This is a genomic window from Bacillus sp. T33-2 (assembly GCF_002860205.1).
Taxonomy (GTDB): Bacteria; Bacillota; Bacilli; order Bacillales; family Cytobacillaceae; genus T33-2.
This window is the reverse complement of sequence record NZ_PGVB01000035.1, coordinates 1-57,671: the sequence shown is the minus strand read 5'-3', so window position 1 is coordinate 57,671 and position 57,671 is coordinate 1. Positions and strand designations below refer to the sequence as shown.

The 57,671-nt window shown below is 42.2% G+C and carries 54 protein-coding genes and 3 pseudogenes (1 of these 57 running past the window's edge); 10 read left to right on the top strand and 47 right to left on the bottom strand.

What is annotated here, in order from left to right; translation table 11 throughout:
* The 4 genes from CVD19_RS20985 to CVD19_RS20970 all read right to left on the bottom strand — a co-directional run.
* On the bottom strand, positions 1-101 hold the 5' portion of the coding sequence (locus CVD19_RS20985; protein ID WP_101585137.1) for a competence protein CoiA family protein. It extends 1,624 nt beyond the left edge of the window; the window shows 101 of its 1,725 coding nt (coding positions 1-101); it begins with the start codon at positions 99-101; its stop codon lies beyond the left edge, outside the window.
* Between the two features lie 1,194 nt (positions 102-1,295).
* Positions 1,296-2,633 (bottom strand): replicative DNA helicase, encoded by a 1,338-nt coding sequence (gene dnaB / locus CVD19_RS20980; RefSeq protein WP_101585153.1) that lies wholly within the window; start codon positions 2,631-2,633, stop codon positions 1,296-1,298.
* Entirely contained in the window at positions 2,590-2,901 is a 312-nt protein-coding gene (locus tag CVD19_RS20975; RefSeq protein WP_180953731.1) for a replicative helicase loader/inhibitor, read from the bottom strand. The genes dnaB and CVD19_RS20975 overlap by 44 nt, the downstream gene beginning before the upstream one ends.
* A complete protein-coding gene (locus CVD19_RS20970; RefSeq protein ID WP_101585135.1) occupies positions 2,840-3,736 on the bottom strand; it encodes a hypothetical protein in 897 nt (298 codons plus the stop codon). The genes CVD19_RS20975 and CVD19_RS20970 overlap by 62 nt, the downstream gene beginning before the upstream one ends.
* Positions 3,737-4,292: 556 nt before the next feature.
* Between CVD19_RS20970 and CVD19_RS20965 the strand changes: the two genes are divergently transcribed.
* Both CVD19_RS20965 and CVD19_RS20960 read left to right on the top strand, forming a co-directional pair.
* The gene (locus tag CVD19_RS20965; RefSeq protein ID WP_101585134.1) at positions 4,293-4,775 is read left to right on the top strand and encodes an AraC family transcriptional regulator; all 483 of its coding nucleotides are present in this window, start codon (positions 4,293-4,295) and stop codon (positions 4,773-4,775) included.
* Positions 4,776-4,972: 197 nt separating this feature from the next.
* Positions 4,973-5,470, top strand: coding sequence for a GNAT family N-acetyltransferase (locus CVD19_RS20960; RefSeq protein WP_101585152.1), 498 nt, complete (start codon positions 4,973-4,975; stop codon positions 5,468-5,470).
* Positions 5,471-6,094: 624 nt separating this feature from the next.
* On the opposite strand, the gene CVD19_RS20950 is transcribed toward CVD19_RS20960, so the two are convergent.
* The 15 genes from CVD19_RS20950 to CVD19_RS20880 all read right to left on the bottom strand — a co-directional run bounded on the left by CVD19_RS20950 (position 6,095) and on the right by CVD19_RS20880 (position 22,880).
* Positions 6,095-7,438 carry an aspartate aminotransferase family protein gene (locus tag CVD19_RS20950; RefSeq protein ID WP_101585133.1) on the bottom strand — a complete coding sequence of 448 codons (1,344 nt, stop codon included), beginning with the start codon at positions 7,436-7,438 and terminating at the stop codon, positions 6,095-6,097.
* 24 nt (positions 7,439-7,462) lie between these two features.
* A complete protein-coding gene (locus tag CVD19_RS20945; protein WP_101585132.1) occupies positions 7,463-8,920 on the bottom strand; it encodes a CoA-acylating methylmalonate-semialdehyde dehydrogenase in 1,458 nt (485 codons plus the stop codon).
* Between the two features lie 172 nt (positions 8,921-9,092).
* Positions 9,093-10,313: a M20 family metallopeptidase gene (locus CVD19_RS20940; protein WP_180953730.1), complete on the bottom strand. Its 1,221-nt coding sequence runs from the start codon at positions 10,311-10,313 to the stop codon at positions 9,093-9,095.
* 27 nt (positions 10,314-10,340) lie between these two features.
* Complete coding sequence (locus CVD19_RS20935) at positions 10,341-11,309, bottom strand: P1 family peptidase (protein ID WP_101585130.1); 969 nt, start codon at positions 11,307-11,309, stop codon at positions 10,341-10,343.
* On the bottom strand, positions 11,310-11,867 hold the full coding sequence (locus tag CVD19_RS20930; protein ID WP_101585129.1) for an ECF transporter S component: 558 nt from the start codon (positions 11,865-11,867) through the stop codon (positions 11,310-11,312). It lies immediately after the preceding gene.
* Between the two features lie 200 nt (positions 11,868-12,067).
* Positions 12,068-12,913 carry an energy-coupling factor transporter transmembrane component T family protein gene (locus CVD19_RS20925; RefSeq protein WP_257985225.1) on the bottom strand — a complete coding sequence of 282 codons (846 nt, stop codon included), beginning with the start codon at positions 12,911-12,913 and terminating at the stop codon, positions 12,068-12,070.
* The gene (locus CVD19_RS20920; RefSeq protein WP_101585127.1) at positions 12,900-13,793 is read right to left on the bottom strand and encodes an energy-coupling factor transporter ATPase; all 894 of its coding nucleotides are present in this window, start codon (positions 13,791-13,793) and stop codon (positions 12,900-12,902) included. Before CVD19_RS20920 ends, CVD19_RS20925 begins: the two co-directional genes overlap by 14 nt.
* Positions 13,790-14,656 (bottom strand): energy-coupling factor transporter ATPase, encoded by an 867-nt coding sequence (locus CVD19_RS20915; RefSeq protein ID WP_101585126.1) that lies wholly within the window; start codon positions 14,654-14,656, stop codon positions 13,790-13,792. The genes CVD19_RS20920 and CVD19_RS20915 overlap by 4 nt, the downstream gene beginning before the upstream one ends.
* Positions 14,653-15,423 (bottom strand): SDR family oxidoreductase, encoded by a 771-nt coding sequence (locus CVD19_RS20910; RefSeq protein ID WP_101585125.1) that lies wholly within the window; start codon positions 15,421-15,423, stop codon positions 14,653-14,655. The genes CVD19_RS20915 and CVD19_RS20910 overlap by 4 nt, the downstream gene beginning before the upstream one ends.
* On the bottom strand, positions 15,420-16,850 hold the full coding sequence (locus CVD19_RS20905) for an aldehyde dehydrogenase family protein (RefSeq protein ID WP_101585124.1): 1,431 nt from the start codon (positions 16,848-16,850) through the stop codon (positions 15,420-15,422). The genes CVD19_RS20910 and CVD19_RS20905 overlap by 4 nt, the downstream gene beginning before the upstream one ends.
* 14 nt (positions 16,851-16,864) lie before the next feature.
* Positions 16,865-17,950, bottom strand: coding sequence for a tartrate dehydrogenase (locus tag CVD19_RS20900; protein ID WP_101585123.1), 1,086 nt, complete (start codon positions 17,948-17,950; stop codon positions 16,865-16,867).
* Between the two features lie 153 nt (positions 17,951-18,103).
* Entirely contained in the window at positions 18,104-19,936 is a 1,833-nt protein-coding gene (locus CVD19_RS20895) for a sigma-54 interaction domain-containing protein (protein ID WP_257985223.1), read from the bottom strand.
* 778 nt (positions 19,937-20,714) lie between these two features.
* A complete protein-coding gene (locus CVD19_RS20890) occupies positions 20,715-21,362 on the bottom strand; it encodes an HD domain-containing protein (RefSeq protein ID WP_101585122.1) in 648 nt (215 codons plus the stop codon).
* Between the two features lie 25 nt (positions 21,363-21,387).
* Positions 21,388-21,612, bottom strand: coding sequence for a hypothetical protein (locus tag CVD19_RS20885; RefSeq protein WP_101585121.1), 225 nt, complete (start codon positions 21,610-21,612; stop codon positions 21,388-21,390).
* A 356-nt stretch (positions 21,613-21,968) separates the two neighbouring features.
* A complete protein-coding gene (locus CVD19_RS20880; RefSeq protein WP_101585120.1) occupies positions 21,969-22,880 on the bottom strand; it encodes a carbohydrate kinase family protein in 912 nt (303 codons plus the stop codon).
* A gap of 420 nt (positions 22,881-23,300) precedes the next feature.
* Between CVD19_RS20880 and CVD19_RS20875 the strand changes: the two genes are divergently transcribed.
* Positions 23,301-23,543, top strand: a complete 243-nt coding sequence (locus tag CVD19_RS20875; RefSeq protein WP_101585119.1) for a hypothetical protein — start codon at positions 23,301-23,303, stop codon at positions 23,541-23,543.
* A gap of 207 nt (positions 23,544-23,750) precedes the next feature.
* Here the strand turns inward: CVD19_RS20875 and CVD19_RS20870 are convergent, their stop codons facing one another.
* The 11 genes and pseudogenes from CVD19_RS20870 to CVD19_RS20820 form a co-directional block, all read right to left on the bottom strand.
* Positions 23,751-25,421: an FAD-binding dehydrogenase gene (locus tag CVD19_RS20870; RefSeq protein WP_101585118.1), complete on the bottom strand. Its 1,671-nt coding sequence runs from the start codon at positions 25,419-25,421 to the stop codon at positions 23,751-23,753.
* 299 nt (positions 25,422-25,720) lie between these two features.
* Positions 25,721-25,804, bottom strand: a pseudogene (locus tag CVD19_RS25620) (2-deoxy-D-gluconate 3-dehydrogenase); the annotation flags it as partial.
* A gap of 109 nt (positions 25,805-25,913) precedes the next feature.
* Positions 25,914-26,186 carry a glycerate kinase gene (locus CVD19_RS25025; protein WP_101585117.1) on the bottom strand — a complete coding sequence of 91 codons (273 nt, stop codon included), beginning with the start codon at positions 26,184-26,186 and terminating at the stop codon, positions 25,914-25,916.
* Between the two features lie 63 nt (positions 26,187-26,249).
* Positions 26,250-27,062 carry a sugar phosphate isomerase/epimerase family protein gene (locus CVD19_RS20855; protein ID WP_101585116.1) on the bottom strand — a complete coding sequence of 271 codons (813 nt, stop codon included), beginning with the start codon at positions 27,060-27,062 and terminating at the stop codon, positions 26,250-26,252.
* On the bottom strand, positions 27,049-28,239 hold the full coding sequence (locus tag CVD19_RS20850; RefSeq protein ID WP_101585115.1) for a dihydrodipicolinate synthase family protein: 1,191 nt from the start codon (positions 28,237-28,239) through the stop codon (positions 27,049-27,051). Before CVD19_RS20850 ends, CVD19_RS20855 begins: the two co-directional genes overlap by 14 nt.
* On the bottom strand, positions 28,211-29,401 hold the full coding sequence (locus CVD19_RS20845) for a Gfo/Idh/MocA family protein (RefSeq protein WP_101585114.1): 1,191 nt from the start codon (positions 29,399-29,401) through the stop codon (positions 28,211-28,213). The genes CVD19_RS20850 and CVD19_RS20845 overlap by 29 nt, the downstream gene beginning before the upstream one ends.
* A 183-nt stretch (positions 29,402-29,584) precedes the next feature.
* Positions 29,585-30,853 carry a TRAP transporter large permease gene (locus tag CVD19_RS20840; RefSeq protein WP_101585113.1) on the bottom strand — a complete coding sequence of 423 codons (1,269 nt, stop codon included), beginning with the start codon at positions 30,851-30,853 and terminating at the stop codon, positions 29,585-29,587.
* Entirely contained in the window at positions 30,850-31,371 is a 522-nt protein-coding gene (locus tag CVD19_RS20835) for a TRAP transporter small permease (RefSeq protein WP_101585112.1), read from the bottom strand. Before CVD19_RS20835 ends, CVD19_RS20840 begins: the two co-directional genes overlap by 4 nt.
* 88 nt (positions 31,372-31,459) lie before the next feature.
* Positions 31,460-32,488, bottom strand: coding sequence for a TRAP transporter substrate-binding protein (locus CVD19_RS20830; RefSeq protein WP_101585111.1), 1,029 nt, complete (start codon positions 32,486-32,488; stop codon positions 31,460-31,462).
* A 133-nt stretch (positions 32,489-32,621) separates the two neighbouring features.
* A complete protein-coding gene (locus tag CVD19_RS20825; RefSeq protein ID WP_101585110.1) occupies positions 32,622-33,467 on the bottom strand; it encodes an AraC family transcriptional regulator in 846 nt (281 codons plus the stop codon).
* A 718-nt stretch (positions 33,468-34,185) separates the two neighbouring features.
* The gene (locus CVD19_RS20820; protein ID WP_101585109.1) at positions 34,186-34,401 is read right to left on the bottom strand and encodes a hypothetical protein; all 216 of its coding nucleotides are present in this window, start codon (positions 34,399-34,401) and stop codon (positions 34,186-34,188) included.
* A 225-nt stretch (positions 34,402-34,626) separates the two neighbouring features.
* On the opposite strand from CVD19_RS20820, the gene CVD19_RS25020 reads away from it, so the two are divergent.
* Complete coding sequence (locus CVD19_RS25020) at positions 34,627-34,800, top strand: hypothetical protein (protein WP_180953729.1); 174 nt, start codon at positions 34,627-34,629, stop codon at positions 34,798-34,800.
* Here CVD19_RS25020 and CVD19_RS20815 read toward each other — a convergent pair.
* Complete coding sequence (locus CVD19_RS20815) at positions 34,795-35,961, bottom strand: thermonuclease family protein (RefSeq protein ID WP_101585108.1); 1,167 nt, start codon at positions 35,959-35,961, stop codon at positions 34,795-34,797. The two genes, CVD19_RS25020 and CVD19_RS20815, sit on opposite strands and share 6 nt — an antisense overlap.
* A gap of 332 nt (positions 35,962-36,293) precedes the next feature.
* A complete protein-coding gene (locus tag CVD19_RS20810) occupies positions 36,294-37,208 on the bottom strand; it encodes a DMT family transporter (protein WP_101585107.1) in 915 nt (304 codons plus the stop codon).
* A 114-nt stretch (positions 37,209-37,322) separates the two neighbouring features.
* On the opposite strand from CVD19_RS20810, the gene CVD19_RS20805 reads away from it, so the two are divergent.
* From CVD19_RS20805 to CVD19_RS20795, 3 genes are all read left to right on the top strand, one after another.
* The gene (locus CVD19_RS20805) at positions 37,323-38,723 is read left to right on the top strand and encodes an aminotransferase-like domain-containing protein (protein WP_101585106.1); all 1,401 of its coding nucleotides are present in this window, start codon (positions 37,323-37,325) and stop codon (positions 38,721-38,723) included.
* A 13-nt stretch (positions 38,724-38,736) separates the two neighbouring features.
* Positions 38,737-39,264, top strand: coding sequence for a DinB family protein (locus CVD19_RS20800; RefSeq protein ID WP_101585105.1), 528 nt, complete (start codon positions 38,737-38,739; stop codon positions 39,262-39,264).
* Between the two features lie 350 nt (positions 39,265-39,614).
* Entirely contained in the window at positions 39,615-40,052 is a 438-nt protein-coding gene (locus tag CVD19_RS20795) for a ribosomal maturation YjgA family protein (protein WP_101585104.1), read from the top strand.
* 117 nt (positions 40,053-40,169) lie between these two features.
* Here the strand turns inward: CVD19_RS20795 and CVD19_RS20790 are convergent, their stop codons facing one another.
* From CVD19_RS20790 to CVD19_RS20760, 6 genes are all read right to left on the bottom strand, one after another.
* On the bottom strand, positions 40,170-43,379 hold the full coding sequence (locus CVD19_RS20790; RefSeq protein ID WP_101585103.1) for a DEAD/DEAH box helicase: 3,210 nt from the start codon (positions 43,377-43,379) through the stop codon (positions 40,170-40,172).
* A 908-nt stretch (positions 43,380-44,287) separates the two neighbouring features.
* A complete protein-coding gene (locus tag CVD19_RS20785; RefSeq protein WP_374702913.1) occupies positions 44,288-45,757 on the bottom strand; it encodes an MFS transporter in 1,470 nt (489 codons plus the stop codon).
* 218 nt (positions 45,758-45,975) lie between these two features.
* Complete coding sequence (locus CVD19_RS20780; RefSeq protein WP_101585102.1) at positions 45,976-46,215, bottom strand: hypothetical protein; 240 nt, start codon at positions 46,213-46,215, stop codon at positions 45,976-45,978.
* Positions 46,216-46,242: 27 nt separating this feature from the next.
* Complete coding sequence (locus CVD19_RS20775; RefSeq protein ID WP_101585101.1) at positions 46,243-46,677, bottom strand: glycine/sarcosine/betaine reductase selenoprotein B family protein; 435 nt, start codon at positions 46,675-46,677, stop codon at positions 46,243-46,245.
* Positions 46,678-46,716: 39 nt separating this feature from the next.
* Positions 46,717-47,217 carry a redoxin domain-containing protein gene (locus CVD19_RS20770; protein ID WP_257985222.1) on the bottom strand — a complete coding sequence of 167 codons (501 nt, stop codon included), beginning with the start codon at positions 47,215-47,217 and terminating at the stop codon, positions 46,717-46,719.
* 317 nt (positions 47,218-47,534) lie between these two features.
* Positions 47,535-48,590, bottom strand: a complete 1,056-nt coding sequence (locus CVD19_RS20760) for an LLM class flavin-dependent oxidoreductase (protein WP_101585098.1) — start codon at positions 48,588-48,590, stop codon at positions 47,535-47,537.
* A 370-nt stretch (positions 48,591-48,960) separates the two neighbouring features.
* On the opposite strand from CVD19_RS20760, the gene CVD19_RS25615 reads away from it, so the two are divergent.
* A complete protein-coding gene (locus tag CVD19_RS25615; protein WP_257985221.1) occupies positions 48,961-49,140 on the top strand; it encodes a class I SAM-dependent methyltransferase in 180 nt (59 codons plus the stop codon).
* Between the two features lie 206 nt (positions 49,141-49,346).
* Here the strand turns inward: CVD19_RS25615 and CVD19_RS20750 are convergent.
* The 7 genes and pseudogenes from CVD19_RS20750 to CVD19_RS25010 form a co-directional block, all read right to left on the bottom strand.
* Positions 49,347-49,789: pseudogene (locus tag CVD19_RS20750) on the bottom strand (manganese catalase family protein); the annotation flags it as partial.
* Positions 49,790-50,149: 360 nt separating this feature from the next.
* Positions 50,150-50,296: a hypothetical protein gene (locus CVD19_RS25015; protein WP_180953728.1), complete on the bottom strand. Its 147-nt coding sequence runs from the start codon at positions 50,294-50,296 to the stop codon at positions 50,150-50,152.
* A 653-nt stretch (positions 50,297-50,949) separates the two neighbouring features.
* Complete coding sequence (locus CVD19_RS20745; protein ID WP_101585149.1) at positions 50,950-51,429, bottom strand: immunity protein YezG family protein; 480 nt, start codon at positions 51,427-51,429, stop codon at positions 50,950-50,952.
* 5 nt (positions 51,430-51,434) lie between these two features.
* Complete coding sequence (locus tag CVD19_RS20740; RefSeq protein ID WP_101585097.1) at positions 51,435-53,495, bottom strand: T7SS effector LXG polymorphic toxin; 2,061 nt, start codon at positions 53,493-53,495, stop codon at positions 51,435-51,437.
* Positions 53,496-53,501: 6 nt separating this feature from the next.
* Positions 53,502-53,798 (bottom strand): YwqI/YxiC family protein, encoded by a 297-nt coding sequence (locus tag CVD19_RS20735; RefSeq protein ID WP_257985220.1) that lies wholly within the window; start codon positions 53,796-53,798, stop codon positions 53,502-53,504.
* 23 nt (positions 53,799-53,821) lie between these two features.
* Positions 53,822-54,181, bottom strand: a complete 360-nt coding sequence (locus tag CVD19_RS20730; RefSeq protein ID WP_101585096.1) for a DUF5082 domain-containing protein — start codon at positions 54,179-54,181, stop codon at positions 53,822-53,824.
* 436 nt (positions 54,182-54,617) lie between these two features.
* The gene (locus CVD19_RS25010) at positions 54,618-54,785 is read right to left on the bottom strand and encodes a DUF6019 family protein (RefSeq protein ID WP_180953727.1); all 168 of its coding nucleotides are present in this window, start codon (positions 54,783-54,785) and stop codon (positions 54,618-54,620) included.
* Between the two features lie 269 nt (positions 54,786-55,054).
* Between CVD19_RS25010 and CVD19_RS20725 the strand changes: the two genes are divergently transcribed.
* A complete protein-coding gene (locus CVD19_RS20725; RefSeq protein ID WP_101585095.1) occupies positions 55,055-55,420 on the top strand; it encodes a DMT family transporter in 366 nt (121 codons plus the stop codon).
* Between the two features lie 91 nt (positions 55,421-55,511).
* On the opposite strand, the pseudogene CVD19_RS20720 reads toward CVD19_RS20725, so the two are convergent.
* Positions 55,512-56,225, bottom strand: a pseudogene (locus CVD19_RS20720) (DUF421 domain-containing protein).
* Between the two features lie 174 nt (positions 56,226-56,399).
* On the opposite strand from CVD19_RS20720, the gene CVD19_RS25005 reads away from it, so the two are divergent.
* Complete coding sequence (locus tag CVD19_RS25005; protein WP_180953726.1) at positions 56,400-56,573, top strand: hypothetical protein; 174 nt, start codon at positions 56,400-56,402, stop codon at positions 56,571-56,573.
* Positions 56,574-56,817: 244 nt separating this feature from the next.
* On the opposite strand, the gene CVD19_RS20715 is transcribed toward CVD19_RS25005, so the two are convergent.
* Complete coding sequence (locus CVD19_RS20715) at positions 56,818-57,252, bottom strand: ASCH domain-containing protein (RefSeq protein WP_101585094.1); 435 nt, start codon at positions 57,250-57,252, stop codon at positions 56,818-56,820.
* Positions 57,253-57,671: the final 419 nt, after the last annotated feature.

Below are 57,671 nucleotides of genomic sequence, written 5' to 3'. Positions count from 1 at the left end.
GGTGCTCTACAAATTGGACATATAAAATAAGGCCCTCTTGTTATAGATGGGTCAGAGGCTGAGACTTTGATATCATTTACTGAATGAATCGCATATTCCATTGAAACATCCCCGCCTAATTAATAGCTTATAGATTCTTACACCCTACTTTATAACTATAATTTAACATATAATTAACAATTAAATATAATATATTATATTTTTCTACAAAATGAGACAGTAGTTTGTAGAAGCCTTCTAAATAGAAAATTTGATTTATAAAGACCTTTATTAAATCCCAGAGGTTTGATTTTTTGTAATAATAGTTTGATATATTTTTATAAATAATATCAGAGGGGTGTTCCTACCTGTAGGCAAAACCGATGAAAGGCGGATTATCGACGGAGTTTTTAAATCATTTATAAATTTGACGAGGTCGTTTTTGCTAATATAAAACCGCAGATTAATTGGAATCAGAGAGAAATGATTGGCTTTGGAACATGGGCATCCTTCTTGGTGTATGGGTGTTAGAATATTTTCTTTCAATAATTCCTTCCATTCGCATATTAATTGCTCTTTTTAGATATGTGATGATACTGGAGAGGTATTAATCACTTCAGCCCTTTCAGCAAACGATGTTCATTTGATGCTTTTTCAGCCTGCCATATAAAACTAAGAAATTTTTTCATTGTCATCACTGCCTCATTTGTGTTTTCAAAAAAATAGAACGGTAACCTCTAATGACCGCTCTAATGCTCTGTTCATTAATATATCAGTATAATGGCTAACTTTATATTTCGCTCACCTGGCCATTAACAGTTCTTCCTCAATTTTAAAGGATGATATTTATATTTTGCAAAGTCATTCACGTAGACTTACAGAAGATGAGAACTGGATGGTTTATTGATAATTTGAATCTTGCACAAATAATTCAAGAGGGGTTTCGCATATTAAATAGGAAACAATGATATTAAAACTAGGCTTTTCGCGATCAAAAAAATTCTTCAGAAGGCTTTCTCCCTTATTAATAGACGCACATTTACATAGAGTGTGCTGATATTTTCTTGCACGGAAGATAGTCGCACAGGAGCGATTACTTAACCCAATCCAGAAATTAATTGAGATTTAACACCGCCAGTTGATAAAATTGTAATATACATGTATCACCACATTTCCTTATAAAAAAAGAACCTACCTACGTATCCAAGTTACCTATCTGGGTCTATTTTATGATCGGCTTTTTTAGTTCAGATTATCTGAATATGGATAGGAATTAATTTATCAGTTCAGTTAATCAAATTATATTTACATATTTATCAAGACAAAATCTCATCGGTAATATTCTCCATAAACCTCCCAACCTCTTTCTCAAACAGAAATTTAACACTCCCCACCGGCCCATTCCTCTGCTTGGCAATATCAATCTCGATAATCTTGTTTTGTTTGTCTTCTGTATTGTAGTATTCATCCCTGTATAAGAGGATGATGACGTCTGCATCTTGCTCAATGCTGCCGGAATCGCGCAGGTCGGACATCCTTGGGCGTTTGTCCATTCTTTGTTCGACGCTTCGTGATAGTTGGGAAAGCAGGATGATTGGGACCAGGTATTGTCTGGCGATTTGTTTCAGTTCCTTTGTGATGCTGGCGATTGCAAGATCATGACGCTCGTGCTTTCCCGTTACCGCAATCAATTGAAGATAGTCAATCACGACCAGATAATTCTCACCGGGAAAGTCCCTCCTTGTTTTTTGGATCCTTGCACGGATGTCGGCTACGGTCTGTCCCGATTGGTCATGGATTTGCAGCTTCCATCTATGGTAAACACCCATGGCTGTGTTTGCTTTTACCTGGTCTTCTTCATTGAAATACTTGTAAGCGTTCCTCCATTTGCCGCCGTCTATCCCGGTCAGGCTGCTGAGAATTCGTTTGACCAACTGCTTTTGCGGCATCTCGAGAGAAAACAAGTCTACTACTCCGCCTTTTTGGCAGCAGTTCATGGCCAGGTTTAGAGCAAGAGCTGTTTTTCCCATCGACGGACGGGCAGCGAGTATGATTAAATCCCCGCTGTTCCAGCCTCCTGTCATCCGGTTCAGGACATTGAAGCCTGTATCGACGCCTGACAAGTCCCCGTGTTCCTCGTAAATTTCATCGTAAATTTCCATCAGGACATCATGTTTCGACCCTTCCTTCCTCATGCCGACTTCCTGCATCTCGATATAGGTTTGATAGAAGCTTTCAGCCCCCTCCATGCTTGCGCTGTTCAGGAAGGTGGCAGCTGAACGTTTCAATTCACGGATTTTATAGTGTTCCAGGACAATCTGCTGGTAATGCTCGACATGGGCAGCGGTTGGACATGCCCCTGCAAATTCGGTTATGTAACTGATCCCGCCGATATTTTCGATTTCCCTGCCGAGCTGTTCTAGCATCGTTACAGGGTCAATTGGACGGCTTTTTTCCCGTAGTTGAAGCATTGCCTCAAACAACAGCTGGTTCTTTTTGATCGAAAAATGACAGGGCGCGAGCATGATTTCATGAATGGTATGTGATTCCAGGAAGACTGCGCCAAGTACCATACTTTCCGCTTCCAGGTGTTTTTCTTGTTCATGGGAATTAAAGCCATGAAGGCTGAGGCTTTCTTCTTCCAAATACAGCATCCCGTTCAAGCCGTTCTCTCCCTTCCCGCTCCCATTGCTTTATTTTTTCGGTGAAATCGTTTTTTATGTCCTCGTAGGCGGCAATTTCCGCAATCGCGGGTGGAAATGGTTTAGTGGCGATATGGGCCATGAGCTTTTGCATGACCTGTTCAAAGCCCATTTCCCTTCCCATATTGACCCATAGGAGGACCGTTTCATCATTGATTTTAAATTGGGAATAGGCTGCTTCGATTTTTGATAGAACCTGATAAACTTCTTGTGGATTCACGGTCTTCAACACTCCCGTTACTATCTTTAAAGACCTTCAGCCTGGGCATCCGGTCTAAAAGTGGCTCGTCACCGTTTCTCTTTTTCTTGCCGCTTTTCTTCAGCTTTGTTAAGATTGCCTTTTCATAATAGACAAGGCTGTTGATCGTTTCATGGCTGGAGCCTTTGGCATGGACACGCTGGATTTCATCCATCCATACAAGCAGCTGGGCCAGCGGAACGTCAAGGCCGGCAATTTCCTCCGCTGCATTTATATCCTTTGAAGACAGGACATTACCGCGCTTGCGAAGCTCAATAAACCTCTGGCTGATTGCATTTATCCGTTCATCGGTTTTCTGGGATGCCTGCTTTCCTGTTGCAGGGACTGGTCCATTATCCTTCTTTACTTTCTCTTCATTCTCTTTTTCTTGATTTTGTTCCGGCTTCGTACTGGGCTCGTTTTCCTTTCGTTCTGGCACCGTTCCGCGATCAGGAGGGCAAAAAAAATCAATGGATCCACCATTTTGAATTTCATCGTATTTTAGAAGGGTGAACAGTGTGCCGAAAGTTGTTTCTTCTGTCGCAATCAGCCCTTTTTTTACGAGCTTATCTGCAGCCCTCTTGATGGTGCTTTTTGAATATTGCTTCTCTCCTCTTCCTTCCCGGTAACTGAGATCCTCTGCCAATTTCGAATACGCCCTTATGTATTGCCCGCGTTTTAGCTGCATGCCATTCACCATCCTGCCGTCCTCTCTCATCACCTGGATCAGCAGCAAAGTGAACAGCCTGAACGGCACTACTTCCCTCCACAGCTCTGACTCCAGTAAATCCCTGGGCAGCTTCACCCAACCACACATATAAACACCTCATCATATGTATTTTGTTTCATTTTTTATATATGGAAAAAACAGATAAATGGACAGGGCAGAAATAAATTTTTTTAAAACCAGTTTGATGCGAAGCTATCCTGCTTTCTGAGTTTCATTTCACTTTCAGCTTTTTGTACCCGAAGACCCCATTCTTCGAACCGTTTATTTTTAAAATTACTCGCCATTTATCTCTTAAAATGAAAAACGAGCATTTGATTTTTTCGTTAAAAATCATCAATCGAGTGCAAATTTGGGGCATTTTTATGAAAGTGTCCTTGGCAAAGTGTGAACAAACTTTAGATTCGTCCTTCCATAAATATGGCTGAAAATTGAGGATGATTTCACAGCTTCTAAAAAGGGAATGAAGTTCGGTTATTTACTATAATCCCCTCATTCTTCAAATAACAGGTGCAAGCGTTGTGCATTCAAACAACTGTAATCCAGGTGACTTTTTCTTATTTTGCAGGGGGGCTAGTCATAATGAAGGAATTAAACGATGTATAGCGAAAAAATAATGTAACTATTCATAAAGGGGATGGCAAAAATGACTATCGTAATAAAGGAATTACCTGAAACTGAGGTAGCATTTATCAGACGTATTGGAAGTTATTATGAACCGCAAGAACACTGGGGAAACCTCATTAATTGGGCAATCAACAATGGACTTTTCCCACCTGACCAATCTTATATCGGAATTTCGTTAGATAATCCTGATTTAGTGGAAAGTAAAGATTGCCGCCACGATGCGTGTGTTACAATTCCCAGTGGGTTTGATAAAGAGAATCATAGTGATATGCAATTCAAAACGTTGGATGGTGGGCAGTATGCCTTGTATCCCTTTTATGACACACCTGAAAAACTAAATCTTGCTTATGAATATATGTACGGAGAATGGATACCAGCTAGTGAATATGAGGCGGATTACGACAGAAATAATCTTGAAGTTAATATGAATAACCCTTCCGAAGACCCAGAAGGAAAATGTAAAGTTGATTTATTTGTACCAGTCAAAAAAAGAACCTCTTGAAGAGGTTACATATTCAAGAAACCCTGTAGGAGAGTGTACCATTTTCAACATATGTGCAGGTTAATAGGTATATTGTGCAAAACATTGTTAGGTTTTCTGATATGATCCTTTTAATAAAATGGATGTTTGGTATATTAAACCCATATAACATAAGATAGGTGATATTGTTGCAAAATAGTTTAAAAGCAGACAATAGTATTAAAATAAAGAGATGTATATCAATCGAGGAACATTTAGGCGGTCTTTCCACACTTCTGATCGATGTTGTTGACGATGGTGGTTCTATTGGTTTTTTACCGCCATTGAAACGTTCAGAGGCAAATATGTATTGGGAAAATGCATTGAACGATGACGTTATCTGTTTTGTCGCTGTGATCAATCACGTTATAGCCGGAAGTGTTCAACTACATCTATGCTCAAAGCAGAATGGCCGACATAGATCTGAAATTGCAAAACTGATGACTCACCCTGATTGCAGGCGGAATGGAATTGGACGATTACTAATGGAGAAGGCTGAGGAAACGGCCTTGCAGATGGGAAGAACCTTATTAGTTCTTGATACGAGAGAAGGAGACCCTTCAAATCTACTTTATAATTCGTTGGGATATGTTCAAGGCGGACGGATTCCTGACTACGCAATGTCTCAAGACGGAAGTTTAGATGCGACTATCATTTATTATAAGAATCTTGTTTAATAGCCTGTTTCGGCCTCTTTTATCCTTAACTGGCGCTTTGTCCCAGGACGGAATAACATTTTTTTGTTGAAATTACCCGACTTAAAGGTTAGTTGCTAAAAAAGTTGCTTTGGAGTCGGAAACATCGTGATCCCGTATAATGATTTACATTCAGGACTATTAGAAAAGTGCCTGTCACTCTCGAATTTTGTCAATTATTTCCGCCGTAATTTGAGTAGTGACTGGCACCAAACATCAATATTTGTCTAATTACTTATTTCGTTAACAGAAACAACGTATTTTTGATGCCATTTCTCCCAATTTCCTTTAGGAAATTCGGCGTGATAACGTCCATTTAATAGATCAATCAATACATCAAGGCAAACGTGCCATCCAGTCAAATCTTTCGAGGTATGATCATTTAGTGTACTGATAAATTCTTTTATGTACACCCAAAACCTTGAGAGTGATGTCATTTTCGTGACCGAGAAGGTTGGCGCCCGGAAGCGGTTGCTGAACTGGATCGAAAAACTTATTGAACTTTTATAGCACCTATCGACAACAACCCCCTTACATCAAAATAGTTGTAAGGGGGTTTCAGCTTTACTTATAATCAGGTGCTTTTAATGTTACTTTTATATTTCTTTATTGTAATTCGTTCAAACATTCAGTTACTGTATCAACAATAAACGCTAACTCTTTTTCAGTGATGATCAAGGGAGGCGCTAATTGAAGCACATTATTGTAACCCGCTACCGTGTCACCATTTTTCCCAACAATTAATCCTTTTTCCTTGCAAGAGGCTATTACTCTATTAATCTTGTTAAGCTCAATCGGCTCCTTAAAATCTTTATTCCTGACAAGTTCTATTCCGACTAAAAGTCCCTTTCCTCTTATGTCACCAACATAGGGATGGGTTTTGAGGGCTTCCAGCTGCTCTATAAGCCTTTCCCCCAGTACTTTGGATCTTTCGATCAGGTTTTCGTTTTCGATGATTTCCATATTCTTCAGCGCCAGTGCGCAGGCAGCCGGATTCCCGCCGAACGTATTGACATGACGGAAATGGTCATATTGCCCGTTCCCTGCGTAAGCATCATATATTTCCCTTTTCACAGCCGTCGCCGATAAAGGCAGATAGCCGCTTGTCAGCCCCTTTGCCATTGTGATTATATCAGGCTTCACCCCATAGTTCATATAACCAAAAGGCTTTCCAGTCCGGCCAAAACCGCAGATGACTTCATCACATAGCAATAGTGCCCCATGCTTCTCACAAATCTCTTTTACTTTCTGCATATAATTGTCGGGAGGCATTAGTATTCCTCCCCCGGTAATGATAGGCTCCATAATTACACCAGCAATCGTTTCACTGAGCTCTGCTGTCATTACATTATCGATTTCAAGAGCACTATCGAGGGTTTCCACATCATCTGGCCTGCGGTACAAATCTGGTGATGTGACATGAATGAACCCTGGAGCTAAAGGCTCGTATTTATATTTCCGCTGCGCCTGGCCTGTCGCAGCTAATGCACCTAATGTACTGCCATGGTAAGCCCGATATCGGGAAATGAATTTATATCTGCCGCTCTGTCCAGTTTGGTGATGGTATTGGCGGGCCATTTTAAATGCTGCTTCGTTTGCTTCTGACCCACTGTTGGAAAAGAAAATGAGGTAATCTCCATCAAGCCATTCATTGATTTTTTCAGCTAATTTAATGGCAGGCAAATGACTTTGGGAAAGCGGGTAGTAAGGCATTTCCTGCAGCTGCTCGTACGCAGCTTGAGCCAATTCCTGCCTCCCATATCCAACATTTACACACCATAATCCTGACATTCCGTCTAAGTATTTTTTTCCATCGATATCCGTAATCCAGACTCCCTCACTTTTTGTAATAATTAAGTTTGACGGTGACGGAGCGGATCCCCTCATGGAGTGCCATAAATATTTCTGATCTGTGCTTTGCCAATCCTGGATTTGCTGAGCTTTCTGCATAGCCTTCCCTCACACCCTGTCTTTTTAATATCTTGCCGTAACCATTTTCTTGCGAGTATAAAAGTCGACTCCATCCCTGCCGTTTGCGTGCAGGTCCCCATAAAAAGAATTTTTATAACCTGAGAAAGGGAAAAATGCCATCGGAGCCGGAACACCCAGGTTGATGCCCAGCATTCCCGCATCAATCTCTTCACGAAACTTTCGAACGGCTTTCGCACTGTTTGTATATAGACATGCGCCATTTGCAAACTCTGACTGGTTCGTGATTTCTATTGCCTCCTCGAGGTCTCTGGCACGGACAATTGAAAGTACAGGAGCAAAAATTTCATCCTTCCAAATCTTCATTTCTGTCGTTACATGATCGAAAATAGTCGGCCCGATAAAATAACCTTCCTTATCAGATAAATTGTTCCTGCCGTCCCTGATAAGAGTTGCCCCTTCTTCCTCACCCTGGCTGATATAGTTCTGGGTCCTTTTTAAATGGGCAGGTCTGATCACCGGACCTAAAAATACACCCTGTTCTAAACCATTGCCCATTTTAAGTTCGTTAGCTGCTTCTTTAAGACGTTCAACAAGCTCATCTGCGATATCTCCAACAGTCACCACAACTGAACAGGCCATGCATCGTTCGCCGGCTGAGCCAAATGCTGCACCAATAATGTTCTTGACTGCAGAATCCAAATCGGCATCAGGCATAACAATGGAATGATTTTTGGCTCCGGCAAGAGCCTGTACACGTTTTCCATTTGCCGCTGCCACCTTATAAACATATTCCGCAACAGGCTGGGATCCAACAAATGAAATCGCTTTAATATCTTTATGCTCCAACAGTCCATTTACCACATCATGAGCCCCGTGGACAACATTCAGCACTCCGTCTGGAAGACCCGCTTCCTGAAAGAGCTCTGCCAGTCGATTTGCGAGAAGAGGAGTCCGTTCAGAAGGCTTCAAAATAAAAGAATTTCCACACACAATCGCAAGCGGGAACATCCAGCAGGGTACCATCATTGGAAAGTTAAAGGGGGTGATGCCTCCTATAACTCCAAGCGGATAACGATAAAACCCTGATTCGATGCCTGTGGCGATATCAGGAAGCTGGGATCCCATCATTAATGTGGGAGCACCTGCAGCAAATTCAACACATTCGATTCCCCTTTGGACCTCGCCGTATGCTTCCTCATAGCTTTTTCCATTTTCCAGCGTTACCAGCTTAGCCAGCTCGTCCCAGTTATCGGTCAGAAGCTGCTGATATCGAAAAAGAATTCGTGCCCTCTGGGGAACCGGTACTTGCTTCCATGAGTAGAACGCTTCTTTTGCTGCTTTTACTGCATGTTCGAGATCCTGACGAGTTGACAGTGGAACCTTAACAAGGACCTCCCCAGTTGCAGGGTTAGGTACTTCCTCGTAATTTTTGCTTGCAGACTCGACCCACTTTCCGCCTATGAAGTTTTTTAAGGTATCTACTGTATTGACTACTGCCATTCTTTTGCCTCCTGTTCGGTTAGAAAAATGCCGCGTGTGGACCTGGAAAAGGTTTTCGTTCTTTCCAGGCTGCTGCTGGTGGTTATGATTAGATCAGAATATCCATTCTTTCAACAGCAACTTTACACAAAATGTTCGACCCTAACTTTCTTCTATCAATACCCTATTCTTGTCAGCTTAAAAAGTGTATTGCTGAAAGGGTATATAAATGAACCGTTTCCACCAATTCATCAATATCCACATATTCATTTGCGTGGTGGGGGATATGGCGGTCGCCTGCACCTGTCGTCAGTATTGGAACCCCTGCCAAATGGAGAAAAGTTCCGTCTGTAGCGCCGGGTACCCCGTTATAAATCGGCTCCTTGCCGGTAATTTCCCTGTATGCACTATCTACAGCCTTTACTAGGGGATCATTCCTGTCGGTTTCCGTCCATGGCCGGTCTTCTATTACTTCAAAACTAGCTTTAAAATCCGGGTCATTCTTTGACAGCATGCCAAGAATGGCCTCAATGCTTTGTTTCAGCATTTCATGGTCTTGTCCGGGGATTGTCCTAATATCCAGTGCGGCCATACATGTATCAGGCATCACGTTGATTTGAGAATCACCCTTAACTGGTGCATGTAGGATGGTAGGCGTAATGCTTGGCCATCCTAAATAAGGATCTTGACCGACTCTGTCTTTTTCGCTTTGCTCCAACTTTTCAAGTTCGGTGATCAGTCTTGCCATCCGTGTTATCGGGTTGATCCCGGTTAATGGCATCGCTCCATGAGCCATTTTTCCATAGGTTTTAATAATTGCCCTTATTGCACCTTTCTGTGTGATGCAAAGCTGATTTTCTTCCGGCTCGCAAATGATCGCCCCGTTTACATCCTTAGCCCAGCCTTGACGGATAAAGTCCTTGATTCCAATCATCATATCTTCTTCGTCACACGGGATACAAAGAAGGATTTTACCTGTAAATTTCACGCCGGATTTCTTAATCGTGTGGACAGCAGTTATTGCTGCGGCCAGGTTTCCTTTTGTGTCACAAGCACCTCGGCCATATATTCGTCCATTTTCTATCACCGCGCCAAAAGGGTCATAATTCCATGATTGAAGATTACCCTCAGTCACTACATCGGTGTGCCCTTCAAAAAGCAATGTTTTCCCAGGCTGTCCTGAATCCAAAATAGCAATAATATTGGGCCGGCCGGGGACAACCTCTTGGTAATTTACCTCGAGCCCGATGTCTTTTAAATATTGTTGAACGAATCTTGCGACCTTTTCTTCGTTTCCGCCTTCTATACCTGGCCTGTACACACTTTTGATTTTAATAAGTTCCCTTGTCAGCTGCACCACTTCATTTTTATCGACAAAGCTTAAAACTGAAACAGACTTGGAATCGATCGACATTGACATCACACCTTTCCTACTTGACTATTAGTCTTTGTGAAAGTCTCTGTAAGCGGGAAATCCCTCAATACTTTCGGCTGAGTAAATGGCATTCAGTACAGCCTCAGCCATTACTTCCGCTGCTATGGCACCCACAATGTCCACTTTTACATCTACTCCCCCCGTGGCAATAGAAAAAATGGTATCACCGTCATACATGGTATGAATCGGGTATAGGGTCCTTGCCAATCCATCATGAGCCATTGATGCTATTTTAGCTGCTTGTACCTTATTGAAGTTTGCATTACTTGCGACAGCCCCAATGGTTGTATTCGTTCCTGCCGTAAGAGGGTCTAACGAATTTTCCAGCATAAAGTCTAAACTATTTCGAATTCTTCCCATACTGTCCCTTGGACCTGCAAGAATTCTTCCAGTTACGGGGTCACGAACCTCTCCAACCGCATTGACTGCTACTATGGCCCCTACAATAAGTCCATTTGGATATACTCTCGAAGCGGTTCCAAGTCCGCCTTTCATCGCACGATTGAAACCTGCAGCCTTCCCAACCGTTGCCCCGCAGCCTGCTCCTATATTGCCTGTCGCAAATTCTCCGCGGGAGGCTCTTTTTGAAGCTTCATAGCCCATTTTTTTATCAGGCCGGACGGAGGGATCTCCAACTGGCAAATCAAACAATACCGCACCCGGGACAATTGGAACTACTCCAACACCAACATTTAAACCATGTCCCTGTTCTTCTAGAAATTGCATGACACCTGAAGCAGCATCAAGCCCATAAGCACTTCCTCCCGCAAGGCATAATCCATGGACTTTTTCTACAAGATTTATAGGATTTAACAAATCAATCTCTCTCGTGCCGGGAGCGGAGCCCCTTACATCTACTCCACAGACTGCCCCCTCCTCCATTAACAGGACAGTACAGCCGGTGTATGCATTGGCATCCTCTACATTGCCCACTTTGATGCCTGGTACATCAGTAATATTATTATTGGCTTTCATTTACATTCCGCCTGAAATTTTTGATTTTTTGCTCCCTGCCTTGCCAAGCTGCTTCCAGGCTGCAACTACGGCAACTGTAACAATAACTGACACTATCGCTTCAGGAATTCCGTTTGTGATACCGACTGTAAGCGCGACTCCCGGAGCAAAATATCCCCGTACAACAGCCATGGTCAGAACTAAAATTGTATTTGTTATGGAACCTATAAATCCAGCTACACCGATTGCAACATATTCATTATATTTTTTTAATCCTGCATACGCTAAATAGGCAGTGATCCCGATGAACAATCGAGGAACTATTGATACGAGGGGATCCTTGAATAAGGGAATGGTAGCCTCCAGGAATGATGATACTCCAAAAATTAAACCAATGATCAATGCAACAAATGGGCCTTGCATAACTCCCCCGATAATTGCCGGCACATGCATAATCGTTGCATTTCCTGCCGCAGTAGGCACCGGGATAAACCCAAGCCTTGTAACTCCAAGCAGAATGGCAATGGCACCCAATACCCCGGCAACTACAATCTTTCGTACTGTTAACCCTTTTTCCACTACAATTCACCCCTATTATTATTTTTTTAGGCTGTTTTCGTACGATTGCTGCTTTTCGATAGTTTTCAAACCTGAACTCATTAAGGGATTCATGGTTCAAACAGGAAAAAGAATGACAAGCAGCAAAGTTTACGAGAAAAGCCCATTTCTATAAACAGCCATGAAACTGGCTATCTATCATTGCCAAGAAGTTTCCCTGATTAATAAGTAAACGGGAAGAATATTAAGAATATTGAAAATAATAAACTTGCAGTGAGGACCATATAATCAGCTGATTTTGCCTGGTATTGGATATAATGAGACCGTTCGGATCCTGGCGTGTAGCATCTTGTCTCCATGGCAAGTACTAAATCTTCGGCACGTGACATGGCCACAGTAAATAGTGGAATAATGATCGGGAACATATCCTTCGTTCGCTGAATAATTCGCCACCAGGCACCTGTACCGAATTCAGCCCCTCTTGAAGCTTGTGCCTTCATCATTTTTTCCATTTCCATTGCGAATGTCGGGACGAAACGGATAGCAATCGTAATAATTAGGGCAAATTCATTCACCGGGAATTTAATATATTTTAATGGCTTCAGCACGCTTTCTATCGCATGTGTAATTTGGGTAGTCGAGGTGCTAAGTGTAAGAACACTGCTTAAAAAGATAATCTCTATAAATCTGATAGCAGACACGATCACAAGCCTGACACTGTCCGTTGTTATCATCACAAACCCATATTCCAGAAGCACTGTGCCGCCTGAAGCCACACTATTATAAAAAAGCAGCTGCAGTAAAGCTAAAATGATAATAAACGGTATAGCCGGCTTCACACCGGAAAGCCCATAGCTGATCGGGATACGTGACATCCAAAATAACAAACAGGAAAATATAAGAGCAATCACACTCCCCGCATATGTATGGCTGATTGCCATTGCAAGAATTAAGGCAGAGAAGGACAACAGCTTAATCCGCGGATCTAATCGATGAATAAAGGAACCTGTCGGCAGGTACTGGCCAATCGTTATATTTCTTGTTAATTCGAATTCATGTCCGGCCAATGCTTTCTCCCCCTTTACCAGATTGCAAGATTGAGATAATTTCAGCAGCAGCATTTTTCACTTCATAGGCGCTTAAATCAACTGAATACCCTTCTTTCTTTAACCCGCTCAGAATCTCTACTGTTTCCGGTGTCCCAATATTGTGTTGCTCAAGCACATTTTGATTGGAAAATATCTCTTTTGGGCTTCCATCAAGCACCGTTTTACCTTCCGCCATCACAAACACTCTATCTGACAGATAGGCGACCTCTTCCATATTGTGGGACACGAATACAACCGTCATATTTTCCTTCTTGTTAAGCAGCTGAATCTGTGATAATAATTCAATACGTGAACGGGGATCAAGACCGGCAGTTGGTTCATCGAGTACAAGCACCTTAGGTCTAAGCGCCAGCACTCCTGCTAAAGCCACCTTCCTTTTTTGGCCTCCGCTTAACGCATAGGTGAGCCGATCCTTCAATTCTTCAAATGACAGGCCTACTATCTCCATCGCCCATTTAACACGATCCCGCACTTCCTCAATAGGAAGGCCCATCTTGAGAGGACCAAAGGCGATGTCATCCCCGATTAATTGCTCAAAGATTTGATCCTCCGGATTTTGAAAAACAATTCCTACCTTTCTTCTAACCTTTCTAATATCTATCTTGGGTTCAGACATATCTTGTCCATTGATGACAACTTTTCCTTTCTGGGGCCTTAAGAGCCCATTAAAATGCTGGATCAGCGTGGACTTTCCAGAGCCGGTATGTCCGATGATTGCAACACATTCCCCTTCCTGAATCGCCATATTCACCCCTGTAAGCGCCTGATGTTCCATGGGTGTTTTTTCCATATAGGTATGATGAAGATCCTTTATTTCCAAGATTGGTTTCGAAGTCATCCGGCGTACACCCCGCTTCTGGAGGATAACCGTCTTACTTCTTCGATGATTTCTTGTTTATAAATGATGTCAGGACGGAAATCTCCATATTGGTTATGAATGATTTTAGCCATCCTGCTTGCGGCAGGTACATCCAGATTAAGCGCCTGAAGAACCTCTTCCTGCTGAAAAATGTCTCTTGGGCTTCCTTCCATTACGATTTTCCCATGCTCAATTACAATTACACGGTCCGCTTCCGCCACCTCGGACATATGATGGGTTACCGTTACAATGGCCATCTTATTCTGGTTAAGCTTGCGGACAACTTGCAGGATATCCCTTCGTCCAAAAGTGTCGAGCATACTGGTTGCCTCATCAAGCACCAGGCACTCCGGCATCATGGCAATAATGCCGGCTATTGCAATTCTCTGCTTTTGTCCTCCAGACAGATGATGCGGCGGCCTGTTTCGGAACTCTGTCATACCCACTGCATCCAGCGCAAAATTGACTCTCTCCTTCATTTCCTGCCTGGGAATGTTCAAATTTTCAAGCCCGAAGGCTATATCATCCTCAACAATGGTTGCTACAATCTGGTTATCCGGGTGTTGAAACACCATTCCAACCTTTCGCCTGATGCTACGCTGCTGTTTTGTTTCTTTTGTGTTCATTCCAGCAACAAGCACATCACCCTGATCGGGTTTTAAAAGTCCGTTTAAGTGCTTTGATAAGGTTGATTTTCCCGAGCCATTATGCCCGATGATTGCGACATATTCCCCTGGGAAAATGTCGAATGAAATATCTTGAAGCACCGGGATGGACACATCTTTGTTGATCTTATAAGTAAAGGAAACATTTTCTGCACGAATTAAAGGTTCTCCCATCAGATTCCCCTTCCCCCATCAATATTTAAAATCTCGCCGGTGATCATCTTCGCCTGGTCCGAAGCCAGGTAGAGGACACCATTCGCAATATCCTCCGGCTGAATGAGCTTTCCAAGCGGGACACTATCCACAAAGATTCTTTTTTTCTCATCTTCCGCCCTTTCTGTATTTCCGGGAAGGAATTTGTCCAGCATTGGCGTTTCCGCAGGACCTGGATTTATGGCGTTCACCCGGATATTATTAGGAGCGAGTTCCAACGCAAGAGCTTTCGTCAGCATGATGGCGGCTCCTTTTGATGCACAATAAGCATTTAATCCTGGCCGGGCTCTCACTCCTGCTATGGAGGCGATATTAATAATGGATCCCCGGTTATGTTTTTTCATAAATGGAATCACATGCTTTACCGTCAGGAAAATGGACTTAGTGTTGACACCGATAATTCTGTCCCATTGCTCCAGGGCCATCTCTTCGATCGGGATAAATGATTGTGGAACACCCGCACAGTTCACAAGAATATCTATCCCCACAAATGCTTCTGCTGCATTACTGATTAAATTCGATACACTAGCTTCATCCGTTACGTCCGTTTTAACAACCATGGCCCTGCCATCATTTATTACTCCTACTATTTGAGCTGCAGCCTCTTCATTTATGTCTGCCAGAACAACATTCGCCCCTTGATCTGCAAAAAGCCTTGCTGTCGCAGCGCCCATTCCAGACCCTGCACCTGTAACAATCGCCGTTTTACCAGCTAATAATCCTTGGCTCATAGATTCATCACCACCATACGCTCTTCTGTCATCTCCTGAATGGTATAGAATGGTCCCTCTTTTCCAATGCCGCTGTTTTTTACTCCGCCATATGGCATCACGTCATTGCGGTATGTTGAGACATCATTGATGATGACACCCCCATATTCAAGTTTCCTTGCAGCCTTCATAGCGACATTCAAATCCTTAGTAAAGATTCCCGCCTGAAGGCCATATTCAGAATCATTAGCCCATTTGATCGCATCATCAATGGTTCCATAAGGGGTCATTGTAACAACAGGGGCAAACAATTCCTTGCAGACCACCTTCATTTCCTGAGTGGCATCAACTAGAACATTTGGATAAAAGAGAGCCCCTTCCCTCTTAACAGGCAGGAGTGCCTTCGCACCCTGGGCTATGGCTTCATTCACCCACTCTTCAACCCTGCTTGCTTCTTTTTCACTAATCATCGGTCCAACATCTGTGTCGGGATCCTCAGGATTGCCTACCTTTAACTGACCAACATATGATAGATATTTATCGCTAAATTCGTCGAAAACCGACTTGTGTACATAAAGCCGTTGAACCGCTATGCATGCCTGTCCCGCGTTGTGAAAACTCCTGCTTGCCGCAGCCCTGGCAGCCAGGTCTAAATCAGCGTCGAAATGAATAATATTAGGTGAATTGTTGCCAAGCTCCAGGGCCACCGGCCTCATTCCACTTCTTTCTTTGATATGCAAACCTACTTCACCTGAACCAGTAAATGTATACATCGCAATCCGCTGGTCATCCAACAGCCACTCGCCGACCTCACTCCCTGCGCCTGTAATAATATTGACATGCCCTTTCGGCAACCCTGCCTCCTCTAACAACTCCACAATTCGGAACGTGGTAAGAGGTGTCATTGTTGCCGGTTTCACCACAACCGTATTGCCAGACGCGATTGCTGGAGCAATTTTATGTACACCGAGCAATAATGGATAATTAAATGGAGTAATCGCCCCGATCACACCCTTAGGCACCCGTATTGTGAAACCAAGTCGATTTTCTGACCCTTCAGTCGCTTGCAATGGCACCATTTCTCCTGAAATTCTTTTAGCCTCTTCTGCAGACAAACGAAGTGTGTTGATCGTCCGGTCTAATTCACCCTGTGCATCTTTTTTTGTTTTTCCAACTTCTTTAATAAGGAGCGATTCTAATTCTTCCCGGCGCTCCTTTGCCAGCTCGGAGGTTTTCAGAAGGACGTCGTAACGCTTGAACGGGGTTAAAGTATCATTTTGAAAAGCAGCTTCGGCAGCTGAGACGGCATCCATAACATGTTGTTTTTCCGCTTTTGAAATCGAAGCCAGTTCGTCGCCCGTAAACTTGTCATAAACGGGTATGCTTTCATTCGTTTCTATATGTTCTCCGCCAATGTATAGTCCGAAATGTTTTTCTTTCGTTTTCATTGGATCCTCTCCTTTTAAATTGACTTGAGACTCATCTTTCTTAACTGCTGCACTACAGCATCACCCAATTCAGAGGTAGATGCCTGTCCTCCTAAATCAGGTGTAAGTACAATTCCTTCCACCAAAACTTCTTCAATGGCCTTTAGGATCAGACTTGCGGTCTTCGGCTGATTTAAATGCTCCATCATTAAACTGATGCTCCAGATCATTGCGATTGGATTTGCAATTCCTTTGCCTGCTATGTCGGGAGCAGAACCATGTATAGGCTCAAACATGGATGGGTAGGTCTTATCCGGATTGATGTTACCTGAAGGCGCCAGTCCAAGGCCTCCCACAATTGCTGCACCAAGATCCGTCAAGATGTCTCCAAACAGGTTGGTCCCAACTACAACATCGAATTCCTCAGGTTTCGTAATAAAATAAGCGGCAAGAGCGTCAATATGGTAAATATCCGTTTTAATTTCAGGGTGCCTTGCCATCGCTTCCTTCACAATTTCGTCCCAAAATGGCATGGTGTGGTTAATGCCATTGGATTTCGTTGCAGCTGTCACTCTTCTCTTGTTTCTTTTTTCTGCCAGAGAAAATGCATAATTAATAACCCGTTCAATTCCATACCTTGTAAAGACACTGTTTTGGACAGCTAATTCAAATGGGGTACCCTGGTGGATCCGTCCTCCCATATTGGCATATTCCCCCTCGGTATTCTCCCTGACCACAATGAAATCCAGATCATCATGGCTTTTAAATCGGAGATGGCTCTCTATTCCCCGCAAGAGCTTGATTGGCCTTAGATTGATATACTGCTCAAAGGTTCTTCTAATCGGCAAAATGAGATCCCAAACTGAGATGTGGTCAGGTACAGATGGGTCCCCAACTGCACCCAACAGAATCACGTCGTAGTCTTGAATGATCTGCAGTCCCCCAGCAGGCATCATTCTTCCATGCTTTAAGTAATAATGACAATTCCAATCAAATTCATCACAAATAAAGCGAATGCCCTGATGTATCTCTTCAATAGCCTTTAACACTTTTAGGCCCTCAGCCATAACCTCTGGTCCGATTCCATCTCCAGGAATACAGGCGACTGAAAAATGCTGCAATAGTTTCACCTCTTTTTACTCTTTATTCATATTTAAAGATGCAATTTCCATGCCAACCGAATAATATTTAAAATATTCAGATTTATTCAGGCGCTAACTTTCGTTTTAATAAAAATGATGTTGTTTTTTTCAACAGTGTTGTTTTTTTCAACCCTATAGATTATACTCCTTCAGTTTCCTCCATAACGTTGAACGGTCAATCCCGAGCTCCCTGGCAGCCAAAGTTTTGTTCGGAGTTTTCTTTAAAGTATCCATAATTAATGCTTTCTCATTTTGTTTTATATTTGTTGCTCTTGCTGCATTCGATTGATACGCACTCGTGAGCTTTTGGCTAAAGAACGTAGCATCTTTCATACAAAGAGATTTTCCTTTAGCCAGCAGAACCATTCTTTCTATGACATTTCTAAGTTCTCGTATGTTTCCTGGCCACTGATATTCTTTAAGTAAGTCTAGAAGGTCTTCTTCTATATATTCAATATTTCTTTGCTGCTCATGATTAAATTGATTAATCATATTCCGTACGAGAGCAGGTATATCCTCAAGCCTTCTTCTAAGAGAAGGCAATTCAAGCGTGAGTACATTGATCCTGTAATATAAATCCGCTCTAAACTCGTTCGTGCTAATTGCATTCTCCAAATGCTTATTCGTTGCGGCAATTATCCGCACATCTACTGGGATAATTCTTTCCCCGCCAATACGCCTGATACATTTTTCTTGCAGCACCCTCAGGAGAAGGGCCTGGATTCTTAGCGGCATTTCCCCAATTTCATCAAGAAAAAGAGTTCCTCCATGAGCCAGCTCGAATAAACCCTGTTTTCCACCCTTATTCGCCCCAGTAAAACTCCCCTCTTCGTATCCAAACAATTCACTTTCGAGAAGGCTTTCTGGAAATGCTGCACAATTCACTGCCACAAACGGCCCGCTTGCCCGGCTGCTTTCAAGATGAATTCCCTGTGCAAATAGTTCCTTTCCTGTTCCTGATTCTCCAGTGATCAGAACGGAAGCATCTGTTTGTGCATAAAGAAGTGCCTGCTGTAATGATTCAACAATCTCCTTCGAATTCCCCACAATATCCTGAAGCCTGTATTTAGCCCCAAGGCCTTTGTTATATAGTTTTTTCCTTAGCTTCATTTCCATCTTTTGAATGTGGGTTAATTCCTTAAAATTTGATACGGCTCCTACTACCTTATGATTGATCAAAACCGGATACCGATTGATAACTATCTGCCTGTTCTGTATTTTGGCAATATCACCAAGCTCAGCTTTACCAGTTTCCAACACCCGCAGCATATCTGACTGAGGAATATAATTAGTTATTTTGCTGCCTACTTCTATTTCAGGAAGACCAAGAATTGACTTTGCGTTTTCATTGGCAATCGTAATATATCCTTGTCTGTCGACTGCAATCACACCCTCATGTGACGATTTTACAATCGCTTCGACCTGGTATTTTTCTCTCACCATATCCCGGGTAAAAGGAATAAGAGAGCAAGCCTGTCGCACAGCGTTCACAATGGATGAATGAGTCGGTTCTATATAATGGATAAACCTTGCAATCTGAGGGGTTGCCACTGAATGCTTGTCCCAGATTGGAGCCAGCAACACATCGTCTTTGTTCAAAGCATGAACAGGAAGACACTTTTTGCTGACAATTTCCAGGCCTTCACATGGATCCATACTGTTCTCAAATGTCAAAACTGGTATGTCATGTTCAGCTGTGATAAAAAAGATTTTATTTGGTTGGGGTATGTTTTTGTGTAGTTCGGACCTAATGTCAGATATGGAGATAGAAAGAGGCACTACCGGAACGGAAAGTGATGCTAGTTCGTTCACAAAGGATGAAGGAGTAATGATAACCATTGGAATCATTACCTGATCCAGTAATGCATTTTTAGAATAAAAATAAGCAGGTGTTTCACCAAGATGACAAATAACATCCTTGAACTTTTCTTCTAATCGATTACTAAATTTATATAATGCTATCATACTTTTTTACCTCCCTGACTTTCATTTGTCGGCTTTCACTGTGTTATTTTGGGCTTTGCTGTTGGTTCTCGATTTCCAAGTGAATGAATTATATTTTTCCGATGAATTTCTATAGGTTGTGATCCGTTCTATTAATTAAATTCTATCAATCACATGATAATTGGTAGACTATTCAGAAAATACTTATTATAAGCATTGTAATATATTGATAAAAAATGTGATAGTGTATTTTGTTTATATAGGGGTTATCGCTCTTATTTGAAAAAACAGGCTGAACATTGTTGTTCGGCCTGCTTTATGATCTATTTCCTGTATCTAATAGCTGCATTCAATCACTGATTTTGTTATGTTTGTTTACCTTGTGGGCGGCCTTTACTTCGAAAATAGACAAAACAGACTTACCTGTAGAAAACCTGAAACATTTGTTAGCCGACATTAGGGATACTATTAACCTTTATAAATGTCATAAAAATCATAAAGTAAAATATGTATGTACTGGGGAGCGTAAGTCTTTATTTTTCTTGGAGAAACCAGAGGAATGAGGTCACTGAAGGACAGGAGGCTGCTACGATAAACACTGAGGCTGTTATCCAGTTGCTTATGCTCGTAGTGATGATCATCGAACTGGTTAAACAAGACAAAAAAGACTAAGTAACCGCAGAAAACGAGAGCCGCCACAGAAGGCAGGGCCTCGTTTTTCTGTTTTTACAAATCAAGAAACTCTCCAACAATCTTTATCGCAAAGACATTTACATCTACCGTATTTGTGGAATTGGGGTTACCTTTTATTTTTCAGATTTGGATGAGTTCTTCCAAGTATATCATCCTTGTCCAAACCGGCGTCCTCGGTGAGGGAAAAATCATCTTCGTTGTGTGGAATATCATGGTTAGAGGAAAATAAGCGGTCTACTTCTTGTCTTAGTTCTTCAAGCAGTGGAAAATTTGATTCGGAACCCAGGCTGTCCACAAGGCTCCGATAATACCATTCCTGCTGCAGTCGGCCGCGTTTGAAACGGTTCCACACAGAATCACCGACCAGGGCGTAATCGCGTCTAACTGACTGTAAATTATGAAGTTTATCGGCGCAGGCAACCGCACGGATTTCGGCTGAAGCAGTTTTGAGAAATTCAATCGTGTGTTCCTTCCTTTCCTCCCATGACAACGACTTATCTGGTTCCGAGCACCCCTCGACAATCTCCGCAATCTTTGAGCCGAATTCCTGTTCAATGTCCTGTAAGGTGATATCCGTGTCTTCAACCGTATCATGCAAAATTCCTGCTGCAACAACTTCTTCACTATATCCTGCCTTCAATAGGATCATTCCAACTGCGGCCGGGTGGCTGACATAGGGAATATCGGTTTGTTTCCTGAACTGGTTTTGATGCGCCCTGCTGGCGACTTGTAACGCTTTGTCTATTAGTTCCATGTCATGCAATCCTCCATTTTAATCATTAACAATGCCTGATCATTGTATAATTCGGATAACATTTATTATGTAACTGGATAGCCCTGTCCTCGTTTTTTTCGGAAAACCAGCCACCGTCTCTTTTCATCTCATTAATTCCTTTAAACGGAGTTTCGGCCATTTTTTCTGTATAAGCACATTTATGATGAATTGTGAATTTTTTCGTTGGCTTGTCAATATTTACCCAGACATTATTTTTTAACCACAGCATAAAACTCACCTCTAATCACTTATTTACTAACAACCACTACTCTGCAGTGTAATATTGGCACAAACATCGCCGCATTTAGCCTCAGTGAAAAATTGATGAAAACTTCATCATGCCCTCAAGTTGGCCAGATAATCCCTTTCGTTAACTGCAAGGAATGCCTCATCAGGAAACCTTTATTCGTCTGCCACGTAACATTATGCCAAGGGGATTCTATTTTTTTGCACTGCAACGGTTCGGTTTTAGGAACCTTCCGTCCCGATAACCCATTCTAGATATAAATGAGCTATTGATACCATACACGAACACATATTCATTGATTCCAGTTTGGCATCAGGCGTCTCAGACTGTTATCAAAATTATCCTCGCATAGCAGTAAGTGAACCATATTGCGTAGTAGCAACTGCCCCCAATTCATTGGCATATTGCGTATATTTGCGTAAGGAGGTTGTATCTTCAGGTAGACCGGTTTCATGGAAACAATACAGAAGCCCGGCCATAAAGGCATCTCCTGCTCCGGTTGTGTCGACTGCATTCACTTTTACTGCAGGCACATGAATGGTATTGCCATTAAACATGGAGAACGCACCTTTGCTGCCCATGGTGATGAATACATAAGGAATTTGCCATTGTGAAAGTTTACTAAGTCCGTCTTCCATTGTTTGAGATTCCGTCAGGAAAAGCAGTTCATCTTCCGCCATTTTGACAATGTCCGCATGCCTCATCACTTCACAAACCGTCTCCCTGCAAGTCTTCTCGCTCTCCCACCTTTTTAGTCGGATGTTAGGATCAAAGGCGATTGTTGTGCCAAATTCCTTCGCATACTTTATTGCCTTGTGTGTTGTCACTTTAGCTGTCTGGTGAAAGAGCGTTCCTGAGCCTAAATAAAGGATGTTGGCGGCGCGGAATAGATTTTTTTCCAATTCTGTTTCTGTCAGCAGTGCATCAGGAGAAAGATTTTCATAAGAATGGAAAACACGTTCGCCTACTTCGTTTAAGTGTACATAAACAGCACAAATCTTCTTTTTTGAGGAGTGCGTACTGTATTGCAGATTGACCTTTTCCTTAAATAACTCCGTTTCCGCAAACACACTTAATTCATCGGTACCCAATTTGCAGAGAAAATAAGAAGGGATCCCTAACCTGCCTAACCCTGCTGCAACATTGACAGTAGCGCCTCCCAAAAACTTGTTATATCTTGTATTGGATTTATCGGTGGAAATAAAATCAATGAATGCTTCCCCTATCGAAATGACACCTTGCTTGACCACAAACCTTCTTCCTTTCCCGACGATTGAATTAAGCTTATTTTAACAAAGTTCCGTGTTTCAAACTATTAAAACTCTGAATGTTCCATACAAAGCATCCGTTTTTCTTTTGTCCTATTTGGGGAATAGGAATCATGACATTAGAGGATGGAAGAATGTACTTTAGTGGGATAGCAGTTCCTTCAACAAAATCGGCTCATGCGTATCAACCCGTCGATCGCGGAAGTACTTGAGTAGAAAATATACGTACCTGATAAGTGAATGGAAGATTTTAAGATGCCGTCTCAATCGCATTGACAGACCTGTTACGAATTCCCCATACTACTCACATTTCTTCTTGAATTTCAAGACATGATTTTTACTAGTTTCCGCAGTATACTTTTCAGGTAGATATACATAGTGATAGACACGGAGGCGGGAATTATGGATAATTTGCAGCTTGCTCAATTAATTCAAGAGGAGTTTCGCGATATCAAAAAGGAAATCGAGGATATTAAAACGAAGCTCGGCGCGATTGAAAAACACTCTTCAGAAGACCTTTCCACACTATTAAAAGCCACACACAAACACACCCGAAACCTTGAGAGTGATGTCATTTTCCTCACTCAGAAAGTTGGCACCCAGGAACGGTTGTTGAACAGGATCGAAAAACTGATTGAGACTTAATAACGCCTTTCAACAAAACCCCCTACCTGGAAAGGGGGTTTTGATTTATGCTTGTTATCTTTGGCTATAAATCTTTCTATATTGAAGCTCGAACATGTTAAAGGATACCCCAGCACGTCCTTTCCATTGGTACAGTGATACAAATGTCCAATTAAGCCCAAATAGCCGAACTTATAAAAGACTTGATTCCCAATCGTTCAAAATAATCTAAAGTGAATCACTTAATTTAATTTCCGTTGCCATTGCCCTCCCGGCAGTCCGTCCTGTGAAGAGGCATCCGCCAAGAAAGGTTCCTTCCAATGAACGGTATCCATGAACGCCACCTCCTCCGAAGCCTGAAACTTCCCCAGCCGCATAAAGCCCAGGAATGACATTGCCGTCTGAATTGAGCACGCGGCCTGACAAGTCGGTTTGCAGACCTCCCAATGTTTTGCGGCTTACAATATTCAGCCTGACCGCAATAAGGGGTCCATTTTTAGGATCAAGTATTTTATGTGGAGGTGCAACCCGGATCAATTTGTCCCCAATATAATTTCTTGCACCGCGCATGGCCGTTATCTGAAGATCTTTCGTGAATGTATTGTCCATTTCACGGTCCCGCGCCATGATTTGCCGCTCGATAGCATTGAAATTCAACAGGTTTTCACCGGTCAATTTATTCATCCCTTCAACCAGTTCCTTCAGGTTGTCGGCTACAACGAAGTCCTCCCCTTTTTCCATGAATGCTTTGACAGGTTCGGTGGCACCGGGCAGCGCCCTGCCTAACACCTTTTTAATGCTTTTTCCCGTAAGATCCGGATTTTGTTCAGATCCAGAAAGGGCAAATTCTTTTTCTATAATTTTTCGAGTCAAAATAAACCATGAGTAGTCGTATCCGGTTTTCATGATGGCTTCCAGTGTTCCTAACGTATCGAACCCTGGGAAATTGGGTGCCGGGAAACGGTTTCCTTTTGCATCGAGCCAAATGGATGATGGCCCAGGCAGGATCCGGATTCCGTGATTGCTCCAAATCGGATTCCAATTCATCAGTCCTTCCGTATAATGCCACATGCGATCCCTGTTCACGATACGGCCGCCGGCTCCTCCAGTGATTTCGAGCATGCGTCCATCAACATGGGCAGGAACGCCTGAAAGCATGCGGGTGGGAGGAGCCCCAAGCCGCTCCGGCCAATTCCTGCGGATCAGGTCATGATTGCCGCCTATGCCGCCGCTTGATACCAGGACAGTTTGAGAACGGTATTCAAAACTGCCGATCACCTCTTTACTACTGTCTTCCCCACGTGGAGCCTTGCTCTGTACAAGAACGGAACCGCTTACACCTTTTACAGCACCGTTAGCGGTTATGAGATGATCGACACGATGGCGTGGCCGAAATACAATCAAGCCGTTTTTCACATGTTCACGGACACGGCGCTCGAATGGAGCAACGATGCCAGGACCGGTGCCCCAGACAATATGAAACCGGGGCACTGAATTTCCATGTCCTTCCGCTAGATAACCCCCGCGTTCTGCCCAGCCGACAACCGGGAAAAAGCGGACGCCCATATCATAGAGCCATGCCCGCTTCTCTCCTGCTGCAAAATCGATATAAGCCTCTGCCCATTTTTTTCCCCAGTAATCCTCATCCTCGTCCCGGTCAAAGCCTGCTGAACCAAGCCAGTCCTGCCATGCAAGTTCCTTCGAATCCTTTATCCCCAAACGTCGCTGCTCAGGTGAATCAACGAGAAACAAACCACCGAATGACCACCAAGCTTGTCCCCCCAGTGATCCTTCAGGTTCCTGATCGAGAAGCAGGACGGTCCTGCCGGCATCGGCAATTTCGGCCGCCGCGACAAGACCAGCAAGCCCCGCTCCCACAATAATCGCATCAAAATCCAAGACTATACCCCCTATTAAGTTGTTATCCTATTATATGTATTTTTTATTATAAACGACTGTATTTCAGTATTGAGAGAATGAAATGACGCCATTTTTTTAAGTATATATTTTATAATATTTATGGGTCAATAATTGTTATAATATTTCGACAAAATTATAACGATCTTCTACCTCATTTGCGTGTGACGTTACTAGTGCTCTTTTTTAACTCTCGAGATTTAGCATAGTTTCATAAAAGTAAAAGAACGGCCCCGTCGGCTTCCATCGTTTCATGGAAGCAAAAGAACCGTCCCTTTGCTTTAAAAACCCTGTATGCTCATGCCGCCGTCAACAAACAGCGTTTGTCCGCTGACATCGTTCCCTGCGTCGGAAGCAAGAAAAATTATGATGAGATGTGTGATCCCTAAATTTAAGGCGGATAGGATTAATTCACCTGTTCCTCTTGTTCGTAATAAATGGATTCCTTTTTTCAGCTGGAACATGATGTAAACCTTAGGCAGCCGCCATTTCAATGATAGCTGTTTTCCCATCTCCAAGGATTCCAAAAAATGCTTGGACTGGTTCACCAAGCGGCCCGGTTACAATGGTTTCAACAAGCCTGCCACATGAAGCATCCACAAGGGATTGCACGGTACCCTCAGCCATGGGTAGCTTTTTATAAATGGAATGAGGGACAATTTCTTGAAAGCCACGTTCAATGGCATTGGATGCATCAAGCGCGCTCAAACTTTCTTTAAAAGAATCAGGTGCAATCACGATTTTCATTTAAATAAACTCCCTTACTAAAGAAAAGGAAGTGACTCGTAAACGACACTTCCTTTCACTTGGTTATACGTGTTTTAAATAGGTCTCTTTCATTTGGCTTATTGTTTCATCGCCAGATTGGTTCCAAATTTTATCATTGAAGATTTCTACTTCGATCGGACCATTATAGCCCGTATTTTCTACTGCTTGACGAATACGACTAATTTCAATGACACCGTCTCCCATCATTCCGCGTCCTTTTAACATATCTGGTGTTGGCACAAGCCAATCGGATACATGAAAACCAAGAATACGCCCTTTTGCACGATTGATTTGGTTATACAAATCCGGATCCCACCAAACATGAAAAACGTCGACAACCACTCCAACTTGCTCAGGTCGATAGGCTTCCGCAATGGTATTGGCAAGATCTAATGACACGACAACCGAACGCTCGGCCGCGTACATCGGATGGAGTGGTTCAATTCCTAATTTCACACCATACGATTCGGCAAAAGGGACCAATTGTTCAATTCCCTCCGTGACCATTTGCCGGGCAGAAAGGATATCCCGATTGGGTGACGGCCCGCATACGAGAACTAATACGTCCGTTCCTAGCTCTGCAGCTTCCTCCACCGCCCTTTTGTTATCCTCTATCCTTTTTATACGCTCAGCAGCTGTTGAAGCCGGGAACATTCCACCTCTACATAAACTGGAAACCTTAAGACCCGCATCTTGAATCAACTGCTTACTCTTTTTTAATCCGAGTTCCTCCACCTTATGGCGCCACGGAGCGATCCAAGGTACTTCTGCTCTGGAACAGCCTTCAATCGCTTCCCTTAGACTCCATTGTTCAGTTGTAATTTGATTTAAACTCAATCGATCAAAGTTTTCCACTATACAATTCCTCCTGACGAATACCAGCTAGATTCAATACCAATTTCATTCTTTCAGTGGCTAGTTCTGGGTCCGTCAGCAGGCCAGCCTGGTCAGCTAAGACAAATAATTCAGCCAGGTGCAAAATGGAGCGCGAACTTTCTGCGCCGCCAATCATGCGAAAATGGGATTGATGCCCGTTTAAATAAGCCATAAAGACAATTCCAGTTTTATAAGAATAAGTAGGAGCCTGGAAAATATGGCGTGACAGTGGGACTGTTTTTTCCAATAATGACTGATACCTCGGGATGTCTCCATCATCTAGAGCATGAAGCGCGGCAACTGCTGCAGGTGCGATCGCATCAAAAATACCTAACAAAGCATGACTATAGCCTTGTTTATCCCCTTTAATTAATTCTGGATAGTTAAAATCATCGCCGGTATACATTTTTACCTCTGGAGGGAGGAGTCGGCGCATCTCGATTTCGCGTGAGGCATCAAGTAATGAAATTTTGATCCCATCCACTTTATCTTTATTATCCCAAATGACATTTAGACAGACTTCCATGGCATCATCTAGATTCTTGTAACCCCAATACCCTTGAAGGGCTGGATCAAACATATCACCTAACCAATGAAGGATTACCGGTTTGGAAACTTGCCTTAAGATATTAGCATATACTCTTTCATATTCTTCAGGACCTTGCGCGCAATTTGCCAGAGCTCTACTGGCCATTAAAATGATTTGTGAATTATTTCTTTCTACGAATTCACACTGCTCCTCATATGCAGCCTGAACATCCGCTAATATGACGGATGGACCTGGGAGAAGATGATCGGTCCCTGCTCCACAAGCAATACGACCTCCTACTGCCCTCGCTTCAGAAGAGGATCGACGAATTAATTCCTTTGCCAGTTCCCAATTTAGCCCCATCCCACGTTGGGCTGTGTCCATCGCTTCTGCTACCGACAGTCCAAGAGACCAAAGGTGACGTCTGTAAGCTAAGGTGTTTTCCCAATCTATTTTTGCATGGAGAACAGGGTCTGTATTGGCAAACGGATCACAAACAACATGTGCGGCGGAAAAGGCGATTCTGCTTCTGAATAGAGCTGCTGGTATTGAAAAAGAACAAGCAGCTCCGGCACGATATTCATAGGTCACACCGTTCTTACTTGGCAGTGTTAACAACTTCCCCATTCTGTCTCACCCCCAGGCTTAGTTCTGGTACATCAATCCATCGGCGCTCTTCCCATGATTTAAGACCTAATTCCGCCAATTGGGTCCCTTTTGCCCCTTCCAATAAATCCCAATCGAATGACTCATCCGCGACAACATGTTTTAAGAATAACTCCCATTGGACTTTAAAGCCGTTATCAAATACTTGATTATCCGGAACTGTCTGCCATTGTTCGGAAAAGTTAAACGGATTCTCAATATCTGGATTCCAAACTGGTTTTGGTGTATTAACACGATGTTGGACCTTACAATCTCTTAATCCAGCAACCGCACTGCCTTCCGTGCCATCTACTTGAATCGTGAACAGGTCTTCACGGTTTACTCTGACTGTCCAAGATGAATTCACTTGGGCAACAATCCCGCCTTCAAGTTCAAAGGTCGCATAGGCTGCATCATCGGCCGTACAGACATAAGGATTGCCTTGCTCATCAAGTCGCTTTGGAATATGGGTCACACCTAAACAGGAAACAGATTTAACATTTCCAAATAAGTTATCTAGGACATAACGCCAATGAGCAAACATATCAACAATAATTCCGCCGCCATCTTCCTTACGGTAGTTCCAGGAAGGACGCTGACCGGCTTGCCAGTCTCCCTCGAATACCCAGTATCCAAACTCCATTTGTACGGATAAAATTTTTCCGAAGTAGCCTGAGTCTACTAATCTTTTTAATTTTAATAGGCCTGGTAAAAATAATTTATCTTGGACAACCCCATTTTTCACTCCTGCCTCATAAGTCAATTGGGCTAATTCAAGTGATTCTTCTAAACTAGTAGCGGTTGGTTTTTCACAATAAATATGTTTACCAGCCTTAATCGCTTTTCGAATCGCCTCAGCCCGCCTGACCGTTGTTTGTGCATCAAAATAGATGACATTATGTGAATCTGCTAAACATGCATCAAGATCTGTACTCCAACGGGCGATATTGTATTTTTCCGCCAAGGACTGTAATTTTTCTTGATTTCTACCAACTAGGATTGGGTCAGGCATGATCCTATCCCCGTTTGATAGTGCTACACCGCCTTGTTCACGAATCGCAACAATCGACCTGACTAAGTGCTGATTAGTACCCATTCTTCCCGTTACACCGTTCATAATAATTCCAACATTTTTCACTGCCATTGTTCTGTTCCTCCTTCATGATTGAACTTACTTATTATTCTAAAAAATACCTTATGGATTATCTCACTTATATCGGAAGGGTTTTTGCAATATCGGAGATGAATGAAGAAGGCGGTTCCTAATCTTTGATAACAGTAAAGCACCTCTTCCGGTTTTTTCTAGAAGAGGTGCTTAATCAAGCGTTCATTGAAAAACATTGTTTGCCAAATATAAGGATAGCTGTGGTACATAGGTAATAACCATAAGTGCCGCAATAAGAACAAGGATAAATGGTACTGTTCCTCTAGTTACTCCTGCTAACGACATTTTACTAATTCCAGAAGCAACAAATAGATTTAAACCAAATGGCGGGGTTAACATCCCGATGGCGAGATTTACAATCATGATGACCCCAAAATGAATTGGATCAATCCCCATTTCCAATACAACAGGCAAGAAAAGGGGAACTAGAATCAGAACTGCTGCGCTAGAATCCATAAACATCCCTACAATTAATAGGATAATATTCACAATGATTAAAAACATAAATGGTGTCGCAGCATACTCGATGAGTTTACCTGCTACAGTCGAAGGAATTTGTTCATAGGTCAAATACCAGCTAAATACCTTTGATGCGGAAATAACGAGCATAATCATCGCCGATGTGACAATGGATCTTTTTGTTACCGCAAACAACTCTTTAATTGTTAGTTCTTTGTAGACAAAAAATCCAATAATCATACTATAAACAATCGCTACTGCAGCTGCTTCTGTTGGTGTGAATACACCAAAATAAATGCCTCCAAGGACAATGACTGGCATCATAATCCCCCAAATGGCGGATACCGCTGATGACCATATTTCTTTTCCAGATGGCCTTGGATCTGGCTTATGCCCTTGCTTCTTTGCAATGACATACCCTACTACCATGAGGACTAGCCCAATAAAAATTCCTGGAAGGATTCCGGCAATAAACAATTTGCCAATTGAGACCTCTGCAACAGAACCATACACTAGGAAGGTGATGCTAGGCGGAATAATAATCCCTAATGAACCAGATGCGCACATTAAACCGACTGAAAATTTTTCTGAAAAACGAGCTTGTTTGAGCGACGGGATCATAATTCCCCCAATAGCCGCAACCGTTGCGGGACTGGAACCAGATAGCGCGGCAAAGAACATCGACGAAAGAACACCTGCAATCGGAAGTCCTCCGGTTGTCCAACCAACCAATTTTTTCGTGAAATCAATTAATCTCTTCGATGTACCGCCAGCGAGCATTAAATCGCCTGCAAACACAAAGAATGGGATGGCCATGAGAGAAAAGGAATCAACCCCGGAAAACATTGTTCTTGCTAAGGTATCTAGAGGAACACCCGTTTGGAAAATAGCCACGATCGTACTTAAGGCAATTGAGATGGCAATGGGAACCCCCAATAAAAGTAGAATGACAAATATTATGATAATCGTCATAGCTTCGATGCCTCCTCTTTAGGCGGGGTAATTGAGCGGTTAGTAGAAATCAGACCTTTTACATCCTGAATGAGAAGCTGAAGAAATCGAATCAACATTAAGCTGGCACCAACAGGTATTGCTAAATATGGTAGATACATTGGCAAACCGATGGCCGGTGTCACATTGCCAAATTCTATGACACTAGAAACAATCCCACTCCCAGACCAAATTAAAATGATGCAAAAGATGATCGAAAGGAAATTAGCTAGGATTGAAAAAATTCTCTTTCCTGTCTCAGGCAAATACGTAACGAGAGCATCCATCGTGGCATGTGCTTTTTCTCTTACGGCGATACTACTTCCGATAAAGACAAACCAAACGATCAAGTATCTTGCTATTTCCTCGGACCATGATAACGAATAATTAAAAACATACCGTAAAATAACCTGTACAAAAACCATTAGTGAAGTGAAAATAATCGATACGACGCCAACATATTCTTCAAAGTAATTCAAGATATGATTAACTCTTTGCAATGAATGTCCCTCCCTTGAAAAAGAGACGGCCTTGCAGCCGTCCTTTTAATTCGAATGATTTCAGTGATATTCTCCTGAAAACCTTATTCTATTCGGCTGCCTTTATAGCATCCAGTAATTCCTGGCTACCTTCTACCTTTTTAAATTCATCATAAACACCACTTGTTGCTTCAATAAAGGCCTCCTTATCTGAATCAGATAATTCGGTGATTTCGATTCCAGATTCTTCTAACGTTTTCATGTACGCCTCTTCATCCCCAGCCGATTGCTCCCATTGCCAATCGGTTACTTCTGCAGCAACTTCTTCAACGGCTTTCTGCAGGTCTTCAGGAAGTTCTTGATAGAATTTTTCACTGATTAATAACGGATAGGACATATAACCATGAGCACTTAATGTTAAGTAGTCTTGGACTTCATAGAATTTCTTACTTACGATATTACTTAGAGGGTTTTCTTGACCATCGACAGTCTTTGTTTGGAGGGCTGTATAAAGTTCTGCAAAGTCAATGGAAACTCCACCAGCACCCATGGCTTTAAATTGAGAAATTAACAGTGGGCTCTGTGAAACACCCATCTTTAGACCATCTATATCTTTTGGCGTTTGAATGGTATGCTTTGAGTTTGTTAAATGTTTAAAACCACCATCCCAATACCCGATTGCCCGAAGACCTTGCTTTTCCAAATGTTTGTTAAAGATGTCTCCTAACTCCCCGTTCACAGCGTTCTTTACATGATCACGATCCTTGAATAAGAACGGCAAGTCGAATACTTCAAATTGTTTAACAAAGGCAGGAAGTACTCCAGTGAATGGGGCGTTCATTTGAATGGCTCCTGATTGCATTTGCTCGGTGATTTCTCGGTCAGCCCCTAATTGAGAATCAGGGTAAACCTCCACTTTTATCTGTCCGTCGGTGCGCTCTTCTAATAATTCTTTAAACTTTTCAGCGGCTTTCCCTTTAGCAGTAGAAGCGCTTACAACATGTGCAAACTTAATGACATATTCATCTTTTTCTTTTTGGTTCCCGCTTCCCTCTGTTTTGGAAGTGCTTCCACAACCCGTTACAAGCATCATCAGTAAAAGAATACTTACCGGAAATATTCCCCATCTTCTTTTCATGTCCCTTTATCCTCCTTGGCAATTGTTTTTCCCTCTGTCCTCTATTTTGAATTTTCAACCAATTAAAGTCTTATGAGTTTGAGAAAAAAATTCTTAATTTTGGAGGAACATATGTAATTTGTTCTATCTAACCTTAAGAAACCGTATCCGAAATATCGGAAGATGACTGACCAGACACACGAAATTTATTTGGAGATATTCCTACTAAATTTCGAAAAGTTCGGTAAAATGTCGATAATGTTTCATAACCGACCTCGAAACAAATCGATACAATATCTTGATCTGTATGTAAAAGCAGTTCCTTTGCTCGATTGATTCTTATTTTTTGAAGATATTGTAACGGAGTTTCATTAAATTTACGTGTAAAAATATCGTTCATGTATCTGGTAGATATTCCAAAAAGGGAGGATAGGCTATCTGCCGTAATATTTTCAAAATAATGTCTTTTTATATATTCCTTCATTTGAATCGAACGAATATCATTGGCATCCTGAACATTTGTAAAATCTTGTTGGCGGAGTAATAGAATGATAATTTCAAGAAGATAAACAGGCATCGAGAGCTTTCCAAAAATATCATTATTTTTTTGTTCATAAAGCATTTTCCTAAATAACGGTCTAATTTCACTTGCTGTAATAAAGTCAAGCTCTAAATGCTTGGAATGCTGAATAAATGAAAGGAAATCATCTTGTAAGGTAATTTTCAATAAAGGTACAGAAAACGCTAATACGAGGACCGTCAATTTGGCTGTTGCCTTGATGGAGTGAACACATTTCGGATTGATGAGTACAACTTTGTCTTTAGAAAAATCATAAGGCTTTCCATCAAGAGTAATTTCTCCTTCCCCCTCTAGGGCATAAAGGATTTGAAAATGATCATGGAAATGTTCAGCTACAAACTTCCCTTTAACATGTTTACTTTCATAAAGATCGATACCTGCATCCGGGAAAACGAATTTTTTTAACAGTTTTTTATCCATGTTAATCCTTCCGCTCCTTGTAAAATTTTTGTCAAAACAGCATCTTAGAATCATTTGATAAGTTTTAATATTCGATAAATTACGTGGTTTCCCTTTTAAAAAATAATAGTAATTACTATCGATAAACTAATTACTAAATTTTAGTGACAAAATAAAGTTTCCGACCGTTTCTACCTTCTCAATAAAAAAACTCCTATTAAATGAATTAGGATAAACCCTCTAGTGATATTGAAATAAAGGAAAGAATAATTCGATAATTATAATTCAAATCTGGTAAAATGTGGTAAATTTTATAGTATGGAGGATGTGGGAACATGATTAGATACTCGATAACGGAGTTTATTAGCACGGAACAAAAGGATAAAGGACAAGGTTTTTTTGAATTGGAGAATCCGCGGATGTTGGCATCTTGGACGGACAAGTCAGGAAATGTGCAAAATAATCCACCTATCGCTGGCTAAGCTCAATGGTAGTTTATTTTTTTGGTTAAATGACAGAATTGCCACAATCAAGCTTGAAAATGCATATGCAAACATTAACGTTTGGAAAACTGTCATCAGCACCCCCCTTCTATCGGGATGCAATGATTACCCTTGAGATCCCTATTCTATTGCTCTTTCATTATATCGCAACGATCAGAACATATGATCTATTTTTCTTTTTGTTAAACGTTTTCGGCGAACAAGCTTTCCCACAACACCTGTATTTGCAAGAGTACTTAGTAAATATACTCGACAAATATCGTATAACCGTATGGTAAAACGGAAGCCACGATAAATCCTGTTACAATAGCAATAGCTCCAAAAATAATAAATTTCCTCCCTGAAATTTCTTTCCGCTTATATGCGATCAAGAGAACTTTCATCATATTATAAACTGTCATCATAATGATTAAAGCGGAAAAGACACTTGTTATTGTTATTAGTACCTCCATTGCAAACCTCCGACTACTTTTCTCCTTGCCTAATTTTACCGCTCATTTGAATTTATTCAAATAATATTTATTAAAACCATTATTCTTTAATTCCCAACAACCAATGATTTCTACTTACGAGACCACGTATTGAATGAAATTTTGCCAACACCGTTCGTGTGATAATCGCGTACAAGGAAATCGCTTCGCAATAGTCCAAATAGTACAGCTATGATGGGGATATAAATGGCCACGTGGATGGGGAAGACAGGATTTGTCTTGCTGGCAGCACCTTGCCCGCAACCTGCTTCCAGCCTACAGGTTTACCATGGCCCTAACTCTGCCGTCCAGCTTGTTATCTGTTTAAATACAATGAAAAGAAGCCTGTCCAACCGGACAGGCTTCTTCTTTTCATTATGAACGCTCACAGGCGAAATTGTCTTTATCCCTGTCATGCTTGGAGGCGTAAGCAGGGTGATCGGCTGGTACTCCGTCAGGATAAACTTTACGTAATTCTGTACAATTTTGATAGAATTCCTGGCTCGACCCGGAACTCGCTGCTGGCGCTGATGGAGCAGGATTTCCTGGCCCAGAGGGAGATGCCGATGCCGCGCTGGAGCCAGAAGCAGATGCCGATGTGGCGCTTGAGCCAGAATTGCTTGCGGATGCTGTGTCCAGGTCCCCCTTAGTGGTTCCCTCGGATCCAAAAGCCCACAAACCCGAATTAGATTCCCTTGCCTCCCGGGCAAATTTCACAAAGTAATCGCTGTATTTTACATCAGGGTTATACGTTGATGGCTCGGCATAACCGTTTAACACGAGGTCCGCATTAAACATTTTTGAGCGGATTTCGTTTTCGTCCAAATCGTTTGAAGGAATTGCTAACCACACGACGCGCAATAAACGATTATATCGGTCCGTATCGGATACGTCCTTTTGAATCCAAACCTGTTTGCCTTCCAGTTTTGATGCAGTATAGTTGCTTGCATCTTTGCCATAGTCTTCGTGCCTTGTGGTGGATTCCGGTGTATTGACGCCGATCAACCTGATTTTTCGGCCGTCAGATGTTTCAAATGTATCTCCGTCAACCACTCTTCCTACTGTTACAAGCTCCAGACCAAGAGTCGTTGCTAATTCCTCTTGTCTCGATTGTTCTTCCTGTTTCTTTTCCTCAGCAAGCCTTTCTTGTTCTGCTTTTTCAGCCTGCTCTCTTTCCTCAGCTTCTGCCTTTTCTTTTGCCTTTTCTTTTGCCTTCTTCTCAGCCTCGGCTTTTTCTTTATCGGCTTTTTCCTGTTCCTTCTCTTTTTTCTTTTCTGAATCAGATACCTTTGGTTCTACTGCCTCTTTGGCAGAATCAGCAGGTTCTAATGTTGTGATGCCAAGGATGAGCGTCAGTATTACTCCTAGAACCATGACCCATCTGGATTTGCTAAACCTGCTTTTTCCGGATCGGTACCTTCCGGATAGATACAAACCGGCGATAAAAATAAGAAAGCCTATGACTGCGACCGGTGCTGCTATCACCAAGCTAAGTAATATAAGCAACACAAAAGCGATGAAAATCCACTTGATAATCTTCATTTCCCTTTCCTCTTCCCCCAGTAAATAACTTTTTATTTTTATTATAACTCTATAAAATTAAAAAGTTGGTCAATTTAAGAAAATTTATTTTTGTATAATTGTGCTAGTAATCTGATATTACTAGCCTGTATTTTTTATAGAGTTTACATAATTATCTTATCGTAACTTGAAATATCAAGAGGTCTGAATTGGTGCAAACGAATGTCCAAGGAAAAGCACACAAAAAACCGGCCTGTGAAAATTAGCCGGTTCAACCTAGTTAACGGTTTTTAAATTCATTTGTCAGGTCACGGTCTACAACTGATTTTTTTGCTAAACCTGTACATGTCTCTTCATCTCCCCATCACCAATGATTTCTTCTTAACAAGAACACGTATTGAATGAAAATTTGCCAAAACCGTCCCTGTGATAATCGTTAAAGTCCCTATTCCTGTGTACCAGGAAATTGCTTCGTGATAGACTATATGGCCCAATAGTACAGCTATGATTGGAGATATAAATAGCCAGGTGGACGGAAAGACCGGATTCATCCTGGCTACTAGCCAATAGAACAGACTGTGTCCTATCATGGAGCCAAATACAATTAAATACAACAGTGATCCGAGTGACATGAAGTTAAGATTTAAGGCAAAATGACCACGTTCCATTACAAATGATAAAACGATCAGCAATCCCCCACCCATCATCATTTGGGCAGCATTCAGCGCAATCGGATGGGTATTTTGAAACTTGTTTACCACGTGTTTCGAATAAATCGCCCCCGCAGCGTAAAAAACTTCACCAATGATGATCACCAGACAGCCAGCGACCCACATCGAGGTCGTACCAAGCGAAATACTGGGCAAAATCAGAAACGAAACTCCAATCACACCGATTAAGCAGCCAACAAACGCTACCCGATTCCCTTTTTGTTTTAAAATCAAATACTGAATGACGAGGATCATCATCGGGCCAGTTGCGGACAAAACCGCGGCTACTCCAGAAGATACATATTGCTCAGCCCAATACAAGGTCGCAAACGTTCCAAAGGTCAGACCCAGACCTGTTAAAAATAACTCCTTCTGAAACAGCAGCCCGATAGAAGTCTTCCTTCTCCAGGACATGAACACAAAAAGCAATAATCCTGCAATAAAGAACCGCATCCCCGCTGATAAAAACGGGGGCAATCCCGAATCGACCCCTATTTTGATTGCTAAAAAGGTTGTTCCAAAAATCAAGCACATGAACAGATAATTAATAATGACCATCCTGACTCCTCCTTTTCTATAATGATAAAAGGAAGTGAGTAGAACAGTTTAACGGGAATAGACCAGTTCGCACCAGTCTGTGATAAAATGGAGGCATATTTAGGGGGAATGAAAATGGCGAAGGTCAATCCAGGGGAAGATTTTCTTTTTCAACAGGTGTACGATTATGTGCTGAACCGGATCGAGCGCAAGGAGTGGAAGGAACATCACAAGCTTCCCTCCGTCAGGCATCTGGCAGCTGAACTTGACATCAACCGTTTGACGGTATTGAAGGCATATAAGCTGCTGAAACAGCATAACAAAATTTATGTAAAGGATAAGGTCGGCTATTATGTTCAACCGCAGGAACTTGTATTTGAAATCTTCGATCATCCAATCCTGGCTGCCAACGTGTCAAAAAATTCATTATCTGAAATCCACCAGGCTCAAGTTGACTTTAACTTTTCACAGGCACTGATCGATCCGAATTTGCTTCCGAATCATTATTTCTCTGATTACGTGAAAAGGGTGTTTGACCTGTATCCAAAGGTCCTTGCAACATACTCCACTGTACAGGGTGATAAGGAACTGCGCGAGGATCTTTCCCATTATTTTACGAAGCAATATAAGGCCGTGCTTTCGCCAGACAATCTGTTAATCCTGTCCGGTTCCCAGCAAGGGATCCATCTTGTTGCCGAAACGTTCATCAGGCCAAGGGATACCGTATTATTAGAACGGCCGAGCTACAGTGCAGCCATTGACATTTTCAAGGCAAAGGGTGCACGGATCCAAACCATTGACATCACCCCTGAGGGATATGATCTTGTTCAGGTTGAACAGTATATGAAGCTTTATCGGCCAAGATTGTTTTATCTGAATCCCACCTTCCATAACCCGACTGGTTATTCGGTGCCAACCGTACAGCGAAAACAGCTCATCCAGCTGGCCGAACAGTATCGGTGCCTGTTGGTTGAGGACGATGCCTATCATGACATTTACTTTGACGAAAAGCCACCCGCTCCAATTTACACCTATGATACGTCCGGTACTGTTATTTATATCCGCAGCTTTTGCAAGTACATTTCGCCCGGCTTAAGGGTCGCAGCGATCATTGCCCAGCCAGGCATTATGAAATCACTCCTGTCTGCCAAGGCTTTAACGGATAATGGCTCTCCCCTTCTTAACCAAAAGATTTTTCTTCATTATTTTTCATCACCAAGGCTGCAGCAGCATTTAGACAAATTGCGGATCGCGCTACAAATCCGGAAGGAAATCATGGAGGAAGCCTTGTCAGAAACAAATTGGGAGTGGCACAGCCCGGATGGAGGCTTGAATCTTTGGGTAAAACTCCCGGACAGCTTATCGACAAACGGGCTATTGGCTAAAGCAATCGAACAATCCATCTCCTTTGTCCCAGGGCAGATTTGTGACCCATTAAAAGAACCTTCCCCATGGATTCGCTTGAGTTACGCATATGTAAATGAAAAGCAGCTGCAGGAAGGGTTAAGGAAGCTGATTCTTGTTATTGAAAAATGAAAGGAGAATATCGATGAATTTTAATCTGGATGAAGCGATTGAGGTATTGGAACGCACTCCGCAAACACTGGAGCATTTTTTATCCGGTTTATCTTCCGGATGGCTTAGCTGCAGCGAAGGCGATGGGACATGGAACGCCACCGAAGTGATTGACCACCTCATTGAAGGAGAAAAGACCAATTGGATTCCCCGTTTGGAATGGATTCTTCAGGAAGGTGAAAACAAACCCTTTCCCCCATTCGACCGGTTTGCGCATTTGAACCAGTCTGAAGGGACGATTGAACAAAAACTTATAGCGTTTAAGACCATCCGGGCAGAAAACATTGCGAAGTTAAAGAGTCAAATAGAACCGAAAGCACATTTAGAATTGACTGGAGTTCACCCTGAACTAGGCACCGTAAAGATAAGAGAATTAGTTTCAACCTGGGCTGTCCATGATCTAACCCATATTTCACAAATCGTCAGGGTGATGGCTGAGAGATACCGGGCTGATGTTGGGCCGTGGAGTCAGTATCTTGGCGTTTTGAAACAAAATAAATAACCCTCCAAAAGGCGATTTTGCCTGTTGCTTCTTGTTTTCTTTAAAATAAAAATCCGGTAATAATAAATGCAGCTATACACATATATTAAAAAAGACCGCTGGTGCTGGTAACACCGATCGGTCAGTGCAATCGCCAGTTCCCTTCAAGGGAGACAGCATATAGGTTTTAGTTAATCCACCATCGCCGTGAAGCTCAAGGGGGGATTATTATTTTGGTTAAATGACAGAATAGCCCAAAATCAAACTTGTAAATGCACATACCGACTGGATTCCTGTCAACGCACCACCCCCTTTCAATTGTCTCCCCCTGTTACATCCTTGTATATTCATAGATAAATAAACTTAAAAGAGTGATACCGTTGACTTCTTCTAATCAACCATTCAATAATGCGAGAATCGTTTATTCAACTGCAGTAGCTATAGTTATTTTTTTGGGCCTGGTCTCCAGAAACCTGACTTTACCACACTTTATTGCTGAGAACGCTGGTGATGCATTATGGGCCATGATGGTTTATTTCGTATTCCGTTGTCTTCTTGTAAGCAAGGGTCTGTTAACAGCAAGCTGGCTAAGCCTTTTATTCAGCTTTGCCATCGAAATCAGCCAGCTTTACCAGGCTGACTGGATAAATCAGATCAGGGGCACTGTACTTGGAGCATTGATCCTGGGGCATGGATTCCTGTTCGTCGATCTCATTCGTTACACAGTGGGTATTTTAACTGCCTCTGTAATAGACCTGGTGATACATAAGATTATTGCAAACGTTGGCAACGCGCGAATAACACACTAAAAGAACTACCTGCGAGGAGGACATATCTTTATACAATAAAAGCACATATCTTTATACAATAAAAGCACCACTTTGAATAAGGCACTCCACCGAAAAGGTGAAGTGCCTTAATTGCATTTATATCATCAAAATTTCCCGAATATCCTCTTCAGTCAATGTTGCTGATGTTTTTTCGTCAGGCTCGATAATGTGTGTGATGAGTACTTTCTTTTTATCCTGGAGTTCGTTTATCTTTTCTTCAATTGTGCCGCGGGCAACGAGTTTGATTACCTGAACGGTATTTTTCTGGCCCATGCGGTGGGCCCGGTCAGCCGCCTGCTGTTCGACTGCAGGATTCCACCAAAGGTCATAAAGTATGACTGTATCTGCTCCTGTCAGGTTCAGCCCTGTACCCCCTGCTTTCAGTGAAATCAGGAATAAGTCACGCTCTCCATCATTGAATCGATTGCAGATTTCCACCCGCTCCTCTGAAGGAGTTTGTCCATCAAGATAGAAATACGATTGCCCCTGCATTGTCAGCTCCCTGCCGATCAAATCAAGCATCTTCGTGAATTGAGAGAAAATCAGCACTCTTCTTCCGGAAAGCCTGGCTTCCTTCACTATTTGCAGCAGCTGCTCGAATTTTGCAGAACTTCCTTTGTAGCCGTCTACAAACAGGGCCGGATGGCAGCAAATTTGCCGCAACCGCGTCAATCCCGCTAAAATCCTGATACGGTTTTTCCGGATTGAATCCTTGTCGAGGTGCTTCAATGTATCATGCCGCAGCTTTGCCAAATAGGCTGCGTACAGCTTCTTTTGTTCTGGAAGGAGTTCTGCTGATTCAAGCAGTTCGATTTTTTCAGGCAGCTCGCCAAGGACATCCTCTTTTACCCGGCGCAACAAAAAGGGGCGGACCCTCCGGGCGATAGTTTTCCTTGGAAGATGGCTGAATTCCCTCAATCCCTGGAAAAGCTGCGGGAAGACAACATGATAGATCGACCAAAGCTCTTCAAGCGAATTTTCCACCGGTGTTCCTGTAAGGCCAAACAGATGGTCTGCCTTTATTTTTTTAACAGCACGGGCTGTTTGGGACACTGGGTTTTTAAATGCCTGTGCTTCATCAAAGAAAACGGTATGGAACTTTTGGGTTTCATACCAGCAGATATCGCGGCGAAGCAATGGATATGACGTAATGATGACATCCAAATCTTTGATATCTTTTTGCAGCGCCTGCCGGTCCGACTGGTTTCCGTCGATGACAATCGTCTGCAGCTCTGGCGCAAATTTCATGATTTCACGCAGCCAGTTATACGTCAGGGATGACGGGCACACAATAAGCACCGGAAGCCCCCTGTCGCGAATGGCTGAAAGTTCGGATACAATAAACGCAATGCTTTGAACGGTTTTTCCAAGGCCCATGTCATCGGCCAGCACCCCGCCGAATCCGTAGCCGGCAAGGGTCTTCATCCATTTAAAACCGCGTTTTTGGTAGTCTCTTAAAATATTGGCCAAACTTTGTGGCACCTCGAAATGTATGCCACCCGGGTTGTGTATATGATCAAGAAACTGGCGGAATGATTCCTCGATTGTGAAAACATCGCTGTCCTCAGCAAAATCAAAGTGTTTGAAGCTTTCAATGATAGGCATGTTCAGGGTGGCTTCAAAATCATCATCCTGAACCGGCGCGGCCAATATAAAACGGCGGATTTCTTCCATTTCCTTCGTTTCAAGGGACAATAGCGACCCATTACGAAGGCGGTAATATTTGCGCTTTTCCTCAAGTGCCGCTAAAATCGCGCGGATCTCCGTGTCACCGATACCATCCATCTCAAATTTGAATTCCAGCCAGTTTGTCCGTTCCTTTTGGACCTTTACCCGAATTTTGGGATGCGCGTTCTCTGTTACAATGCGAATCCGGACAGCCGTTGTAGCATAAACCTGGACGAGCTGCTGTAGCTTGGGCAGGACATGATACAAGAATTCATATTCCAGTGCTTCATTTTGCATCGAGTAGCCGCCCTCTGTTTTGGAAAACCCGCTGTCCTCCATGAGCTGAAGGATTTCCTCTTCCTTTTCCAGATCCCTTATAACCATTGGACCTGCCGGAGTATCCCGGCTTTCCAAGGGCTGAATCACGACATTTTCATATTGAAATTCCAGCCCTGCAAGAAGCCGGTTTTTCAGGCGGTCCAGGTAAAGCCTTGCAACAAGCGGTTTTCTCATCAGCCCTTGGGATAGCTTTTGAGACAGCTTAACCTCGCCCATCCTTTTCAGGCCTGGCACAATTTTTTTTAGAAAAAAATCAATTTGTTCATTTGGAATCGGAATATGGTTTGTATCCGGCGCCTCCAGCATTTGCTTCAGCTCGGATAATCGATCGCAGTCCTGAGCTTCCAGCCGAAAGACTTTGCCATCGCACAGCACTGAACTATAAGAATCCATCACGGTCATCCGGTCAAAGCCCTTAATCATTAACCGGTAATTTTCGCCTTCTGTTTCTTCTAGTATAAACTGTGTCGGTGGAGGCCCAACCACGATTCGCAGGCGCTCATAATAATGGCCATCATGCTCAAAGGTAACCGCTGGGGCTTTCGTCAGCGAAGGTACGAGCCCCACCCAGGCTGAAGGTGGAATAAGTAAGGTTTGATTACTGCCTGTAAAGCCTGAAAGGTCAGGTGAAGCTTCCAAAAACGCCTGTTCATCACGGGCTACCCGGATAAGGTGATGAAGAACCGCGTCTGATTCGTTAATAAAGCAGTGAAGGCCGGGGTCATATGTAAATGTAGGCGATAATGTGCTAGACCGCCCGTGTGTTACGTCCTGTAGAAAGCCGCGAATATTTTGCAGCCTCGTATTCCCAACCACTGCGTCGATTCCAAATAAGTACTGGCCATTCCCGACCGACACCGGTTTACAGGTGAACGTGACATCAATGACGTCCCTTTTTTCAAAATGAAGCTGATGTCCGCTTTTGCGGGTTGGCCTGTCATCGAACAGTGTGATAAAGCCATCGGTCAGCTGTCCATATTTGGTTTGCCCTTGCGTGCTGAACGGAATAATTTCTTGCCGCTGGTTTTCATATATGGCTATTAAAACGGCTGCGACGTGCTGGCAATCCTTTTGGAAATTAGCCAGCGTGGGGCAGCTGCATTTTGTCTGAATGCCGCCTGCCGTACCTTTTTCGATTTTGACCTGAAAATCCTCCGTTCCATGAACGGTCGCTGCAACAAAATCAGGGCTAAACTGGCGGAATGTTATTTTTTTCGCCCGATAAAAAGAGTCCCCTCTTTTAAAGGAGACGGTTCCGCACATTTCCTTTATGATCTTGTGATTTACTTTTATATCCATGTGCGCCCGCTCCTTCCTCTATTTTTAAGGTATGTATTTTCCTTATTTTATCATAGTTTTGGATTATTTAATCCGAGCGACAGGTTTGTGAAACAATAGTATAGAATATATAAACAACATAACATATGACTGGGGGAAATTTTCATTAGCACTGTTATTATTAATTTACTTATAGATGTCGCTGGTGAAATCATAGGCTATTTTATCCCTAAGCTAGCACCCGCAACAAAGTTCGAAAGGCATCTCACAAGATTAAAGGAAGAGCCATGGTTTGCCGAATTGGAAAAGGATTATCGATATGAATACATTATCTATCAAAATAAAAAGGTAATGCGATACTTAAGAAATGAAAATAATATCAAGATGATCACCAGTATGGACTTTGAAAAAGAGAAATTCATCATGCTGGTCAAAGAAGAGCATGAGAGGTTTACGGGGTTGCGCTAAAACGGTACGTCAACTTGATATAAATGCAAGTCTGCTTTACATTCCGATTTTTTTACTCCACTGCTGATCTTGCTCAATTAACGACAGAGCTGCTTACTCGACCTTGTGAGAAGAACGTTCCATAGTTTTGTCCATTAGAGCAGTTCTAATCGACCTTAAGTGATAAATGTTCGTTTGTTTTGTCTATTAGAGCGCTCCTAATCGACCTTTAAGCATAAATGTTGATTCATTTTTGTCCATTAGAGCCGTCCTAATTGACCTTAAGCGATAAATGTTCGTTCTTTTTGTCCATTAGAGCCGTCCTAATCCTCAACATGTAGAATATTTCTAACATGTACATGACAAACTGAAGCGTATATAAAGAATAAGACTGTACGTACTCCCATATCGTTGCAATAAAAAAGAGCTGACTCAATGTCCTACAATTGATGAGTCAGCTCTTTTTTATTTTTATGCAGTTTTTAGCTTTTGGAAAGGGTCCTCATAATGCCATTATGTCCCCTATTGAATTTGTCTACTTTTGGCACTTCTTTATACCACCAGAGGGCTTTTTCCGGATGGTTGATCAGTTCTTCAGCTTCACTTTGATCTTCCACAACAGGCGCAGATCCGCGGAGGGACCTTCCAGCTGTTTCCTTTACAAACAGCGTCACAATCAGGAGGCCGAACGCACACATGGCCATTAAATAATACGCTGGCACCATTTTGTTATCCGTTACGCCAACAAGCCAAGCCACAATAAGCGGTGTGGTTCCGCCAAACAGCGAGGTAGCCGTATTGTACGTAATTGCGAGTGCACCATAACGTACGTGTGTAAAAAATAATGATGGCAGAGTGGCCGGAAGGGAACCTTGAAGAGCAGACAGCAGAGCGCCAAGGATTAGCAGGCCGAAAAATGCCCCATAGATGTTTCCAGAACGAACCAGCATAAATGCCGGTATGCTAAGGACGATTGCACCGACCAATGCCCCTTTCAATATCCTGTTTCTTCCTAGTCGGTCACTCCAATAACCCATCGCCATAACTAACGGGATCATCATAATCATAACGAGTACAATCAGAAGCAGTCCCTTTTGCTCACCATATCCAAGCTCTTCAGATAAGTATGATGGCATGTATGTCAGTACAGTGTAGCTCATTACATTATAAAAAATGACGATAGCTGTACAAATCAACAATGCTTTCCAATGTTCAGCAAAAATCTCCCTTAAAGATGTGCGGTGATTACCTTCATCGATTGCTTCGTTCATTGCTTCGAAGGCTGGGGTTTCCCCTAAGTGGTTCCGGAAGTAGAAGCCAATGATACCAAGGGGTGCTGCGATGAAGAATGGTATTCTCCAGCCCCATTCGACCATTGTTTCTGTTCCTAAAATATAAGTCAGCAATGTCACCAATCCGGCTCCGGCAATGAAACCGACAAGAGTCCCAACCTCCAAACCGCTTGCCATAAATGTCCGTTTTTTATCAGGAGTCGTTTCTGCTATATAAGTCATCGCTCCTGCATATTCACCGCCAGTTGAAAAGCCCTGCACCAGCCTCGCGACAAGCAGCAAAATCTGTGCAGCTATACCTATGGTTGCAAAGCTTGGTATGAGACCAATGCTCAAGGTGGCGGCAGCCATCAGAATCATCGTTAAAGCCAGTACTTTCTGGCGGCCAATCCGGTCCCCCATCATTCCAAAGAACATGCCGCCAATTGGACGTGCAATGAATGCCACCGCAAAAGTGGCAAAAGCATAAATCAATTGAAACGAAGGATCGATTTCAGGGAAAAACACCTTTCCCATTGTAACAGCCAAAAATGAATAAATTCCAAAATCAAACCACTCCATCGCATTGCCAATGGACGTGCCAATCATCGATTTTCTCGCAAAACTCGAATCAACTACCGTAATATTTTCTTCCGTTATGCTTTTTAATGAATTACTCACATCATTCCTCCTCCATTTTTATTATTAGATATTATTCCACGAAAGGTTTTTTCCCTTTATTGTGCTGATAAAACATGATAATAATTGTAAATGCAGGAGTAGAGTTTATTCATACAATGGAAATATGCATCCAGCGGGCGCGTTTTATCATGTTAGTAACCGATATTGCATACACAAAAAGGACGGCTTCACAGCCGTCCCTTGTCGTTAAATATCACCTAATAACTCGGAAAATGCGCATCATGAATGTTCCCTGGCTCTTGTCTTTCAGGAATTTCAGCCAGGGCGGCCTCCAGCACTTTCCTCTGTGTTTGTTTGTCATGAGGCTTTCCTAACGAATGCCCGAATTCGAACCCTACTGGGTGAATGGCCCGTGGAGGCCTCATCAGGCTGGATTGCTCCACATCAAGCGTGATTAAAGTGGTCGGTATTCCCTGTGATTCGATTCCACGCTGCACTGTAACTACAGTGCGATGACATAGCGGTCAGCCGGCTGTTAAGAGGACAGCATCCGCTTTTGACCTAACCACTTCTTTTACAAGCGCTGGAATTGTTTCTTTATTGATTTTATTCAACCGCATGGAATAGCCCATCATCGTAAGATGCTTTTCAGCTACCCCGCCGAGATCTCCGTCATCGACCATTTCTCTTAACCGGTCGATTGGGAATACGCAGTTTATATCCTCTTTCGGATAATCTGTATTGTAATGATCTTTTGGCGCTGCATGGGTGACGGTCAAGTCCTTTGAGTCCACATCCCCAGGAATGACACGGAAGGTTGCATCTCCTTCTGCCGGATCAGTGTTATATGGTTCCTGATCCTTCATGTGTACCCCGGAGGTTGAAACGATCATGATTGTCATCTCATGCAGCGGTTTCGTGCTGGGTGTATATGGGATTGCTTTTCTCGAGAGTTCCATACACAGCCTCCTTATTTTCTTCTTAATAAATATTCCTGCTTAGAGTTTACGTAAAACATCAAACAGCTCTTCATTATCTGGCTGCCTGTCAATAGGATGGACATCAATCCACTGGAGGATCCCTTCTTTATCAATGATAAAGAGCGCGCGTTCTGAAGCTCCGTATGCTACCTCATCCTTATTTTTGCGGAGGACGCCGTATTTTTCCGAGACTTCCCCATGAGGATAAAAATCGGAACAGAGCGGATAGGAAATGCCGCCAATAGATCTTGCCCATGCATCATGGCTATGGACGCTGTCGACTGAAATACCCAGGACCTGGGTATCAAAATCTTCAAAACGAGGAAGGTCATCCTCGTATGAAGGCATTTGCGCGCCTCAGACCGGAGTCCAATCTAATGGGTAAAAACAAATGAACACATTTTTGTCGCCCCGGTAATCACTCAAAGTAACTACACGGTCGCCATGCGCTAACAAAGTAAAATCTGGTGCCTTATCACCTACTTTTAAGGTGCTTGTTTCAGTAGCTCCTTGTGGCATGTTAACTCTCCTTTCTTGTCTTTCTTCTATACTCAACAATTTTTATTATCGGCTACTGCCTTCAGCTTTAACCTCTAAAATTTGTAAAAATTTCAAACTATAGGTGCTCTCTGAACAAAAAAAGATCCCGGTTCAAGAACCAAGATCCTTCTGCTTGCTTATCCGAATTTGCTCAAAAGGAAAAGACGCTCTTTAATTCAATGATCAAAACATCAAAAATAGAGACCTTCACTTCGTTTTCTTTCGTGTACGTATCAGGAAGGCCAAATCTTCGGTCATATTGGAGAATAAAGACATTAACAATTTTTGTCCTTATTCTATTTGTCGATGCTGCCTTCCCATCTTGATATTTCTTCCCGAACGATTGGTGCTACTTTTTTCCCAAGAAGTTCTATCGCTTTCATTACGTCATCATGCGGCATCGTACCAACCGGCACGTGCAGCATAAATCGTGTGACACCGACGTTCTTTCGAAGATGGATAATTTTTTCCGCAACCTTCTTTGGATCGCCAACGTACAATGCTCCTTCAAAGCTGCGGGCGGCATCGAAACTGTTGCGGTCATATGCGCCCCATCCTCGCTCCCGCCCTAATTTGTTCATTACTTGCTGGGTAGGCGGGAAGAATTTTTCTAATGCTGTTTCGGTATCCTCCGCAATGAAACCATGCGAGTGAGATGCAACCGCCAATTTGGAGACATCATGTCCGGCGTGGGCGGCTGCCCTTTTATAGAGCCTGACAAGTGGTTCAAAATGGAGCGGGCTGCCGCCAATGATGGCCAGAACCAACGGGAGTCCAAGCAGGCCTGCGCGCGCAACGGATTCGGAATTGCCGCCGCTGCCAATCCATACAGGCAAAGGATTCTGAACAGGTCGCGGATACACACCTAGATTTTGAATCGCGGGACGATGCCCCCCTCTCCAGATGACTTTCTCGGTCTCCCTTAGTTTTAACAAAAGCTCAAGCTTCTCTTCGAACAGTTCGTTGTAGTCCTTTAAATCATAGCCAAACAGCGGAAAAGATTCGATAAAAGACCCCCTGCCCGCCATGATTTCGGCTCGTCCATTTGAGATTGCATCAAGTGTGGCAAAATCCTGGAACACCCGCACTGGGTCGGCTGAAGAAAGGACCGTAACTGCACTTGTCAACCGTATCCGGTTTGTCTGTGATGCAGCCGCAGCCAAAATGACCGCAGGAGCAGATGCCGCATAATCTTCCCGGTGGTGTTCCCCCACACCGAATACATCCAACCCTACCTGGTCAGCAAGGACAATTTCCTCGACCACTTCCCGGATCCGTTGGGCATGGCTAATGACCTCACCGGTTTTAACATCAGGCGTTGTCTCTACGAAAGTGCTTACACCTATCTCCACTATATCGTCCCCCATTCTGGCATTGCTGAAGCAAACCATTTGATATATCATTTTTAAAGAATACCATCTTATGCCATTATGTGCCCAGTGAAAGCAACTTAATAATCTCATTGATATTAGATGAGTTACCCTCTTAGTTCATCGCAAAAAAATCATTCAGCACTTGCATTTATCGAACTGATGTTCTATTATGTAATTATCACGGTATTTCTTTTTTGAAGTCGGATGAATTATCCGGCTTTTTTTTTTGCTCTGATTTGTTACCAATGATTTCGTTTCGTCCAGTTTATCTGCCTATTTGCTGTACGAAATACTATTTGGCTGTCCATACGGAATGATTCCCCCTTTTATCTGGAGTTAACTTCGTCCAGTGACGCAATTTAGTTTCCGGCACCCAGAGTTGAACAACAGCATCAAAGTATTTGAAATAGATCACCCAGCTACACAGGAATTTACAAAGAACAGGCTGGAAAAAGTGTATTTAACAATCCCGGATAGCCTGCATTTGGTTTCTATGACTTCACCAAAAAGCTTACAGTTGATCATTTAATTGATGAAGGCTTGGATCACAAAAAGGCATTCTATAGCCTTTTAGGCGTTTCTTTTTATTTGACTCCAGAGTGTATATATCATAATTTAGCGGCTAGAAAAGGGAGAACTCTGGCGTTCTCTCGAAGGAGAATGATGCTAATAACCCCCTTGCAGCATGGAAAATCAATGGATGTTTACAACATGCTTAAAGGGGGCTTTTTAACATTATCTATATAATGATTTATCATCCATTGGAAGTGTATTATGGGGCTTCAGTGGCGTAGGCTGCAGCTTAGGCTGCGGAGCGGTAGGCTGCGGGCTGTTTTCATATTTATATTGCCCGTGCCCATCAAGGCTTTCACCGTTTGCCCATCTTCCAGTGCTGCTTGCCTCACCCTGGGAGAAGTTGTACAAGGTGAAGGCGACATCCAGCCGTTCCTGTTCACGCTGGAATGTGCTTGGAACAAGGAGGCCTTTTTTTCTTCCAGTTTAGCTATAGCCGCTGCCCATTGGTTCTGATGGTAAAAATCACGGGCGATTAATACTGAAAGCAAATCCTTGACGCCGAGGTTCTCTGTCATTTCATATATTCTTACTGCCTGAAGTCGGCCTTGTGATTCGGCATTCAGATTGGCGCGAAAGTCAGCCAGAACATTGCCGCTTGAAATGGTTGTTGATTCAATAGGGAAAGTTATCTTCGCCATATTCCGTCCTTGAAAGTATTAGAAATTGAAACATAATAACCGTTTCTTATTATCCAGATTAGGGAATAGAAAATGTAAAATGAGAGGATGGAGGATTTAGCTAAATGAAAATACTGTTGATTATCGCTTTGATTGTAGTTGCATATCTTGCATATAAGAGATTTGCCAGGAGCAGATGAAAAAATAAAGGGGCTCATTAGAGTCCCTTTTTGCTGTAAATATAGTAACGACTAGTCAGAGCTAGATACCACCGCATTTCGAATTTATTCAGGAAGATTTTTGATACTTGTTCTGTAGCCATTAGCACATCTTTTAGTTTAAAGGTTAATAGAAATCCGGCCCAGGATCCCCAACAATCCTCACAACCGTATCAGCCGCATCCTTATTTCCATCCCTAACTGTATAATTCATCGGCGGTCCATCTGGTACAAGTCCGAAATGTGGCAGCCGCAGATCCAGTAGCTGCTTCAATTTCTTGTCTGCCCAAACCTTCGTTTTCTAGATTGGTCCCCTTATGACATCGTCCAGGGTCTTTTGCAGTGCTGTTTGGATTTAGGCAGGATTAAGGACATTCTTTACTTGTTTTCAAAAAATATGTATGAAGTTCAAGCTTGGTTCTTCACAGTAAGCAATAATTCCATCAGTAAGCTTCTTAAAATTTCAATCTGTATCCATCTCTTGCTTGCCCTTGAGTCGAGACTCGTATATACCCAACAACGGCCAACTTTTCACCCTTCCGTTACATAAACTGTAATTTTCGTAATGTTTTTAACGATTAGCGAGTATTTTACGACGGTCTCTAATAAAATACAACCCATTTTTTATTTACCCTGTGCATACAAGGAATCTCTTTGTATAACATACTGTTCATCGCCACGGGCTTTGTCATTCTCGTTAGTTTGTTAGCTATACCTTGTAATATATAACCCTGCCATGTAAAATGTCATATCGCCCAATTCTCATTACAATCACGCAATCCAAATCATTTAAACAAAACTCCATGAGGGTACAACCTTCATGAGTTCTGAATTTCAAGCTGGTCTCATTCATGTTGTTTTATACTTAAATTTTTCACCAAAAATAAAAGCACCTGTTGCCTAAAAGGCAATCAAGTGCTTTATTGTTTACTTTTCTTCAAATTCCTTCATTCTCTCTATTAAATGTAAATCTAGCTGTTCTTTGTTTTGGCTTATATATTTATATTCAAAATAATTAATTCTAGCTGTTGGACCAAATTCACTTTCATACCAATTTGTATAATCAAAATGTACATTTAATTTTCCTGTATCATTTAATAATAATGTCACTGAAAACCAAGGTTCTTGGTCGTTATCAATAAAAACTTTTTGGAGTTCAACAGTTAGTTGAAATAATTTATGTAGTTCTTTATTGTAAGCCCGCTTATCGACACTATATAATTTTGGAATATAATGTGAAAAAACGTGTTGCTCCTCACCTTTGGGCGTAAAAAAGAAGAATACTCCTCCTTCTCCCTCCTTAACTTCACCATTAAAACAGAAATTATCCCATTCAGTTGGAATCATATCATTAACCTGTTGTGCAATTTCTTTATATAACTTGTTTAATTCTATTTCAAAACTCATCAATATCAGCCTCCTGATTTATTTGCAATCTCACGAATCACTGGGAATTGGCCTTCAATTTCATATTCGACCATAAAGGAATAGGGTCGCATTGAATTATTAGAATAGATTGGTTCAATGCTAACAGAGACTTTCTTGGGCGGTTTCTCTTTTAATGCATTGGCCCACTCAGTCTCCATTTCGTACCAAACTCCACCCCTCCTATTAATTTGACTATTTTGTGGTACAAGATTATCAATATCAGGAGGACCATTAAATTGTGCTCCTATTAAATGTCCGCCATCATCATCTGGTAATCTGTCTTTTCCCCCTACATTTGCCTGAGCATATTTCTTTCTATCAGCCTTTTTCAATACAAGTTCGGGAGCATCTACATTTACAATACGTCCAAGTTCATCGGTAGTATATTTGTAGTTATCATTGGTTACATACTTAGTATTTGGGAGTAGTTGTTTCTTACCATTTTCACCTTTTATTATGTGCTTTCCGAAGTCAATTTCTTTAACTTCGTTGACTATATTACCTTTACCCGTACCCTTAATTTCTACGTCCGGATCAATTCCCTTATTATCCGGCCTCGGATCCCGAACAATCCGCACAACCGTATCAGCAGCATCCTTAATTCCCTCCCTGACTGTGTAACTCATTGGAGGTCCTTCTGGTACAAGTCCGAAATGTGGCAGCCGCATATCCAGCACCTGCTTTAATTTCTTGTCTGCCCAAACCTTCGTTTTCGAGATTGGTCCCCTTATGACATCGTCGAGGGTATTTTGCAGTGCTGTTTGGATTTTGGCAGGATTAAGGACATTCTTTACTTGTTTTAAGGTTTTGGAGTTTCTGACCGAAACTGCCGCTTGCTGGAGGGTCTTCTTAACCAAATCGCTGCGCACAAATTGTAATGCTGTGTCTCTTGCCCGTTGCAATGATGTGAAAACGTTCTGTTTGATGAAGTCTTTCAGTTTATCAGTCTTGAACACATTGTAAGGGAACGGTGATGACGGTGCTGTCTGTGGCAGCTTTGATGCATTTGGGAGGCTGTTGGTACCTTTAATTATGGAACCAGCCTTACCCAATGTACCTGCCTTGCCGATTTTATCGAGGCCCTTCAGACCAAAGATCGAGACGAAACCGTACGAAAAGAATTTGGCGGTGCTTCGGACATCGCCATTTAAGACGTCACGTTCCCATGCGGCCTCAACGGAATCCCATATGTATTTTCCGGTATCGATCGGATTCATTATGATGTTTCCAATTCCCTTGAGGAAGCCGATTGGATCAGTGAACAATGCTTTAAGCGTCTCAAAAAGGCCGACCAGCATGTCAACCACGGCCTGGATGATCCCTTCAATCACCCCAATTATAGCATCGGCGACCTTTTCATACCAACGCTTATCCTCAGTAATCTGAGTGTACACAGGCTGTTCACTGGAAAGCAGTTGTGGGTTGCTGCTGCCAATCGTGAGCGGATTTAACTGCCCATTTTGAAAAACTGTGTCAATATAATTAATTTGCTGCGTTAAAGTCCGGATAGAGTCTTCAATGGTATCAAGTGCGCTCGTTTGATGGTGATCAAATTCAAGCAGCTCGTCCACTGTCTGGGATTTATTTTTCTTGGCGGCGTCAACCCCCCTTAAAAAGGGAGCATCCTGGAGTCGTGGGAGGCCGACAATGTCCTGAACCTTCAGCATCGTAGCATTTGTGTCATTCGTCAAGATGATGGTGGTTACCCGTGCTTGGTTTAACGCGGCATCCAGTTCATTTTCCAAAAAACTCTGGCGAATAAAACCAGATCTTTGTGGTTCCACTGAATAGAGCGCATTTTTCATAGTCTTTAAGAGCGATTGATAATCTGTAAGAAAGGTCTGATAGGAAGACAAAAACGGTGAATGCTGGTTTTGATAAAAAGAAAGTATTGCCTGCCCTCCCTGCCCTTTCAACGATTCCTGCAGTGAAACGACCTTTTCAACACCAGCCTTGATCTGCTTGATTTGATCCGTATGAGATGAGAGCTTGTCGAGAATGTTATCGATTCCGGAATGTAACGCGTCAACATCAAGAACTTTCATAGCCAGTTATGAGTCCTCCTCCCATCTTGCAATTGTGGAAGCAATACGCCGGTCCGTGTCGCGCATCATTTCGACTGATTTCCTTACTGCTTCGTCATTTTTTAATAACAGGGCCTGGTAGGCTTCCATGGCTGACTGCAGTTTGCCATTCAGATCGTTCAGCCTGTCAACAACATCGAGCTGGTTCTGGCCTCCAATAGAGCTGGGGAATGTTGTTTCCAAAGAACTTACGGCTGCTTTTAATTCCGCTAATGCCTGTTCCACGTCTGTATAACGAATCTTTATTTCTGTTGCCAGTGCCACCACTTCCTTTCCATCTTGATTTTTTACTTGTCTTCGCGGGCCCGTCTTCGTTCTTCCGCTTCGAGTGAAGCAATCATTTGTTTAATATGTTCAATGTCTTGCACGATGTCTTCAACCTTGTTGGATAAAATTCGAAAAACTTTATTAAATTGATTTCCAGTGATGTCTTGATATTCTGTAAGAATGTATTCATCACGAATCATGTCAAAACTTCTGGCTAAATCTCCTTCCCATGTGTCTGAAGACAACTCAGGGGCCGTACACAAATGGCGGTGATGGACGAAATCCTGTTGATGTTGTGAGAGCTCGCCTTCACACCTGATTAGGTGCCGCAGATCCTCCTGCTTTTTGCTCAATTTCGCATAAAGATAAGATAGAGACACGTTTACCAGCACCTCCCTGCCAGGAAAAAGTAATAATTTGTAGATTTATAGATTTGCAAACGACAATAATATCCTAAATTACCAATAATATACCTATTTACACCTACATATTTTATCCTTTTTGTACTAGGAGTATAAATAGGTCAATTGCATTAATTTTCATAATTCTGGTAGTAACATTTATACTATCGAACTATTCAATGAACAATGTTGATGTAGCTTTATTTTCAAGCGAAACTATTGTCTTGCAGATTACATAAAAAAAAGAGACCGCGGATACAGAAGTTAGAGTAGTCTGACTCTGTATCGTTGGTCTCTCCATTATTTTGTGTACATTTAATAGATGTTCACTATTTATAATCGACGGTTTCTCATTCTCATTTTTGCTAATTATCCTCTGCCACCCCTATATGTACAGATCACTGAACTTAGTGTATTATTTTGCACCGTACTTTTTCATATCTTCCTCATATTTTTTTCGCCTATCTTCATTAGAAAACAGCATCGATTGGTTGATGCCATTCTTCACTGCCCACTTAATGACATAGTACAAAACGATAAGTAAAATTATAGCTGTTCCAAAACTTAACCCGGCATTAGCCATCGTCCCTTAGTTCCTCCTCAATATCATCTTTCCTTCATTCTATCATTTATTTCCCATTATTACCCTGTTTTTTGACAATATGTTTTTGGTTGAGGGCTTGCATCAAAAAGCGGCATCATACATGGAGGGCATCTGCTTAATTTGCCCGGATTAAAATAATAATTTTCATTCATCCGGGGGAGCAAGATTGTCTCCATTCATTTATACTAGCTATTGGAAATACATTGTTTCGTTTTCAAAACTGGGAACACAGGAGGAATAATATAGTAGTGTCTTACGTTTATCTGGCAATTGCCATTGTTGCAGAACTGATCGGTACATCGTTGCTCAAAGCGTCTGAAGGATTTACGAAACTTTTACCCACTGCGGGGGTGATCTTGTTTTTTATCTGTGCTTTTTTCTTCATGTCACTTTCTCTCAAGACCATCCCGCTAAATATTGCGTACGCCATTTGGTCAGGGCTGGGAACAGTGGCTACTGTCATCATATCCATCCTGATTTGGAAGGAAAAAGTAACGGTGGGCAGCATAATCGGGATCTCACTTATTGTCATTGGTGTCGTTGTATTGAATATGTTTGGCCCAGGGCAAAGTGAAGCATCAGACAACAGTGAATATCAAGTGAACCAACCCTAAAAAAACAGCGTCATGCTGGAATTTCCGGCCGACGCTGTTGAAATTCGGTATTGGTTCCCACCTTCCCAATCCGAAATGCACAATATGCCGTTTACTGCGTCTCTTTGTCGATTAGATGTTCAATGTTGTCCCTGTATGTATCTATATATAATTTTCCATTCCCGGCGAGGACAGCATAAACGACCTCGCTCATATGGCTATTCCTCTTTTGTAATAAAGAATCTAGCCAATCAGTGTCCAGATTATTTTTAGCTAAATTATTATATGAGTTCACCATCCATTATCAATTCTATAGGAAGTATTCCCATCGATTTAGAAGTGAGTGATAAATCCTCTCTATTTACATTTCTATACTGAGGTTTTTTTAGTACAGATAGTTTCCCATTGATTTAGACCATTGCAAATTGCACTTCATCAAATTAAAAACATCCTTCTCCCTTAACTGTTGGTTTAGGTAATCCAAGATATAGCGCAATTTTCTCATATTTCGTTCCAGTATTTTTCCATTTTCAATAATCAGCGTAGGATCCCCTGCGAAAAATTTTCTCGCTTTTCTGCTCTTCAATGAGAGCACTGCTAATAAAAAAATAACTGCAACGAACCAGACGAAGGAAAACACGATATGGTGCGTTTTTAGAGCCGAGTTAAATGAGAGGTTGGCTATAATGGAGCCCATAGTAACAGATGCGATGAAATCAAAAATAGTCATCTGTGTCATGGTCTGTTTTCCTAATATGTGTGCTGCCATAAATAACAAGCTGAATGCCAAGATCGTCCGTAGCATAACCTCGAAAAGCTCTGTCATCAGGTATCAGTTCCCCTATCATATGAAAAATAAAACTTTCATAAGTATATCCATTAACAATATTCTTTTATCATATCAGCCGGCAGGAAGCGGTCATGTTGGATGAATAATTTTGGGAGAAAGGACATAGTTTAATTATATTGAGATCAAACGAGATAAAGGCTGAGATAACATATGGAGGAAATCAATCATTTTTTAAGCCATATAAAAAACAACTATGTGCTGATTGCGGCTGCTGCGGTTTTATTTTTCCTGGCGAAAGCCATTACGGGCTATATCACGTATCGGCACTACGACAAAAGATTTAAAAAAATTGATAAAAAGCTGGATGAATTACTCCGGAGATAGTTCATAGATAGTTGTTTTGCCCACTATACATAGGACTACTTTCCAGTTCCAATCCTGATGCATAAGATATGAGGAGAAATAAAATTCACTGTCCAATTTCCAAACCACCTTTATTAGGGTGGTTTTGTTGTCTTGATAATACAAATTTCGAGGAACATAGCTGGGCTTCACGTTCTTGTGAACAATGGACGAGGCCAACGTTTCCCAAACGCAAATGCAATTTTTTTAACTGTCTTCTACACATTCACCACACACTTAAGTCATGCTCCCACAATCCGAGCCTTCCTTTTGCAGGAATAAATTTGTCAAGAAGCTTTCTATCGCTTACTTCCCATGCGTAGCTGCCGACATCAAAGTCCCCCAGCATATAATCCTTCCCTGATACGATGCGCCCATTTTCCAGAACAGCCCACGACCGGTTGTCTTCTGTTACTTTTAGACAATTTTCAAGCTGGCATACACCAATAATCACACCCGTTGGAAGGGTATCAGTCGTGTATCCAAGCTTACTGATCAAATGCTGTATTACCTCATAGCTGCAAACATCCTTATCCACTTTCTTGCTTGTGTGGATTGCGAGCGGCCCCTGGTAGCTCGTTTTCCATGTCCTTGTTTCATATTGTGCTTCCCCATGGATAAACAGACTTGCCCACGGCTGGATCATTGACAACACTTTCATATATATTCCTCCAAACTGGATACATTTCGCTAACCGATGTCTGCTACCAAAACCGGTCCGTATTCTTTCAATTTTTTGCATGTTTTCCACATCACTCATAGCGTGTAATATTTATTATCTAAAAAAGCTATCTTTATAAGTGGAAATAATATAGTACATCTACCCAAAGTTTTACCTACAATGAAGTATGGACGAAAGTTGTTCTCATAAAACGTATATTGAATGCTATAATACTTTAAAAAAGGAGGTGTAAATATTGGACAAAGAATTAATAGAAACTCTTAGGACTGTAATGAATGAGGAGTTAAGCGGACTGCATACCGAAATTGAAGGTATTAATCTCAGAATCGGTGGACTTGAAGACAGATTTGATGGACTGGAAGGCAAAATCGATGGACTTGAAAACAGATTTGATGGAC

Excerpts from the sequence above, each read along its gene's own strand:
- CVD19_RS20850 (WP_101585115.1), bottom strand. The coding sequence starts at position 28,239 with ATGGGGAAGTTGTTAACACTGCCAAGTAAGAACGGTGTGACCTATGAA.
- CVD19_RS20805 (WP_101585106.1), top strand. The coding sequence starts at position 37,323 with ATGGCGAAGGTCAATCCAGGGGAAGATTTTCTTTTTCAACAGGTGTAC.
- CVD19_RS20840 (WP_101585113.1), bottom strand. The coding sequence starts at position 30,853 with ATGACGATTATCATAATATTTGTCATTCTACTTTTATTGGGGGTTCCC.
- CVD19_RS25020 (WP_180953729.1), top strand. The coding sequence starts at position 34,627 with ATGGCCACGTGGATGGGGAAGACAGGATTTGTCTTGCTGGCAGCACCT.
- CVD19_RS20920 (WP_101585127.1), bottom strand. The coding sequence starts at position 13,793 with ATGACTTCGAAACCAATCTTGGAAATAAAGGATCTTCATCATACCTAT.
- CVD19_RS20940 (WP_180953730.1), bottom strand. The coding sequence starts at position 10,313 with ATGTCGATCGATTCCAAGTCTGTTTCAGTTTTAAGCTTTGTCGATAAA.
- CVD19_RS20950 (WP_101585133.1), bottom strand. The coding sequence starts at position 7,438 with ATGCAGAAAGCTCAGCAAATCCAGGATTGGCAAAGCACAGATCAGAAA.
- CVD19_RS20875 (WP_101585119.1), top strand. The coding sequence starts at position 23,301 with ATGGATAATTTGCAGCTTGCTCAATTAATTCAAGAGGAGTTTCGCGAT.
- CVD19_RS20830 (WP_101585111.1), bottom strand. The coding sequence starts at position 32,488 with ATGAAAAGAAGATGGGGAATATTTCCGGTAAGTATTCTTTTACTGATG.
- CVD19_RS20895 (WP_257985223.1), bottom strand. The coding sequence starts at position 19,936 with ATGATAGCATTATATAAATTTAGTAATCGATTAGAAGAAAAGTTCAAG.
- CVD19_RS20820 (WP_101585109.1), bottom strand. The coding sequence starts at position 34,401 with ATGGAGGTACTAATAACAATAACAAGTGTCTTTTCCGCTTTAATCATT.
- CVD19_RS20715 (WP_101585094.1), bottom strand. The coding sequence starts at position 57,252 with ATGAAAGTGTTGTCAATGATCCAGCCGTGGGCAAGTCTGTTTATCCAT.
- CVD19_RS20965 (WP_101585134.1), top strand. The coding sequence starts at position 4,293 with ATGACTATCGTAATAAAGGAATTACCTGAAACTGAGGTAGCATTTATC.
- CVD19_RS20775 (WP_101585101.1), bottom strand. The coding sequence starts at position 46,677 with ATGGAACTCTCGAGAAAAGCAATCCCATATACACCCAGCACGAAACCG.
- CVD19_RS20790 (WP_101585103.1), bottom strand. The coding sequence starts at position 43,379 with ATGGATATAAAAGTAAATCACAAGATCATAAAGGAAATGTGCGGAACC.
- CVD19_RS20890 (WP_101585122.1), bottom strand. The coding sequence starts at position 21,362 with ATGGAACTAATAGACAAAGCGTTACAAGTCGCCAGCAGGGCGCATCAA.
- CVD19_RS20885 (WP_101585121.1), bottom strand. The coding sequence starts at position 21,612 with ATGCTGTGGTTAAAAAATAATGTCTGGGTAAATATTGACAAGCCAACG.
- CVD19_RS20845 (WP_101585114.1), bottom strand. The coding sequence starts at position 29,401 with ATGGCAGTGAAAAATGTTGGAATTATTATGAACGGTGTAACGGGAAGA.
- CVD19_RS20935 (WP_101585130.1), bottom strand. The coding sequence starts at position 11,309 with ATGAAAGCCAATAATAATATTACTGATGTACCAGGCATCAAAGTGGGC.
- CVD19_RS20745 (WP_101585149.1), bottom strand. The coding sequence starts at position 51,429 with ATGAGTTTTGAAATAGAATTAAACAAGTTATATAAAGAAATTGCACAA.
- CVD19_RS20810 (WP_101585107.1), bottom strand. The coding sequence starts at position 37,208 with ATGGTCATTATTAATTATCTGTTCATGTGCTTGATTTTTGGAACAACC.
- CVD19_RS20910 (WP_101585125.1), bottom strand. The coding sequence starts at position 15,423 with ATGAGCCAAGGATTATTAGCTGGTAAAACGGCGATTGTTACAGGTGCA.
- CVD19_RS20800 (WP_101585105.1), top strand. The coding sequence starts at position 38,737 with ATGAATTTTAATCTGGATGAAGCGATTGAGGTATTGGAACGCACTCCG.
- CVD19_RS20945 (WP_101585132.1), bottom strand. The coding sequence starts at position 8,920 with ATGGCAGTAGTCAATACAGTAGATACCTTAAAAAACTTCATAGGCGGA.
- CVD19_RS20905 (WP_101585124.1), bottom strand. The coding sequence starts at position 16,850 with ATGAAAACGAAAGAAAAACATTTCGGACTATACATTGGCGGAGAACAT.
- dnaB (WP_101585153.1), bottom strand. The coding sequence starts at position 2,633 with ATGCTGTATTTGGAAGAAGAAAGCCTCAGCCTTCATGGCTTTAATTCC.
- CVD19_RS25010 (WP_180953727.1), bottom strand. The coding sequence starts at position 54,785 with ATGGCTAATGCCGGGTTAAGTTTTGGAACAGCTATAATTTTACTTATC.
- CVD19_RS20825 (WP_101585110.1), bottom strand. The coding sequence starts at position 33,467 with ATGGATAAAAAACTGTTAAAAAAATTCGTTTTCCCGGATGCAGGTATC.
- CVD19_RS20970 (WP_101585135.1), bottom strand. The coding sequence starts at position 3,736 with ATGTGTGGTTGGGTGAAGCTGCCCAGGGATTTACTGGAGTCAGAGCTG.
- CVD19_RS25005 (WP_180953726.1), top strand. The coding sequence starts at position 56,400 with ATGGAGGAAATCAATCATTTTTTAAGCCATATAAAAAACAACTATGTG.
- CVD19_RS20740 (WP_101585097.1), bottom strand. The coding sequence starts at position 53,495 with ATGAAAGTTCTTGATGTTGACGCGTTACATTCCGGAATCGATAACATT.
- CVD19_RS20815 (WP_101585108.1), bottom strand. The coding sequence starts at position 35,961 with ATGAAGATTATCAAGTGGATTTTCATCGCTTTTGTGTTGCTTATATTA.
- CVD19_RS25025 (WP_101585117.1), bottom strand. The coding sequence starts at position 26,186 with ATGAAAATCGTGATTGCACCTGATTCTTTTAAAGAAAGTTTGAGCGCG.